This is a genomic window from Streptomyces jumonjinensis, assembly GCF_009600885.1.
In the GTDB taxonomy this organism is placed as follows: Bacteria; Actinomycetota; Actinomycetes; order Streptomycetales; family Streptomycetaceae; genus Streptomyces; species Streptomyces jumonjinensis.
This window is the reverse complement of record NZ_VCLA01000155.1, coordinates 1-56,748: the sequence shown is the minus strand read 5'-3', so window position 1 is coordinate 56,748 and position 56,748 is coordinate 1. Positions and strand designations below refer to the sequence as shown.

Below are 56,748 nucleotides of genomic sequence, written 5' to 3'. Positions count from 1 at the left end.
CGGCGGCCGATGCCCGCCGCGCGCTCTGCCTCTGGGTCAACAGCCCCGCCAACCCGACCGGCGTGGTCGACGCACTCGACGCCATCGCCCGGTGGGGACGGACCCACGGCGTACTCGTCCTCTCGGACGAGGCATACGCCGAACAGACCTGGAAGCACCGGGCCGCGACGATCCTCTCCAGCGGTGTCGACGGCGTCCTGGCCGTGCACAGCCTCTCCAAACGCTCCCACGCCCCAGGGCTCCGGGTCGGGTTCTACGCGGGCGATCCCCGGCTGGTACGGGCCCTGGCCGACCGGCGCCGCGACGCGGGCCTGATGGCGGCCACCCCCGCGCAGACCGCCGCCGTACGGCTGCTCACCGAGGACCACCGGGTGACCCGCCAGCGCCGGCGCACCAGACACCGCGTGACCTCGCTGGTGGAACTGCTCAACGCGGCGGGGCTGCGCTGCGCCCCTCCCGAGGGCGGCATGTTCGTCTGGCTCAAAGCACCCGGAGGGGACGGCGACCGGTTCGTCCGGTGGGCGGCCCGTACCGCCGGACTCGTGCTGGCCCCCGGCTCCTGGTACGGCCCCGCCGGGCGCCCCTGGGTACGCGTCGCCGCCACGGAGGAGCCGGAGACCGTCCGGCCACGGCTGGAGCTGCTGGCGGCGAGCCCGTCGCCGGTGGGGTGAGCGGCTCCTCCGGCCACCCCACACCCACACCCACACCCACACCCACACCCACCGAGAACGATTCCCCAGCCGACCGTTGCCAGAGGAGTTGCACATCGTCATGCACAGCCCCACGGCACCCGCCGTATTCACCAGCCCGATCGACCCCGGGGTCGATGCCCTGTGGGAGCGGCGTACGGAACTCACACCGGCCGACGGGACGGCCCGCGACCTCGTCGTGGAAGCCGTCGACATGCTGGACGCCGGACACGCGCGCGTCGCGTTCGTCGACGGGGCGACCGGTCAGGTCGTGGTGGACGAGCGGGCCAGACGCGCGATTCTGCTCTGCTTCAGACTGCTGGAGATGCGGCAGACCTCCGCAGGCGTGTTCCACTACCACGACCGGCTGCCGCTGAAGAGGGAATTCCCGGGTGTACGGGTGGTACCGGGCGCTGTCGCCCGCTGGGGCAGCCATCACGCGCCGGGCACCGTGCTGATGCCGTCGTACACCAATATCGGGGCCTTCGTGGACTCGGGGACGATGGTCGACACCTGGGCCACGGTGGGCTCCTGCGCGCAGATCGGCAAGAACGTGCACCTGGCCGGCGGCGTGGGCGTCGGCGGCGTACTGGAACCCGCGAACGCGGCGCCCGTCGTCATCGAGGACGACGCTTTCGTCGGGTCCCGGTCGGTGGTGGTGGAAGGAGCCCGGGTCCGGCGCGGCGCGAAACTGGGCGCCGGCGTTCTGCTGACCGCCAGCACCAGGGTCTTCGACGCCATGACGGGCGAGGAACTCCCGCCCGGCGAGGCACCGGAGTGGTCGGTCTGTGTGGGGTCCACCCGGAGGAAGTCGTTCCCCGGCGGCGAGTTCGGTGTCCCGTGTCTGCTGGTGATCAAACGGCTCCCGGAGGGCGGCCGGCACGACAAGCTGCTGCTGGAGAGCCTCTTCCGCGAACACGGATTCGCCCTGTGAGGGCCCACGGCAACGGGCTTGCCCCCGGCCCGGCCCACCCCACCGAGGAGCGGTGCGTACGGCGTTCGGCACACGGTTGGTCCTGGGAGGAGACGGCATGGCTGAAGTTCCCGCACACCAGATCGACGACACCGGCCCGAGGAGCACGGACCGGGTGGTGGAGCACCCCGCCTGGCCGGAACTCAAGAACGCCGTCGAACGGATCCGCCACTGGCAGTCGAAGGACGGCTCCATCGACCTCGAAGCCCCGGACGCCCCGGACCACGGCCTGGTCGTGGAAGCCGTCGACCGCGTCATCGCGGCGGTCGAAGAGCTGTCACCCCTTCTCCCTTACGACGCCCCCTACCACACCGCACTCATCAACGATCTGCGCACCTGGTCCAAGAACTCCTTCGGAGTGCCCGACTTCCTTGACTCGCTGCTCGCCTTCCAGCCCGCGGCCAACCGCGTCGACGGACTCCAGCATCTGACCGTATTCCCCATGTACACGCAGAACGGCAACCCGGACCGCAACCTGGAGGCCGTCGTCCTGCGCATGGTCTGGCCCGACTGGCTCGCCGAACTGGAGCGCACCCGATACGGCAATCCGATGTACTGCGGTGTCGCCTTCGAGGACTTCACCCCCGGATACGACACCAACTCCGCGGTGTTCTTCCCGGAGACCGTCGCCGTCCGCGAGACCCCCGACCGATTCAGCTGGGCCGGCATCTTCTGCGACCGGGAAGCCGCCCGGTACCGACTCGTCGTCTCCGCCGCCGCGGACATCCTCCGCCTCGAACTGCCCGACGAGGCACGGAGGATGATCGCCGACCAGGACCGCTGTGTGGAGGCTTTCACCCTCTGGGACATGATCCACGACCGCGGTCACAGCCATGGCCCCCTGCCCTTCGACCCCTTCATGATCAAGCAGCGCCATCCGTTCTGGATGTACGGGCTGGAGGAGCTGCGCTGCGACCTCAACGCGTTCCGGGAGGGCGTCCGCCTGGAGGCCGAGGGAATCACCCAGGGCCGCGACGTCCAGCTCGTGATGCTGTTCGACCGGATACTGCGCTTCCCCGTCACCGGCGGCCGGGAGCGCAACTACGACGGTCTCGGCGGTCAGCTGCTGTTCGCCCGCCTCCACCAGCACTCCGCGCTGACCTGGAGCGACAACACCCTGAGCATCGACTGGGCACGGGTCCCGGAGGTCGTCGACGGGCTCCGCGCGGAGATCGAGGAGCTGTACCGGGCCGGTATCGACCGCCCCAAGCTCGTCCACTGGCTCGCCGGCCACCGGCTGGTGTCCCGCTGTCTCGCCCCCCACCCCGCCTCCCGCTGGGCCGGGGGCGCCGGGGAGCTGGACCTGACCCGGCCACCACGTGAGCTGCTCGCCGAGGTGCTGCCCGACGAGTTCCCGCTCAGCGTGTTCTACGAGACCCTCGCCAGAAAGCTCAAGCATGTCATCGCCTCCACCGAGGGAATCACCGCGGCGCGCGCCGACGCGCTCACCCGTACCGCCGCCGGGGCCTCCGGAGCGGCGGGGTGAGCGCCCGTCCCCAGGAAGCGACGACCGCGGCGGCGCCCCCGGACCACGCCGTGCGGCACCCGGACCACGCCGTGCCGACCGCCCGGGGCGCGGAGCACACCCGCGACCGCCCGCGCCACGATCCCCGTATCCGCGGCTTCGCCAGCGACAACCACGCCGGGGCGCACCCGGAGATCGTCGCCGCGATCGCCCTCGCCAACGGCGGCCACCAGGCCGCCTACGGCGAGGACGCGTACACCGCGCATCTCCAAGGCGTCATGCGCGAGCACTTCGGCCCCACCGCCGAGACCTTCCCGGTCCTCAACGGCACCGGGGCGAACGTCATCGCGCTCCAGGCGCTCACGGACCGCTGGGGCGCCGTCATCTGCGCCGAGTCCGCGCACATCAACACCGATGAGTGCGGCGCCCCCGAGCGGATCAGCGGTGTCAAGCTGCTGAGTCTGCCGACCGCCGACGGCAAGCTGACACCGGAGCTGATCGACCGGCACGCCTTCGGCTGGGACGACGAACACCGGGCCCGGCCCCAGGCCGTGTCGATCACCCAGAGCACCGAGCTGGGGACGGTCTACACACCCGATGAGATACGGGCCGTCTGCGACCACGCGCACGGGCTCGGCATGACCGTCCACCTCGACGGCGCGCGCCTCGCGAACGCCGCGGCGTTCCTCGGCGTACCGATGAGTTCCCTCACCAGCGCGGCCGGCGTCGACATCGTCTCCTTCGGCGGCACGAAGAACGGCATGCTCTTCGGCGACGCCGTCGTCGTCCCGGACCCGGACCCGGACCCGGACCCGGACCCGGCGAGGGCAGGCTCGGCCACGAGCCACACCACAAGCCACGCCCTGAAGCACATGAAGTATCTGCGCAAGCAGTCCACGCAGCTGGCGTCCAAGATGCGCTTTGTCTCGGTGCAGTTGGAGGCGCTGCTCACGGAAGATCTCTGGCTGCGCGGAGCGCTTCACTCCAATGCCATGGCCCGCCGTCTCGCGGCGGGAGCACGCGCCGTCGACGGGGTGGAGATCCTCCACCCCGTCCAGTCGAACGCGGTCTTCGCCCGTATGCCGCACCAGGCCGCCAGAGGACTGCAACGGCGCTTCCCCTTCTACTTCTGGGACGAGCGGGCCGGCCATGTGCGCTGGATGTGCGCCTTCGATACGACGGAGGAGGACGTCGACGTCTTTCTCCTGGCCCTCAAGGAGGAGATGAACGGGTAACCCCCGCACCGCCGGTGGAAACGGATGGAATCGCCCGCCGGACGAGTCAGCCGGCCGGGCCGTGCACAGGAAATGAGGAGAAGGACATGTCCGACATCAAGGAAAGCCCGCGGATCGCGGTCTGCGGAGTGGGGGCCATGGGGCTCGACATCATCAGGGTCCTGCACAGCCGGCACGCGAACATCGTCGCGGGAATCGTCCGCCCCGGGTCCGACAAGGCCGGGCGGCACCTGGGTGAGCTGGCCGGCGTCCCCGGACTCGCGGTCCCCGCCCGCGCCGACGCCGAACGGGCGCTGAGCGACGCCCGTCCGGACATCGTGATCGTCACGGTCAGCACCTATCTCGACGACGCCCAGTACGAGATCTTCTCCAGCGCGGTCAGGGCCGGGGCCAATGTGATCACGCTCGCCGAGGAGATGCTCCATCCCTTCGCGACGGACAACGGACTCGCCCGTGAATTGGACGCACTGGCGAAGCGGCACAAGGTGACGGTGACGGGCACCGGACACCAGGACGCCTACTGGGTCAACCTCATCAGCGTCCTGGCGGGCTCCACCCATGACCTCGGCAGTGTGACCGGCCGGCTCTCCTGGAACGTGGACGACTTCGGACCGACTCTCGCGGAGCTGCAACGGGTCGGTACGACCGCCGAGGAGTTCACCCGGTGGCTGGGGAGTGCTGAACGCCGGCCCACCTTCACCTACTACGCGCTGCACACCCTGGCGGAGGTCATCGGCCTGACCCCGCTGGGCCCGGCGGAGACCACGACCGAGCCGGTGATAGCTCAGCGGGACACCCACTGCGGGGTCCTGGGGACGACCATCCGCCAAGGGAGGCTGCTGGGCTATGTCGACACCGACGTTCTGTATACGAAGGAGGGCGTCAGGCTCTCCATCAGCTCACAGGGAAAGGTCTATGAGGAAGGGGAGACGGACTACAACGAGTGGAATCTGACGGACAGCGACGGGAATCCGACTCTGCACTTGCGCAACAGCGATGTGCAGTCGGCGCATACCACCTGCGCCACTCTCGTCAACAGGATCCCCGATGTCATCACCGCACGGCCGGGGATCGTCACCATCGCTGAACTCCCGCAGTTGCGCTACTGGACAGGTCTGCATCACGCGTGAGCGCGGTCGCCGGGCGGTGGAGCATCCGCCCGGTGGCCGGGGCACGACCTCACCCCACCCTCCACCAAGGGAACGTCTGTGCGATCCATGACGTCTGCGCATACCGGCGGTGAGTATCTTTCACTGGCCGCGAGCCACGCTCCGTGCCTAGCCTGGACGACATACGGGCCGTAGGTACCGCCCCGGTCGGCAGGACCGGTGGGCGTCACTGTGCCCTGGGCGGCGGAACCGTGCCCGGGGCATGGCCCGGGCACAGAGGGGACCGGCGCCGGACACGGTGCGCGGCACGGTCCCGTCCATGGGTCGGTCCATGGGCCGGGCACGGTCCAGCGACAAGGAGAACCTCCATGACCACACCACCTCCCGACCGTTCGCCGGGAAACGCCCCGGGGGCCGGAGGCGACCGGCCGCAGCTCGCTCGCGAAGGCAAGGGCGCGCAGACCTCCGTCGCCGGGCGCAAGGCCCCTGCGGGTATCCGCAGGCCGCCCGCCGCGACCCACAGACGAGCGGGCCGGATCGGTGAGCCGGGTGGGGACAGGGCGGCGGCCGTCCACACGTACCACGAGCAGGGGATTCCCGCGGCTCCGCGCGTGCGCCCGGGGCCGACGGGGCGACCGGCGACAGGGTCGGCAGGGTCGGCAGCGGGAACGGCAGCCGCTCTCACCGTCGGCGACTTCTCCCGGGCGACGGGGTTGAGCGTCAAATCGCTCCGGCACTACCACCAGGTGGGACTGCTGATCCCGGTCCAGGTGAACCGGGACAGCGGATACCGCTACTACGCGCCGGACCAGATTCCGGCAGCCCAGGTCATCCGCCGGCTCCGGGACCTCGACATGCCCGTCACCGCGGTGAAGGCCGTGCTCACCGCCTCCGACCCCATGATCCGCAACGCACTGATCACCGCTCATCTGGACCGCCTGGAAGCCGAGCTGGCACGGACCCGTGCGACGGTCGGATCCCTGCGCGATCTGCTGCAACGCCCGGCGACGGCACCGTTGGTCGAACACCGCACGGTACCGGCCACCCGGGCCGTCGGCATTCGGCAGACCTTGACGATGGAGGATGCCCTGCCGTGGTGGCAGGGCGCGCTCGGTGAACTGAACGCCACGGTACGCGCCCAGGGTCTGACCCGGACGGGGCCGAGCGGCGGACTCTCCTCCATCGGTCTGTGCCGGGAGGGCCAGGGGGAGGCGACCGTCTACATCCCGGTCGCGGGTACCACCCGCCCGATCGGACGGGTGGTACCCCTGTTCGTCCCCGCGGCCGAACTCGCGATCGTCCCGCATCGCGGCTCGCCGGCCGGCGTCGGCGCGCTCTTCGATGAACTCGACTCCTACGCGCTCCGGCATGAGATCTCGGTGGACGGTCCGCTGCGCACTTACCATCTGCGGGAACCGGAGCCTTCCCCGGATCCGGACCAGTGGGAGATCGAGATAGGCCGGCCCGTCTTCCGCGCCGACGGCCCGACGGCCGGGCGGGCGTCGGCGTGAACGGGCTCCCGGCTCATCCGGTGCCCGCCCAGGTCAGAAGCGAGGGCTCATCAGAAGCGGCCCCGCCCCTTCGTCCGAGGTCCGGCCGGCCTGCTCCGTCCACAGGCCGAGCAGGGTCCGCAGCGGTGCGCCGAGCTGGTTGTCCAGCCTCCAGACAAGCATCTTCCGGAAGGAGATGGCCGGCTCCAGCGGTACCACGACGATCCGCCGGTCAGCGGTGAGCAGCGGGCTGGAGCGGGGGGCCAGCGCGATGCCGACCCTCTCCGTGACCAGCGCGAGCTGGATGGCCACGTCGTTCGTCGCATAGGTGACGTGGAACTCCAGCCCTCGCGCGGCGAACGCCTCACGGATGAATCCGTGGGCCCCGCTGTCGGGCCCATAGGTGATGACAGGGTGCTGGGACACCTCTTCGAGACTCAGCGGACGGCCCGGCTCCCGGCTCCCGGCGGGGAGAACCGCCATGATCCGGTCGTGGAGCAGCACCCGCGAACCAAGGGGCTGGGACTGGTGGCCCCGCGGTTCCGCGACCACCGCCGCGTCGAGGGCGCCGTCGTGGACCGCCGTCAGCAGCGATGGGCTCGACGCTCCGGAAAGACTCACCGTCACGCCGGGGTGGCGGCGGTGGTACTCACCCAGCAGGGCGGGGACCACCGTGCCCTCCAGCCCTCCGACGGTTCCCAGCGAGAGGGAGCCGCCCGCGTCGCCTGAACGGTCGGCGAATTGGGCGGCGGCGGCCGTCGCGGCAGCCAGACAGGTGCGGGCATAGGGCAGCAGGGTGGCGCCGCCGGAGGTGAGAACCGCCCGTCTCGGGAGGCGCTCGAACAACGCTTCGCCGAGTTGCTTCTCCAAGCCCCGGATCTGATGACTGATCGCGGACTGGACGACATGGCAGCGGGAGGCCGCCTTGGTGAACGATCCCTCTTCCGCGACGGCTACGAAGTACTCCAGGGTCCGAAGCTCCATGGAGATCACACTAATGAACTTGCCTCACCATGGTTCGAACAGTCAGGAATCGGCCATGACCGCGTGGAAACTCCGGCGCAGACCCGGTGTACGGCCCCGGCCGGGCCCGCATGTGCTCCCACCGTGCTCTCGGGCCCAGGGCACGGCCGGCGCCCTGCCGCCGCCTGGAAGCCCGGGCTTCCTGTCTCCAGCGGGCTCCACAGGGGAGATCCGCACAGATGGGGAACGGGAGGAACTGTTCGTCAGTGCACAGGTATTGCCCGTCCGGCCATCCCCATGAAATCCTTTTCTGGTACTTGCAGAAAGGTCTTGCAGAGCATCACGGTATGGCTTGAATCCGACCCGGCTCGATGGCTCCACGGGCGGGCCTCTCCCCGGAAGAAAAGGAAGAGTTCATGTCGTTCCTGAGAAAGACCAAGCAGCGTCTGGCACTGGCCGCCGCCGTAGGCGCCCTGGCTGCAACGGCGGGCGTCGTGACGACCGCGGCCCCCGCCGCCGCGGCCCCCGCCCCCGCCGCCGCGGCCCCCGCCCCGGCCGCCGCGTTCGCCGGCGTGTTCATCTACGCCAACCCCAACTACTCGATCCCGGTGTACCCCAGCGGCGCACCCGTGCAGGTCGCGGAGCTCACAGGATCGGGGAGGGACAGCACCTCCTCCATAGGCAACAGCACGGACCTCTCCATGTGCTTCTACGAGCACCGGAACTACGGCGGTCTTGAGTTCAGGATCGGTCCCGGCGAGTGGTGGGCCACGATCCCCGGTTGGATCAACGACAAGATCTCGTCCTACCGGCCCTGCTGACCGAGGACCATCCGCCCAGCACCCCGGCTCCGGCCGCATCGCCGCCACGGGATGCGGACCGGGTCCGCGGCGGCGGGCCGCGACCGAGGGGCGAGGCGCGCTGTCCGTCCGTGCCTATCGTGCGCTGAGCTTGCCCCGCTTGAGTTGCAACACCTCGTCCGAGGCGGCTGCCACCTCACGGGAGTGCGTCACCACCACCACGCACTTGCCCTCGTCGTGCGCCAGCTTCCGGAACACGGAGATGATCCCGCCCGCGGTCTCGTGGTCGAGACTGCCGGTGGGTTCGTCCGCGAAGAGGATGTCGACCTCGCAGGCCAGCGCACGGGCGATGGCGACGCGCTGCTGCTGACCGCCGGACAGCTTCAGGGTCCGGCGGTTGTGGTCGCCGGCGTCCACCCCGAGCAGGTCGAGGAGCTCGACCGCGCGCTGATTCTTGTTGCCCCGCTGCACCCCGGTGATCTCCATGGCGGAGGTGATGTTCTGGACCGCCGTCATATACGTGAGCAGGTTCAACGATTGGAAGACGGTGGCCGCATGACGGTTGCGGTAGCGGCCGAGGCCCAGTTCCGCGACATCCTTGCCGCGGAAGCGGACGGTGCCGGCACTCGGTGAGTCCAGGCCGCTGGCCAGCGAGAGCAGTGTGGTCTTGCCGCTGCCGGAGGGGCCGATCACGGCATACATGCGGCCCGGTTCGAAAGCGTAGCTGATGCCCCTGAGCACGGTGCGTTTGCGGTTGCCGCTCTGGTAGGAGCGGGTCACCTCGGTGAGTTCGAGCACCGGAGCATGCGGGAGGAAAGTCATCGCTTCAGTCGCCCTTCGTCAGGATGTCACGCGGATCGAGGCGCAGCACACGCGCGCCGGGGATGAGCGTGGCCAGGGCGGCGATGCCGAGACCGGTGGCGCCGACCTTGGCGATGTCGGCGGTGCCGAGGCGTACGTCGAGCGAGTCGATGGGCTCGACCTCGGGGGCGTCCTCCGTGAGAGGGGTGGCGCCTCCGGCGCCGGTGACGGCGCTGGGGTCGGGGCCGTTGTCCGCGTTCGCCGCGGTGTCCTCGGCCGAGGACACCTCGCCGGCCAGCAGCCGGTCGCCGATGGTCTGGGACAGGAACTGGCTGCCCGCCGAGGCGAGGCCCACCGCGATCACCGCGCAGGCGACGACCTCCACCAGATGCTGGCCGAGCAGCTTGGGCTTCTTCTCGCCGAGCGAGAGCAGGATGCCCAGCTCCTTGCGGCGCTCGCGCAGCGAGGAGGCGACGATCAGGGCGAGGATCACGGTGCCGGCGAGGGCGACGATCCACACGGTGACGGTCGCGAAGTCCGCGGTCCTGGTGATGGGGCCGACGAGCTGCTTGTACTGCTTGTCGTTGACGGTCATCGGGCCGATCCCTCGCCCGGCGACCACGACCTCGCGGCCCTCGCCACGGACGCGGCTGCCGAACGCACCGCGCAGGCGGCCACGGCGGACCTGCGCCTCGACGTCGACACCGAGCCCGACTGCACCGTCCCCGGCAATGCCACCCTGCTCCGTCAGCTCCTGCTCAACCTGCTCGACAACGCCTTGGCCTACAACAAGCCCGGCGGCTCGGTACACCTCGCGGTCCTGCGCGAGAAAGAGATCGTCATCGAGGTGGAGAACACCGGGCGGCATGTCGATGACATCGTCGCCCAGCGCCTGTTCGAGCCCTTCTACCGGCAGCAGTCCCGCGTCACCAGCGACCGCTCCGGCCACGGCCTGGGCCTCGCCATCGTCCGCTCGATCGTGCACGCCCACCATGGCGCCGTCACCGCGCACGCCAACCCCGACGGCGGCCTGACCGTACGCGCCAAGCTGCCGCCGGACCCGAGGTGACGACATGTCCTGGGCCGCGGCCATGAGCTCGTCCGTGCCGTCGGCTCCGCCTCCCGCCCTGCGCACTCCCGCACCCGGCCGACCAGCCGTGATCCCCAGGCAGACGGACAGACGGCCGCCGCCGATGAAGCCCCACGGTGAGCCGCCGGTTCCAGGACCGGGCTGCCGTCCCCGCAGGGTTCGCGGCAGTGGTGGTACGCGGGTCAGGGGGTAGGACGGCCCAGGTCTCCGCGCAATCGCTGGGCCCGGAGGACCAGTTCGAGTTCGAAGCGGCGGTCGGGGTCGTCGATCTCATCCCCCCACAGCTCCCGGATCTGGCGGAGCCGGTAGCGGACGGTCTGGGGGTGGACCCCGAGGCGCCCCGCGACCTCGGGGGCGCCGCCCCGGGTCTCCAGCCAGGCGAGCAGGGTCTCGGCGAGGCGGCGGGCATGGGCCTGGCCACAGTCGGCGAGCGGTGCGAGGGTGCGGCGGGCCAGGTCGTCGATCAGTTCCTCGGGCTGGAGGAGCACAAGGGCCTCGGTGTGCTCGGTGCAGTGCAGCACCTCCCCCGCCGGAAGCAGCCCGCGTTCCATGAGACATACGGCGGCCTCGGCCCAGCGCAGCGACTTCGCGGCGTCGACCAGCGGCACCGGCGGCCCGATCGCGCCGGCCCAGCCGGTCATGGCACGCCGCAGCAGTTCGGGGCGGCCCGCCGCGTCCGGGTCGGGCACGACCATGCGGGGCTGTTCGGCCTCCATGTCCAGGAGGACACCCTGGCCGACGGCGGGGGCGACGGCCTGGCGGGCGGGGCGCAGCAGCACCCCGGCGGCGACCTTGGCGGGCAGTGGCCAGCCGATCCGGGCGGCGCGTTCCGCGAGGGTGGCGGCGATCTCGTGCGGGCCGGCGGCGGTGCGGGTGCGGTGCTCGGCGAGGAGGAGGTCCATGAGCTCGCGCTGGAGCCGGAGGCGTTCACCCGCCTGCTGGGCGGCGGCCTCGGCATAGCCGCGTACCGACTGGTCGACGAGCCCGTCAAGGTACTCGTAACCCGCGTCGACCAGTTCGTACATGGCCGGTGGCGGGATGTCGACGCGCTGGCCGATCTCGGCGAGGCGCCGCCAGGTGAGGCGGACGCCGAGGCGGTAGATGGCCTGGAGGGAGTCGAGGCTGCGGCCGCCGATTCCCTCGCCGCGGCCGAAGTCCTGGAAGACTTCGGGGTGGACGCGGGGCCGGTCCTCGGCTGTCTCCAGATGCAGGACGAAGATCTCGATGGCACGCCGGATACCGATGAGGGACTTGGGTTCCCCGGAGTCGTCGAGGACGACCGGGACGTGCGGGTACTCACGGCGGATCTCCCGCAGGATCTCCTCGGCCAGCGTGGGAGCCTCGGCCATCGCGAGCGCCGCGAATCGGCGTACCTGGCTGCGCGGTACGTCATGCCAGGCCGAACGGGCCCCGAGTGGCAGCACGGCACGGTCCCCCATGGCGACGGAAGCCGCGGTGGCGCCCGGGGGGCCGAGGGCTGGGGTGGAGGAGGGCACTGGTCAGCGCTCCCGGGAGGCCGTCTCGTAGGTGACGAGGGGGGTGTTGGGCTGGTCCGGGGTGGCGTTGAGCAGGGCCACGACACCGAGGGCGGCGCCCACGGCGAGGGCCGCGGCGGCCACGACGGTGAGTGCGGCGGCGAGCAGTCTGGGCATGCTGGGGGTCCAGTCCCTCCGGTCGAAAGGTCGTCCCCACCCTGGTGATCCACACGATCCGCGCCAGTGCTCACGAGTTCCCTGATCGTGAGTGGTCACGGGTCCCTGGTCCTGCCTTCCCGTGGTGGCGCGTGCCGGCCCCGACCGGCTGGAGTCAGTCTCGACAATGCATTGACACCTAGTCAAGGGTCCGCCTACGGTTCCCGGCCCATACCGCGCCTGCATTTTTCCACCCGCGCGCAGACGTTCCGTCGCCTTGTGACCTCGATTCTCCGACACCGTGTCGAGCCGCCTCGAACCCTTCTGGAGTGCCCGGATGCGACGTACCACCTCACCCGTTTCCCTCGTTCTGCTGGGCATCGGCACCTTTCTGCTGGTGCTGGCCGCGATGCTCGCCTGGTATGTCGAGCCGCGCGCCCAGCGCACCCCGATCGACACCGACGCGACCACGGTCTTCACTGGTCAGGGGAGCTATTTCGATGCCAAGAAGGTCAAAACCGTCGATGAGGCAAAGCTCACCATCACCCGGAAGGTCCGCGGAGACGTGGCCGACAGCGAGGCCGGCGGCCAGGCGATCTGGGACGTGTCGACGAGCGTCGACACCGACGGCACCCTGCCCGCGTCCGATCCCCACGACGCGTTCCAGTGGACCGTGGAACGCTGGGTGACCGACCGGAAGACCAACGCCCCCGTGCACTGCTGCGGGGAGAGCCCGCGATTCGAGGGCGAGGCGTACCTGAAGTTCCCGTTCGGTGTGGAGAGGCGTTCGTACCGCTGGTGGGACAGCACTCTGGGCGCCACCGTGGAACTCCGGTTCAAGGACAGGAAGAAGATCCAGGGCCATGAGGGGTACCTGTTCACCGGCACGGTCGACCCGGTGAAGACCGGAACGCGGCAGGTGCCGGGGGTGCTCGTCGGCCAGCCGGAGCGTGGTCAGGTCCTCGCCGAGGAGTGGTACGCCAACCACGGCATCGAGCTGGTCGCGGACCAGAGGACCGGGCGGATTCTGTACGCGGCGATCGGGCCGAGGAAGACGCTGCGGGCGCCCGGCGCGGACTCCGACGACAACGAGGTGGTGCTGCTGGAGAGCAAGCGCATCGCGTTCACCGAGGAGACGCAGAAGAAGCAGGTGGAGCTGGCGAAGGCCGACAATCGCAAGCTCCAGTTGGTGGGACTGACGGCGCCCGTGGGGGCGGGCGGGCTGGGGCTGCTGCTGGCCGTGGCGGGCTCGGTCATGGTGTTCCGGGGGCGTCCTGAGGGCGCCGCCGCGGCCCCGGCTTCGGCCCGGATACCGGAATCCGTCACCCGGTGATGAGATACGGCCGGTAACAGGTGCTCAATTTGTCATCTCGGTGAGTAGCCGCAGCGAACCACTGGGCGAAAACTGTCCATCCCACCCACCCGAACACGCCATCCGTGCACGACCCCAGCACATCCGAGCGGCCCCGGCACCCTCCGGGGCGTGCTCACCCCGGACCGGAACCCCACCGGGGCCGCGCGCTGCAGTAGTCGATCCCCCGGCGCGGTTCCGGACCCGGCCCACCCGTCGTGTCCCGCTTCAACTCCGTACCGACGCGTACCTCCCTGGGTACCGCCTCACCTCGTACCGCCTCACCTCGTACCGCCTCACCCCCCGTATCGCCCCGTACGTCCCCAACCCTTCATCCGTCCGCCCTCCCGTGCCGAGAACGATCCTCGCACCACTGCCGCCGCACGGTTCCCGCACCTTGAGACGAGTCGGAGCAGCAATGCCCCAGCACGTGCCCGCTTCGCTGCGCACGGCCGGTCCCCGGCCCGCTCAGCCCCATGCGGCGCTGCCCGCCGAGCCGCGCCGCATTGTGTTCCTCTCCCGCCGCGACCTCGGCAATCCCGCCGCCGGCGGTTCCGAGCTCCTGATCGACCGGCTGGCCGACGGCCTCACGCGCCTCGGCCATCAGGTCACCCTTGTCTGCGGTGGCCCGGCAGCCTCCCGCGACTACCGTGTGGTGTCGGCGGGCGGCGACCTCGGTCACTTCCTGCGGGCCCGCAGGACCCTGGCCCAGCGGGTCGGCGACTGCGATCTGCTGGTCGAGGTGTGCAACGGCATGCCGTATCTGGCGCCGCTGTGGCATCGGGGTCCGACGCTGTGTCTGGTCAACCACGTCCACACCGAACTGTGGGACATGCGCTTCGGCGGCCGTGCCCTCGCGCCCGCCGGCCTGCTCGGCCGCCGGCTGGAGCACTGGGCCCTCAGGGAGGCGCAACGGCGGAACCTGATGGTCGCGGTGTCCCCGTCCACGGCCGGGGCGCTGCGTGGGATCGGCGTCGACGAGGACCGGATACGTGTGGTGCACAACGGTGTCGAGGAGCCCGGACCCCAGCATCCCCGCTCGCCCGAGCCGTTGTTCCTGGCGCTGGGCCGGCTCGTGGAGTACAAGCGGATCGATCTGCTGCTGCGGCTGTGGGAGCGGGTCAGGCCGGTGACCGGCGGCCGGCTCGTCATCGTCGGAGACGGTCCGGAGCGGGACCGGCTGGCGAAGCTCGCGGGCGCCGGAGTGGAGTTCGCGGGCCATGTCACGGAGGCGGAGAAGCACCGGCTGCTCTGCTCGGCCTGGCTGCTGCTGCATCCGTCGGCCGTGGAGGGATGGGGCCTGGTGGTCACGGAGGCCGCGATCCGGTCGACCCCGACGGTCGGCTTCGATGTGCCGGGGCTGCGGGACTCGGTCGACGACGGGGTGAGCGGGGTGCTGGCCCGGGGGGAGAGTTCATTCGCCGCCGCCTGGTGCTCACTGGCGCTCAACGAGCGGCGCCGGTCGGTCATGGGGTGGGCCGCACGGGAGTTGGCGGCGGGGTACACCTGGGCCAGTACGGTACGGGCGTTCCGCGATGTCGCCGTGGAGGCCGCCGCCCAACCCGAGGAGAGCCCGCGCCCCGCGCGGATCGCTCCGCGGGCCGCCGCGCGCTCCCGGCGGAAGTGAGGATCGATGCCAGCCCCTGGTCCAAGAGTCCGCGCCGTCGCGGGCGCCCCCGGTGCCCCGCGGACGGCGGGCCGCCGCACGACACCGAGAGACCCTTCCTTCAGACGCTCGTTGGCCCTGTTCCGAGCCTTTATGCGGGAGCCGGACGACCCCGGGACGTGCTACGCGCTGCTGGCGCGGGACGCCGCCGATCAGGTCGAGGCGTACGGCGGGCCCGTCGGCGGGCGGACCGTCGTCGACATCGGCGGCGGGGCCGGGTACTTCACCGAGGAATTCCGCCGGCGCGGCGCGCACGGTTTCCTTTTCGAGCCGGATGTACGGGAGTTGGGTCCGACGCCGCCCGAGGGGGCGGTCGTCGCGGACGGCTATCTGCTGCCGCTCGCGGACGGTTCGGCCGATGTGTGCTTCTCTTCCAACGTCCTTGAGCATGTGGACGATCCGCAGACTTTTCTCAGCGAGATGATCCGCGTGACCCGCCCCGGCGGGCTGATCTACGTCTCGTTCACCAACTGGCTGTCCCCCTGGGGCGGTCATGAGTGGGCGCCCTGGCACTATCTGGGCGCCGCGAGGGCACGGGCCCGCTATGAGCGGCGCACCGGCCGCCCCGCCAAGCACACCCTCGGCGAGAACCTCTTCGCCGTGCACATCGGTCCCACCCTGCGCCAGGTACGGGCCAGGACCGACGTCACGGTGGTCTCCGCCCGCTCCCGCTACTGGCCGTTCCTGGCCGGGGCGGTGACCCGGGTGCCGGGCCTGCGTGAGTTCGCTACCTGGAATCTCCTCCTCATTCTTCGGCGGTGTCCATGACCAGTACGGCCCCAGCGGCCCAGGCTCCCCCTCCTGCAGCCGTCCGGAGCACCGGTGCGACCCAGGACCCTCCCGACGGGCCCCGGTCGCGGCGGTGGCTTCTGGGATTCTGGGCCGTGGTGTTCATGCTCTTCCTGGCGGCGTCGCCGGGGCGTATGACGTTCGAGACCAAGCTCGGTGTCGCCGTCGATCCCTGGCGGTTCATGGCCGATCTCGGGCAGTTGTGGCACGACCGCGGCGGGTTCGGCGGGCTCGCCAACCAGTACACCGGGTACGCGTTCCCGATGCTCCCGTTCCACGGCCTCGCCGATCTGACGCAGTTGCCGGTGTGGCTGGCGGAGCGGCTGTGGCTGTCGTTGGTGGTGGCCACCGCCTTCTGGGGGGCGCTGCGGCTGGCCGAACGCCTCGACGTCGGCACCCGTTCGACGCGGTTGCCCGGCGCTGTGGTGTACGCGCTGTGGCCGATGTTCACCATCGTCGTCGGGTCCACATCGGCCGCCGCGCTGCCCGGCGCGCTGCTGCCGTGGGTGCTGCTGCCGCTCACCGACGACCGGTACAGCGCGCGGGTCGCGGCGCTGCGCTCCGCACTGCTGATCCCGTTCATGGGCGGGGTCAACGCGGTGTCGACCCTCGCATCACTGCTGCCGGTGGGGCTGTATCTGCTGTCCCGGCCGAACGGTCCACGGAAGCTGAAGCTCATTCTGTGGTGGGTGCCGGGGGTCCTCCTGGCGACGCTGTGGTGGGTGATCCCGCTGCTGCTCCTCAGTGCGTACGGGGAGAACTTCCTCCCGTACATCGAGACGTCACAGGTCACCACGGACACGATGGCGGCGACGGAGGTTCTGCGCGGCGCCGGTAACTGGGTGGCGTATCTGCACTTCGGTGACGCCTGGCTGCCCGCCGGGTGGAGTGTCGCGGCGTCGGTTCCGGTCATCGTGGGTTCGGCGCTGGCCGCCGCGCTGGGGCTCGCGGGGCTCGCCCGGCGGGATCTGCCGGAGCGCCGCTGGCTGGTGCTGACCGTGCTGACCGTCGTGCTGCTCACCCTCGCCGGGTACGCGGGGAAGTTCGGTGCGCCGTTCGCCGGGTCCGTACAGGATCTGCTGGACGGGGCGCTGGCGCCGTTCCGGAACATCTACAAGTTCCAGCCGGGTCTCGCGCTCGCCCTGGTTCTCGGGCTCGTCCATCTCACCGCCGTCGCGGCGCGGGAGCGCGGGGCACGGCCGGGGCACGGGGTGCGGTGGGGTCGGCGGTACGCTCCGCTGATCGCGGCGCTGCTGGTGCTGCCCGGGCTCGCCCTGCCGTATGTCACCGGGGCCGTCCTGCAGCCGGGTTCGTTCAACAAGCTGCCGACGTACTGGGAGGACACGGCCGGCTGGCTGAAGAAGCACTCGCCGGACAGCCGGGCCCTGGTGGTCCCGGCGACCGCGCACGGCGTCTACACCTGGGGCTCCCCCATCGACCAGCCCCTCGATGTGCTCGCCGACTCCCCCTGGGCCCAGCGCGACTACGTGCCGTTCGGTACGCCCGGGAACCGGCGTGCCATGGACGCCGTGGAGCAGGCCCTGCTCACCGGCGCCGGGATACCGGGACTGCGGGACTACTTGAACCGGGCGGGACTGCACTATGTGGTGGTCCGCAACGACCTGGACCCGGACCAGCTCGGCTATGTGCCGACACCGACCGTGAAGCGGGCGCTGGAGCAGTCCGGCTACAAGCGGGTCAAGGGCCTCGGCCCGGTCATGACCGGTGGACGGATCGCGGACGACACCCCCCTCCAGATCGAGGGGCTCTTCCCACGACAGCGGGCGGTGGAGATCTTCGCGCCCGCCGAGGACACCCGGCGGCCCGGCCGGGCCGGAATCCACACCGCCGCCGATACGGCCGTGGTGTCCGGCGGACCGGAGTCCCTGCTGCCGCTGGCCGCCGACCCGTCGCTGCGCGGCCGGCCCACCGTACTGACCGGGGACGAACACCCCGGCGTCGACACGCCGGCGCTCCAGGTCACCGGTGACGGCCTGCGGCACGCCGACACCCGGTTCGGCCTGGTGAACACCAACACTTCGTACACGTACACCAAGGACGAGCGCAATCACCCCGACAGCGTGCAGGGCCCCGGGGACGCGCCGCATCAGATCCTGCCGACGAAGGGCATCGAGCGCCAGACGGTCGCGGAGCTGCGCGGGGCGCGTGAGGTGACAGCGTCCTCCAGCGGCAACTGGCTGTTCCATCTGCCGCAGTACGATCCGGTGAACGCCTTCGACGGGAACCCGGACACGGCGTGGGCCGAGGGCGTGCCCGGCAGCGCGAAGGGGCAGTGGCTGCGCATCGCGTTCGACGGGAAGAAGCGGATGCCGTCGTCGCTGAAGGTGACCCCGCTTCCCCAGGACGGGGTGCGGTCCGCCGCGACGCGGGTGAAGGTGGAGACCGCGCAGGGCAGCGAGACCAGCCCGCTGGCGACCAACGGCAGGACCCAGGAGGTCATGTCACCCCGCGGTGAGACGAGTTGGATGAAGCTCACCATCGTGGACGTGGAGGCCGGTCGGCCGGGGCTGACCGGTTCCGGGTTCGCCGAGATCGGGATTCCCGGTGTCACCGTGACGCGGATGCTGAAGCTGCCCACGGACGGCGCGGATTCGGACGCGGCGGCCGAGATCGTGTCCCTGCACCGGCCGTCCGACCCGGGCGGGCTCTCCCCGGCCGGCACGGAGTCGGGGCTGCACCGCTCCTTCACCACCGGCGCGGCCGGAGCGCAGGACGTCAGGATCAGCGCGGTGCCGGTGCCCGGCGACGAGCTGGACGAGCTGTTGTACCGGGTGGCGCCCGAACAGGCGAAGCAGATCACCGCGACCGCCGACTCCACGGCCCGGCTCGGCACGGAGCTGTCGGCGCGGAATCTGACCGACGGCGATCTGACGACCGCGTGGATCGCCGGGAACAAGCCGGTGATCCATCTGAAATGGTCCGGCAAGAAGTCCGTGGACTCGCTGGTACTGGCCGGCGCGGGCGGGCTCTCGGCCCGGCCCACGGAGATCGAGATCAGCTCCCCCGACGGCGCGGCGATCGCGAACGTCGACGACAACGGCTGGGCCCGCTTCGAGGCGATCAAGACCGACCAGCTCGACATCACGGTCACCCGGACCGCGCCGGTGGTCCTGCACAACCCGGTCGCCGACGACGATCTCCAGCTCCCCGTGGGCCTCACCGAGCTGCATGTCCCGGCGCTCGCCGACTACCGCACCGAACAGCCCGCCGCCGACCGCCGGTTCACCCTGAAGTGCGGCGAGGGGCCGGCCCTGGCGGTCGACGGGACCCTTCACGCGACCAGCGCGAAGGGCACCGTCAGGGATGTGGTGGAGCGGCGCCCGATCGAGGTGACGCTCTGCCAGCGTGGCAAGAAGAAGCCGACGTTGGCTCTCGGCGCGGGCGCGCATCAGGTCGAGGCAGGGGACGCTGGTCCGCTCGCGATCACCGATGTGACCCTCACCCGGGGCAGGCCGGCCGCGCCGGCGGCGAACAGCCGGGGCCTCACCATCGGCGACTGGCAGGACGACCGCCGTGAGGTGTCGGTCGGCGCGGGCGCCGCCTCGTATCTGACGACGTACGAGAACTTCAACGACGGCTGGAAGGCCACACTGAACGGCAGGGAGCTCTCGCCGCTCCGGCTCGACGGCTGGCAGCAGGGATTCGAGATCCCGCAGGGCGAGGGCGGCACGGTCACGCTGTCGTACGAGCCGTCCCGGGTGTACGAGACCGGGCTGGCCGTCAGCGGTGTCGCCCTGCTCGCGCTGATCGGTCTGGCGCTGTACCGCAGGCGCGAGGAGAACCCCGAGCGCACGGCCGGGACCGCGCCGGCGCCGGTGCCGAACGGGCCCGGGACGGTCCTCGGGCTGGTGGCGCCGACCCTGGTGGCCCTGGTGGTCGCGGGCTGGTTCGCGCTGCTGGTCCCGGCGCTCGCGCTGATCGCCCTGCGGCGTCACGCGCTGTTGGCGCCGATCGCCTTCGCCGCGATGGCGGGGGCGGGGGTCGCGGCGGCCACCGGCGCCGGTGCGGCTCCGGCCGCCGGGGAAGGGGCGTTCGGGTACATGGCCCAGCTCCTGGCGTTCATCGCGCTGTTCGCGGCCCTGGTGACCGTCGGAGGGCTCGAACGGCACGGGCGGGTGCCCGAGGCTGATTCCGGCTCCGGCCCGGGCTTCCGTTTCCGATTCGGGGTGGGTAAGGGCACGGGGTCCGGTTCGGGTGACGGTGCTGGTGCTGGTGCTGGTGACGGCGCTGGTGACGGCGCTGGTGCCGGTGCCGGATCGAGCGCCCAGCCGGATGCCGGGCACCCGGACGCGCCCGCTCCCGGTGCTCCCGCAGGCCCTGGTGCTCCCGGAGGTGGCGTCCAGTGACCGCTGTGGACGGTCCCGCTCGCTCCCTGCCGGCCGAGCGGCCCGTCCTCGTACCGTTCCCCGTCGTCGACGAGGTCACCCGGCACTGCCTCCGGAAGGAGGAGCCCGAGACCATCCACATCGAGATCCGGCTGCCGGGGCGGCCCGACCCGGCGCGGCTGCGGCGGGCGTTCACCGACGCGCTGCGCCGCCACCCGCGCGCCCAGGTACGCCAGGCGCCGGGCCCCTGGTACCGGCGCCGTTACTTCTGGGAGCTCACCGAGGAGCCGGACCCGGGCGTGGACGTGATGACGGTTCCGGCGCCGGAGCCCGGGGCGCTGGAGCGGGCCAGGGAGCGTTGCCTGGCCTCGGCTCCCCCGCTGTCCGCGTCCCCGCCGGTCCGGCTCGAACTCGTCGAGGACCCCGAACGGCCCGGCGGTACGGCCCTGTTCCTCACCGTCAACCACACCGCGCTGGACGGCCCCGCGTGTCTGCGGGTCCTCGCGACGGCCGCCGAGCTGTACGGTGGCCGGGCCGACGCCCCGGCGGCGCCCCTGGTCCGTACCGCCCCCGGGGACCGGGCCGCGGCGGCGCCGGGGCCGTCCCCGTGGGCGCCTGCCGCCCGTGTGGCGCACGGCGCCCCGTCCGGTCGCCAGGGCAATGACATGCTGGTGGCCGACCTGGCGGTACCGCGCCGCCCGCCCGGCGCCGCGTACACCGTGAACGATCAGCTCCTGGTCGCCACCGCGCTGATGATCGCGCGCTGGAACCAGGAGCACGGCGCCCCACCGCGCCCGATGCGGATCACGATGCCGGTGGACGACCGGCCGCGCGGCGCCGCCATGCCCATCGGGAACGGCACCCGGCTCGTCGAAGTCCCCTTCACCGTGGCCGAGCTGGCGTCCGGTGAGCGTGGCGCCGCCGCGCGGGACCCGGACGCCATGGGTGAGCTGCTGCGCCGGACCGCCGACCGTACCCGCGCCCTCAAGGCCGTATCCGGTCCTCAACTCGGGTACGGGGCCGCCCTGCTGACGGCGCCGGTGGTGCCGGTGGCGTGGCGGGCCGCCGTGACCCGCGGCCTACGGCGGGCGACGGGGCCGTGGACATCCACGACGCTGCTGAGCAATATCGGACGTATCCCTTACGCCCTGGACTTCGGCGACGCGGGCCGCGCGGACGCCGTGTGGTTCTCGGCGCCCGCCCGGATGCCCCGGGGGCTCAACGTGACGACGGCATCCACCGCCGGGCGGCTGCATCTCACGCTGCGCTGGTCGACAGCGCTGCTCGCCCAGAGGGACGGGGCGAGGCTGCTGGAACTGTTCGAGCGGTGCCTGGACGCGACGGAGATCGCCACGACCGGGAACGGCGGGGCGACGGAAGGAGGTCCGGGATGACGACGACCGCCCGGCCGGGGACGGACACGAACGCCGGCACGAGCACCGGCACGAATGCCGGCACGGACGCGGACACACACACCCACACGGGCGCCCGGCCCCCCGGCGCGGCCACCGGTACCGCGCCCCGAGGGCTTCGGGACTTCTACGAGAATCCCGCCGTGCCCGTCGCCTCCGGGGACGCCCGCAGCCTGCGGCAGGCCCGGATGCTCGCCGCCGCGCTCGGCCCCGCCGCCGCGCGACCCGCCGTCGTCCTCGACGTCGGCTGCGGTGACGGCACGGCGGCGGCCACCGCGGCGCCACTGCTCGCCGGGCACCGGATCATCGGCGTCGACTGGTCGCAGGACGCCCTGCGCCGGGCCCGGACCCGGCTCACCGACGTGGTGCGCGGCGAACTCACCGCCGGCCGACTGCCGTTCAGGTCCGGCGTGGCCGACGCCGTGCTGTTCAGCGAGGTGGTCGAGCATCTGATCGACCCGGACAGCGCCCTGGACGAACTGCGGCGCGTACTGCGCCCCGGCGGCCATCTGATGCTGTCCACCCCGAACCTGGCCGCCTGGTACAACCGGGCCCTGCTGCTCGCCGGTGTCCAGCCCGTCTTCTCCGAGGTCAGCCTGCGCGCCATCCACGGCCGTCCCGGCAGCGAGGTCGTCGGGCACCTCCGGCTCTACACAGCCCGCGCACTGCGGGAGTTCGTGACCGCGTCCGGCTTCGAGGTGGTCCGGGTCCAAGGGGCGCCCTTCCACGGGGTGCCGCGCCCGCTGCGGCCCCTGGACCGGCTGGCGTGCGCGGCCCCCTCACTCTCCTCGATCCTGCTGCTGCATGCGCAGAGGACGTAGGCCATGTGGTGGGGCGTGGCAGCCGCACTGCTGGCGAACGCGCTCTACAGCGCGGGATTCGTCCTGGAGAAGCGGGCGCTCGGCGGCATGCCCGCCGTATCGGTCCGGGAGCCCGCGCGGCTGCTGCGGCTGGTCCTCGGGAGCCCGCTGTGGATCGGCGGCTCGCTGGCGCTGGCCGCCGGGTTCGGGGCGCAGTTGATCGTCTACCGGACGCTGCCGATCGCCGCCGCGCAGGGCATCTTCGTCTCCGGCCTGGTGCTGCTCCTGCTGCTGTCGGCGCGGCTGCTCGGCGAACGGACCTCTGGGCGGGAGCGGTTCGCGATCGGGGCGATTCTCGCCGCCCTCGTGATGGTGGTCCTCTCCCTGTCCCAGGACACCGACACCGTCGGCGCCGACGCGCCCGTACCGCTGATCCTGCTGGTCTGTGTGCCGTCGCTGGCAGCCGGGCCGTGGCTGTACGCCGTCGCCGAGCGCCGGGCGCGGCGTCCGCACCGGAAGCCGACGACGGGGGTCGAGTACGGGGTCGCCCTGGGGCTGCTGTACGGGGTCAGTTCGCTGGCGATCAAGGGGGTGTCGGGCCGGCTGGCCGGGCTGCTCGACCGGCCCGGCGCCGCGCTGCTCGGTGTGCTGGGCTCCCCGTACCCGTATCTCCTCCTGTTCACCGGCGTGTTCGGGCTGATCATGTCGCAGGCGGCCTTGCAGCGCTGCCGGGTTTCACTGCTCGTGCCGGTGTGCACGACGGTGACGAGCGTGTTCGCGGCCGTACTGGGTACGTTCGCGTTCGGTGAGGCGCTGCCCGGCGATCCGGTGCGGTTGGCGCTGCGGGTCGCGGGGACCGTGCTGGCCGTGTCGGTGCTCCTCGCGATGCCGAAGCACGACCCGCCGGAGCCGCCGGAGGCGACCGATCCGACCGGCCCACCGTCCCCGACGACATCCGCCAAGGAGCTGACCGCCCATGAACCCTGATGACCCGCTGCTGGGCATCCTCGTCTGCCCGCTGGACAAGGGGCCGCTGCGGCTCGTGCTGTCCGGCACCGACTCGGACGCCGCCCGGGCACCAGCCGGTGACGCCTCCGGCGGTGGCTCCGGTGACGCCCTGTACAACCCTCGGCTGCGGCGCCTCTACCCCATCGTGAACGGCGTCCCGCACGTGCGTCCGGCGTCCGGGGCGCCGGTGTCCGACGAGGAGCACGAGCGGCTGACCCGGCAGGGCGGCGCCGACCCGGGGCCCGCCGCCGACGCGCCGGGAGCCGGGTAGGCGGGGCAGCGGCCATGACGCTCGCGGCCCGCCTCGCGCCTGCGTACCCGAACGGCCCGGGTGTGAAGCGGATCAGGGTTGACCGCGGGCGCCCGCTCGGGCCGCACCTGGTGCTCGGCCGTCTCCACCGGCTGCCCGAGGAAGCCGGCTCCCGGCCGCACGCCGAACCATTGACACCATCGCCACCATTGCCACCGTCGACGGGGTCGCAGGCGGTGGTGAAGCCCGGAGTCTCCGCTGTCTGGAAGCGGGTGCCGAAGAGTGTGAGCCGGTCGCGCGAGGTCATGGCGGGGTCGAATCCGAGCAGTGTACGGGCCTCGGCCCGCCGGGCCCGCAGCCCCGTCTCGCCGTCGATCTCCCGGAGCACATCCGGCTGAGCGGATGTCACCCGCAGCGTCGCGCTGTACCGCAGCGGGTTCACTCCGGGCCGTCCCCGCAGGTCCGGTGACGGGGCGGCCGCTTCCTGCCCAGGCAGGAAGGGCTTCACCCGCTCGGCGCATCCCCACCGGACACTGTTCTTCGAGGTCATAGAGCGCGCCGGGGCCGTCACTTTCGGCAGCGGCAACATCAAGGCGTTATACGAGGCCGTGGAAGCGGGGCAGCTCGGATGACATCCACCGCTACGAAGGTTCCCGCGCCGGTGTGCCTGGCCGACGTCCGGACGGCTGCCCGGACTGCGCTGCGGCCCGACGTCATGGACTTCGTCGACGGCGGAACCGGCGACGAGTCGGCGCTGGATGCCAATCACGATGCCTTCGCCGATATCGCGCTCGTACCCCGAGTGCTGACCGGAGTTGCCGCGGCCGGCATGGACACCATGCTTCTTCGATGATCTGGGCCCGGGTCTTGCCTCGCGGCGGATGCGGTTGCTCGTCCAGGAGAAGGCCCGCCTCCGCCCCGTCGAGGGGGCCGGTCGGCAGATGGGGGAAGTCGTGGTCGAAGCGCGCAGGCACCGACTCGTCCCGGGCCGCGAGCAGCAGGGCCATCCGTTCGCCCTCAAGACGCCTGGCGACGAACGCCAGCACGTCCACAGAGCCGACGTCCAGCCATTGGGCGTCGTCGACGACGATGAGCAGGGGCCGTTCCGTCGCCGCCTCCGAGAGGAGGGTGAGCACGCCGGACCTGATCACGAGCGGCTCCGGGATCTGCTGTCCGTCGCCGTCATCCGTGCCGAACGTATGCCGTAGGGCGTCGCGCTGACGCGTCGGCAGCCGGTCGATGTCGCGGAGGACCGGGCGCAGCAGTTGGTGCACTCCCGAGAAGTCGAGGCTTTGCTCGCCCTCGCCGTCACGTACGCGGAGTACTCGCCTGCCTCGTGCCGCGGCCACGTCGGCGGCGTGGTCCAGCAGGGTGCTCTTGCCGGCGCCCGGCTGACCGGTCAGCACGAGCACCTTCGGGCCGGGGCCGTCCGCGGCGTCGACGAGTCTGCCGATCCGCTCCAGTTCGCGAGCCTCCCCTGGATGCCGCGTGCCTCTACGGTGCCGGCGTCCATGCTTTCCCCAGTCCCGCCCACGGCCGCCCCGGACCGCCCAGTGGAGTAGGGTCAGCCGTGAAATACCTGCTCACAGCGTTGATGCCATCTTGCCAGGCGCTCTTCCGGCATGACTGGTCGCATGACAGAAGCGGCCTTTCCGCCCTCCTGGCAGCATCCCCGCAGGGGCGGGAACAAGCCGCCTCGCACGGGAGTCGGAGTACGATGACGGAGTTCGAAGCGGGACGCGCGGCTGTGCCGATCGGCCGTGAGGAGGAGAGCGACCGGATCCTGCGGTGCCTTGACGTGCGTTCCGGTCCGCAGGGCATGCTCGTGCTCGGGGACACCGGCACCGGCAGGTCCCTGTTGCTGCGGTTCGCCGAGGAGTCGGCCGCGGCGCGCGGGGCACGGGTGCTGTCGGCACGGGGCTGGGGCGGGGAGGAACCGGCGCCGTTCGCCTCGCTGCACCGACTGCTTCTGCCGGCGTTGGACGTGCCGGGCACCTTCCCGAAGGACCGGTGGTCGGTGCTGCGTACCGGATGCGAGCCGGGTGCGGGAGCCGGGCCGCAGGAACGACGTGCGCTGTCTGCCGTCACGCTGGCACTCCTGACCCGCCTCGCCCGGACGAACCCGCTGCTGGTGGCGGTGGACGACGCCCAGGACTGCGACGACGCCTCCTTGGACGTCTTGCTCTCCGTACGGCGGCGGCTCACGGACCAGGCGGTGACCATGCTGTTCACCGCATGCGGCGAAGGCCCCCCGTCCGGAGTCCCGGCGGATCTTCCCGTCCTGAGGCTCGGGCCGCTGTCCCCCGGGGCAGCGGCCCGGCTGCTGGACGCGCAGCCCGACGCGCCTCGGGGGCGGCTCCGGCTGGACCTGCTCCGGCAGGCGGAGGGTAATCCGCTGGCGATGGTCGACCTGCACCGGGCATCACGCGTCGGTGCCGGGTCGGCCTCGGCCCCGCAGGTCTTCGCGTCGCGTCTGGAGGGCCTCCCGGAGGACACGCAGCGCGCGCTGCTCTACGCCTCGGCCGCGCTGCGGGAGGAGGAACTCCGCATCGTGATGGCCGCCTTGGGCACCGACGACCTCACCGTGTGGACCCCGGCGGAGAAGGCCGGCCTGATCGGCATCGCCGACGGCCGCCTCGCGTTCGGCCACCCGCTGGTGCGTGCGGCGGCGTTCCACCGGCAGCCCGCGAAGCTGCGGCAGCGGGCCCACCGGGACCTGGCGGCGGCGGTGGGCCAGGGCGCGGCGTACCGGGCCTGGCATCTGGCCGCTGCCGCGATCGGCCCCGACGAGGAGGCCGCCTCGGCCCTGGAGCGGGCGACCGCAGTCCACGCCGCGCGCACGGGAGACCACTTCGCCTCGGCGAAGGCACTGGAGCAGGCGGCACGGCTCAGCGGGAACGACATGGACCGGGCCCGCCGCCTCGCCGCGGCCATGACGGCGGCGAGCACGCTCGGGGATCCGGAGTGGGTCCGCGACCTGTACGCGGAGTTCTCCCGGGTCGACCGCGACCCGGACCTGCGCTGCGACGCGGCCTGTGCCATGGCCGCCGCGCTGTCGCTGCTCTCGTTCCAGCGGGAAGCCTTCGGGCTCCTGCTGGACGTGTGGCGGCGCTCTCCCCCGCGCACCGCCCCCGCGTCGTTCGCGCTCGCGGCGCTCGCGGCGGCGATCACCCACCAGTCCGGTCTGCCGGAGCATCGCAAGGAGTTGCCGCACCTGCTCGACCACGCACGCCGGACGGCCCGGGAGACGCCCGGGTCGGGGGACGACCGTGCCGATCACTCCGGGCGCGTCACACCCGCCGGACACACCGAACCCGTGGGCCCCTGCGAGTCCCCCGGGCTCACCGGGCCCGGAGTCCTGGCGGCCCTGGAAGCGTACGCGTCGGTCGGTCTCGATGCCGACGCCCGCGGCGGCAGCACGGCCCGCCGGGTGCCCGTCCCGCCGTCCGGACCGCTCGACGGGACGGGCGACGGGACGGCTCCACCGACCCGACTGCTGACCCGCGCCTCGGTGGCGTACTACACCGACGAGTCGGAGCAGTGCGCGGAGATGTACCGGCAGGCGAGCACGGTGCACGGCGCCCGCGGGGCGTGGGGCTCGCGGGTGTGGACGCTTCCGAACCACGTGGACACCCTCATCGCCATGGGCCGATGGCCAAAGGCTCAGAGCCTGATCGACGAAGGGCGCTCCGTCGCGGTCGTCCACCGGCTGCCCCTTGTCGACATGGACCTGGAGGCGCTGGAGGTGACTCTGCGCGCACTGCGGGGCGACAGTCTGCCGGACATCCCCTTCACCAGCCCCCACTGGCGCTCCGTCAACCTCGGTGAGAACCGCACCACTCGGGCCAGAATGCTGCGCGCCAGCGGCCTCCACGCGCTGGCCCTGGAGGACGCCGAGCGTGCGTTCCGCCACTTCAGGTCCCTGTTCGGCGAAGACGGATCGCCGCTCGTCCCCTTCCTGTCTCCGCGCTCCGTCGGCGAACTGGCCGCCGCCGCACAGCGCGTCGGACGGAAGGAGGAGGCGGCACGCGTCCTCGGTGTGGTGCGGGCGGGCCTGGGCGAGCGGCCGACGACCCGCATGACGCTCCTGATGCACCACGCGGCGGCGCTCGTCGACGAGGAAGCGGACCCAGAGCGCCACTTCCGGCTGGCGCTGGTCAACCCCGAGGGCGACACCTGGCCGATGGAACGGGCACAGGCCCGTCTGCACTACGCGATCTGGCTGCGCAGGCGCCGCAGGCCCCTGGAGGCCCGCGCCCAGCTGACCGCGGTCATCGAGGCGGCGGCCCGGCTCGACGCCCGGGCGCTCGCGGACGCGGCCCGCGGCGAGCTGCGCGCGACCGGTGTCGCCGACGCCTCCGCGTCCACCTCGACCGAACGGCTGGCCGAGCTGACGGCCCAGCAGCAACAGATCGCGCGGCTCGCCGCGGTCGGCCTGTCGAACCGCGAGATCGGCGAGCGGCTGTTTCTTTCGCCGCGCACGGTGGGCTCGCACCTCTACAACGTCTATCCCAAGCTCGGCATCAGCAGCCGCCATCAACTTCGGGACCTCCTGCACGACAGCTGACGTGCGAACGACCACCACCCAGAGGGGCCAGAGCGAGAGGCGGAACGAATGCGGCCGGACCCTGACCGGGAGGCGTGCGCCGAGCAGCCGCGGCCCGTGATTCTGGATCCGCTGGTGCAGCGGCTCGTCGACGCCTCGGCGACGCCGCCCTTCCTCCACGAGCTCGAACCGGAGACCGCGCGCCAGGCCCTGCAAGAGGCCCAGGGTGATCGGATCGACGACTTCGACGTGGACGCCACCTTCCATGCGGCGCCCGTGGGGCCCACCGATCTGGTGGGCTTCTGGGTCTTCCGGCCGACCGGTGTCACGGGCCGGCCCCCCACCATGCTCTACGTCCACGGGGGCCGCTGGATGCTGGGCGACGCGCAGACGCACGCATGGCTCATCAGCGAGCTGGTGCGCGAAGCCGGTGTCGCGGCCGTCGTGCCCGAGTACAGCCGCACGCCCGAGAGCCGCTATCCGGTCGCCCTCGAAGAGTGCTACGCCCTGCTGACCTGGACGGTCGGACAGGCCGAGGCGCTCGGACTCGACACCGACCGGCTCGCGGTCGCCGGCGACTGCGCGGGGGCCACCCTTGCCACGGCGCTCACGCTGCTGGCGCGGGCGCGCGGGGGTCCGGAGATCCGCGCCCAGCTGCTGTACTACCCCCTGACCGACGCCCGTTGCGACAGCCCGTCGCAACGGCTCTTCGCCACGGGATACCAGCTCACCCGGGATGCCGTGCGGTCCTACTGGCGGGAGTACGCGGTCGATCCCCGGCAGCGGGACGAGCCGACCGCGGCCCCGCTGCGTGCGAGTACGGCCGCGCTGGCGGGGCTGCCGCCGGCGCTGGTCGTGACAGCGGAGGCCGACGTCACCCGGGACGAGGCGGAGGAGTACGCGGACCGGCTGCGCCGGGCCGGTGTCGCCGCGACCGCGGCGCGGTTCCAGGGCACGGTCCACGACTTCGTGTCGCTGACCGCTCTGCGCAACAGCCCGCCGACGATCGCGGCGGTGCGGCTCGGAGGCGGGTTCCTCCGCGCTCGCCTGCGGTGAGGGCGGCCGGGTGGCCGGGTGAGTACCTGCCGGCGCCTCCGGCGGGGACAGGCCCGGCGTGCCGTCGCAGGAACATGAGCGGGAGTGCTGGACACAGCATCAGTCGGATGACTGATGACACCGACGGCAACCGGTCCGAGACTGGACTCAGGAGACAGTCGCATCCGTCGGAGGTCCCGTGAGCCTCGTGTGAGGCACAGCCGTCGTGCCCGGTCGTCTCATGACGTCCCCGTCGCACCGCCGCCCTCGCACAGCCCACCCCTCCGCCGTCGGTCCGCGGCGTCCCCGAGCCACGCGAGAACCGGCTTCGCACCGGTCGCCGGCGCACGTTCCGCTGTTCCGGCGCTCTCCAGGGAGCGCCCGCACGACCATGACGAGGGGTCATGATGTCCGTCGTACTCTCCCTCCTGCCGCTCCCCCCGTCCGAGCGGGCCGAGTACTGGCAGAGCATTGTCTCCGACACGTTGGTTCCCATGGACGTCACGCTGCGCGAGCGCGAGCCCACGGTGGGGACGATCACCATCGACACACTCGGCCCCCTCCAGATCTCGGCGGTCGAGGGCGGCCCGGCGAGCGTCTCGCGCCACGCCTCCCTGATCTCCAGGGGCGGAGGGGAGTACCTGACCGTCACGCTCCAGCACCAGGGAACCGGGCGGCTCACCCAGGACGGGCGCCAGGCCCTGGTCCGCCCGGACACTTTCACCTGCTCCGACGCCGGTCGGCCCTACGGCAGGGAACAGCCGGACAACTACCGATTCACCTCGATCCGGGTGCCGAAGGAGGTGCTGGCCGTGACGGACACCGAACTGCGGGCGATCACCGGGACCGTCTTCGACAGCCACTGCGGCACATCCGGAGTGGTCGCCGGCCATCTTCAGCGTCTGGCGGACCGGGCGGCCGGATTCGACCCGTACACAGGCCGGCAACTCGCGATGACCGCCACGGATCTGCTGACGGTGCTGGTGCGCGAGCGGCAGGGGCTGCTGAACCCCCACGCGTCGGAACTGGCCCGCGGGATGCTGGCCCGCATCAAGGAGTACATCCTGCGGCACCTGGCCGACCCCGATCTCTCTCCGGAGATGATCGCGTACGCGCACCACATGTCCGTCCGCTATCTGCACAAGCTCTTCCAGTCGGACGGGACCACGGTGAGCCGTTGGATCCACCGCGAACGCCTGGAGAGGTGCCGACGGGAGCTGTCCCGGCAGTCGCGGACGGCGCCTGCCGTGTCGGCGGTGGCCCAGCGCTGGGGCTTCGTGAACCCGTCCCACTTCAGTCGCGCCTTTCGCACCGCGTACGGGATGTCGCCCCGGGAATGGCAGTCGAGCACACGTCACGCGTGACCCGAGGCGGTTCCCGCTCGGCGTCACCGTACGGACCCGGCCGGCCGCCTCGCGCGGGTGTGCCGACCCCGCCCCGAGGGGTGGGATCGGCACGGGCTCCGGGCCGGGGCGCTGATCAGCGGGCGGTGGAGCGGACCGCGTCCTGGATCAGCTCGGCCACGGCCTTGGGCTGGGCGAGCATGACGAGATGCGAGGAGTCGACCTCGACGGTGGTCATGCCGGCGCGCTCGTAGCCGTAGCGCTCCACATCGGGGTTGATGGTCCGGTCGGAGGTGGCGACCAGGCCCCACGAGGGCTTTTTCTTCCACGCCGCGACCGGCGCCGCCTCCGTGAAGGCCCGTGCGGCCAGGGGGCGCTGGGAGACGGCGAGCACCGCAGCGAGCTCGGGGTCGACATCCGCGGCGAAGAGGGCGGGGAACTTCCCGACCTCCACCGAGACATCGGTGCCGGTCTCGGTGGAGCCCGCCACGGGGAACGGCGTGTGGACGAGCGCGTCGGCGAGGCCGGAGTCGGGGAAGCGCCCTTGCAGCTCGCCCAGGCTCTCGCCCTCCTCCAAGGCGTATCCGGCCAGGTAGACCAGCGCGCGGACGTTGTCCTCCGTGCCGGCGAGGGTGATGACGGCGCCGCCGTAGGAGTGCCCCACGAGGATCACGGGGCCGTCGACGGCACGTACGACCGAAGCGATGTACGCGGCGTCGTCGACGAGGCTGCGGTTGGGCACGGCCGGTGCCACCACCTTCAGGCCGGCGGCCGTCAGTTCGGGGATGACACGGGCGTAGCCGGAGGCGTCGGCGAAGGCGCCGTGGACCAGCACGACGGTGGGGCGGGCGGATCGGGACATACGAGAATTCCTCGGTGCGTGGGTGGGGGTGTGGAAGGCGGAGTCGTCGTGTTTCACAGGCCGAACCGGGCGCGGCGCGTCTCGGGCACCCGGTCGGCGTACTCGGGGTGTTTGCGGATCCACCCCCGGATGAAGGGGCAGTACGGCAGGACGCGCAGCCCGCGTGCCCGGGCGTCCTCCAGGGCGCCCCGGGCGAGCCGCCCGGCCAGGCCCCGGCCGGCGAACCGGGGATCGGTCTCGGTGTGGATGAAGGCGATCTCGTCCTCCGCGAGGAAGTACTCGGCGAAGCCCGCGGTCTCGGTGCCGTCGTCTCCGGCGAGGATCTCGTACCGGGACTTCTCGGGGCGGTCCACCACCTGCGGTTCCATGGGTGCTCCTGTGCGGTTGTGGAAATCGTGGGTCGGCGTGGGTGTGGCGGCGGGTGGGTAATCAGAGCGTGCGGCGCACGCCCGCCTGGCGTTCCAGGTTGCGGAGCTGGACCGCGAGATCGCCCTCCATGGCGGCGTGGGCGGGGCCACTGCGGCCGATGGGCAGGACCTCCTCGCTGCGCATGTCCTCCAGCATCAGGGCGAACGCGGCGTACATCGCGACGAGCGCCACCAGGAGTCCGAGGACCCCGGACGTGCGCGTGAGCCATTCGGCGCCGGTGAGACCCGACAGACCGGTGGCGGCCCAGCGGGGCAGGGAGACCGCCAGGACGAGCCAGAGCGCGCGTTTGGGCCGGGTCACGGCGGTCATCAGCGCCCCGAAGCAGAGGAGCGCCAGGTTGAAGACGCCCAGCACCCGCAGGCCGTCGGCCGCGCCGCTGAACATGACGAGTGCGTAGGCCAGCCAGCTGCCGGCGAAGATGCCCATGAGCGTCGCCGCGATCACGTCACGGGCGCCGAAGGCCAGGATGCTCACCAGGAGCTGCAGGGCGAAGGCGGGCAGTACGCAGAGGGCGACGGCGCTGCGGGCCTCGGCCTCGAAGAGCCCGAGCTGCATGCATCCCGTCATCACGGAGGCGATCGCCACCGTGAAGAAGCCCAGCGGCATGGGTGAGGCGATGGGGCGCAGGTTGATCCGGGTCATCGACCGGAGGTCCGGCTCGAAGCGTCGCCCCGGGGCGACGTCCGGCCCGTCGGCAGGCCCGGCGTCGGAGGCGGAGTCAGTACTCATCGTGGGGATCTCTCGTTCAGTGCTCGAAGCAGGGGTCGAGGAACGGCGGAGGCGTCTCGGGAGTGGAGCCACGGGCGACGCGCCACCGGCGGTGCTGCTCGGACTCGGCGACGGCCTCGGCCACGAGCGACGCCTGGCGGGCACCGCTCTGACAGCCGCCGAAGTGGGCCACCGGGCTCCACTCCGGACTGACCGGCGGGACGGCCTCGTCGAGTCCCTCGTACTCCGCGCTCGCGTAGACGATGCGACCGCCGACGACGGTGAGCACGGACTCGATCTCGGGGATGACGTCCTCGGGCACGGTCAGGAAGTCGTCGGACAGGATCGCGAGGTCGCCGTACCAGCCTTCCCGCAGGCTTCCCTTGACGTCCTGCTCGCCGGTGAGCCGGGCCCCGCCGCGCGTGTAGAGGTCGAGGGCGGTCTCCCGGCCGATCAGGTTCCCGGCCGGGTGGAGCGCGGTGCCGCCGACGGTGCGCCCGGTCACCAGCCAGTGGAGTGCGACCCACGGGTTGTACGAGGAGACGCGGGTGGCGTCGGTTCCGGCGGCCACGGTCAGACCCCGGTCGAGCATGGCCCGGACCGGCGGGGCGTGGGCGGCGGCCTCGGCGCCGTAGCGGTCGCGGAAGGCGGTGCCCTGGAAGGACATGCGGTTCTGGACGGACAGGGCGCCGCCGAGGGCCGCGATCCGGTCCAGGCTGTCGGCCGAGACGGTCTCGGCGTGGTCGAAGAGCCAGCGGTTGCCGCCGGGGAAGAGTCCTTCCGCCGCGAGCCTCTCGAAGACGGCCAGGTCGCGGCGGATCGTCTCGTCGTAGGTCGCGTGGAGCCGGAAGCCCCAGCCGTTCTCCATCAGGAGCCGGACCGCGTTCTCGAACTCGGCCTCGTACCCCTCGGCGAGCTCGGGACGGGGTTCGGAGAAGTTCTCGAAGTCGGCGGCGGACCAGGTCAGGTTCTCGCCCGCGCCGTTCAGCCGGAGCCACTCGTCCCCGTCCCCGGGCTTCACCGTCTCGGTCCAGCGCTTCAGGTCGGCGAGCTCCTGGCCGGCCGTCTGCGGGAACAGGTGGTAGGCGATCCGCAGGGACAGCTCCCCCGACCCGGCGAGGTCGACGACCGTGGCGTAGTCGTCGGGGAAGTTCTGGAACCCGCCGGCGGCGTCGACCGCGGAGGTCAGCCCGAAACGGTTCAGCTCACGCAGGAAGTGACGGGTCGACGTGCGCTTGTCGGCCTCGTCCAGCGTCGGCGCCTTGGCCAGGGTCGAGTAGAGGATGAGGGCGCTGGGCGCCGCGAGGAGGACGCCGTTGGGTTCGCCGTCCCTTCCCCGTACGATGTGGCCGCCGCGCGGGTCGGGCGTGTCGCGGGTGAATCCGGCGGCCCGCACCGCGGCCCGGTTCATCAGGGCGGACTGGTACAGGTGCAGGACGAACACCGGGGTGTCGGGGGCCGCGGCGTTCAGCTCGGCGACGGTCGGCATCCTGCGCTCGGCGAACTGTTCCGCGGTCCATCCGCCGACGACCCGGATCCACTGCCCCCTGGGCGTACGGCCGGCCTGCTCGCGCAGCATGGCGAGGGCGTGGCGGAGGCTGCGCACCCCGTCCCAGCGCAGCTCCAGGACGTAGTTGAGGCCGCCCCTGATGACGTGCAGGTGCGAGTCGTTCAGGCCGGGGATCACCCGGCGGCCGAGGGCGTCGACGACCCTGGTCCCCGGCCCCACCAGGTGGGCGAGGTCGTGGTCGTCGCCGAGGGCCGCGACCCGGCCGTCGCGGATCGCGACGGCGCGGGCCCCGGGACGGCCGGGATCACCGGTGAACACCTTCGCGTTACGGACGAGAAGGTCGGCCTGTACGTGTTCCTGCCGCGCGGCGGGCACGAGGCCCGCGACGGGCATGCTCGGAGACGGCCCGGTCATGCCAGGGCCTTGCGCAGGGTGTCGGTGGCGAGACCGATGGCGAGTTCGGCGGCCTGCGTCTCGCGCAGCGCGTTCAGCATGACGAAGTCGTGGATGGCTCCCTGGACGCGCAGGGCGGTGACGGGGACTCCGGCGGCGCGGAGCTTCGCCGCGTACGCCTCGCCCTCGTCGCGCAGGACGTCGGCCTCGGCGGTGATGACCAGGGCGGGCGGCAGGCCGGTGAGCTGCTCGGTGGTGGCGCGCAGCGGCGAGGCGGTGATCTGCGCGCGCTCGGCCTCTTCGGTCGTGTACTGGTCCCAGAACCACTTCATGGCGTCGCGGCGCAGGAAGTAGCCCTCGGCGAAGGCGTGGTACGAGCCGGTGTCGAAGCTCGCGTCGGTGACCGGGTAGAAGAGGACCTGGTGGGTGAGGCGGATGTCGCCGCGCTGCTTGGCCATGAGGGTGAGGGCGGCGGTCATGTTGCCGCCCACCGAGTCGCCCGCGACGGCGATCCGGGTGCCGTCGAGGTCCTTGTGGTGACCCTCGCGGGCGATCCACTGGGCGACGCTGTAGTTCTGCTCGATGGCGACGGGGTAGCGGGCCTCGGGCGAGAGGTCGTACTCGGGGAAGACGACGGCCGCCCGGGTGCCGACGGCGAGTTCGCGGACGAGCCGGTCGTGGGTGTGGGCGTTGCCGAAGACCCAGCCGGCGCCGTGGATGTAGAGGATGACGGGGAGGGGGCCGGTGGCGCCGCGCGGGCGGACGATGCGGGCGCGGACGTCGCCGGTGGGACCGCCGTGGACGGTGACCCATTCCTCGTCGACGGCGGGCAGCGGGACGCCTTCACCGCTCTGGACGCCGTCCACGGCCTTGCGGCCGTCCGCGACGGGGATCTGGTAGAGGTACGGTGGCTGGGCGGTGGCGTCGGCGAAGGCCTGGGCGGCGGGTTCGAGGATCGGCGTGTTCGGCATGAGGGGTTCTCCTTCGTAGGACGTACGGGTGGGTGCTGCTCAGCGGGTCGCGCGCGCGGCGTCGAGGATCACGTCGGTGACCACGGCCGGGCGGGAGACGACCACGGCGTGCGACGCGTCAACCTCGGTGGTGTGGGAGCCGGCACGCCGCGCCATCCATCGCTCGGCGGCCGGCGGGATGTTCTTGTCGGCAGTGGCGATCAGCGCCCATGACGGAATCGTCTTCCACGCCGCTTCCCCGGCCTTCTCCTCCAGCGCGACGGTGGAGACCGGGCGCTGGGTCGCGGCCATGACCGCCGCGTCGGCGGCGGGGACGTCGGCGGCGAACTGACGGTGGTACTCGGCCCGGTCGATGACGAGTTCGGTGCCGGTACCTCCGCCGGGCAGCGGGTACGACTGCGGGTTCACCGTCTCGCCGAGGGTGGAGCCGGGGAACTCGGCGGCCAGCTGGGCCGCGCTCTCACCCTTGTCCGGGGTGAACGCGGCGATGTAGACGAGGGCCTTCACGCGGCTGTCGCCCGCGGCGGCACCGCTGATGACAGAGCCGCCGTAGGAGTGGCCGACCAGGACGACGGGGCCGTCGACGCCGGCGAGCACGCCGCGGAGGTAGGCGGTGTCGTCGGCGAGGCCGCGCAGCGGGTTGGCGGTGGCGACGACGGGGTAGCCCGCGCGGCGCAGTCGCTTGATCGTGCCGCTCCAGCTGGAGGCGTCGGCGAAGGCCCCGTGGACCAGGACGACAGTGGGCTTGGGCGCGTGCCGGTCGGCGCCGGCGGCGGGCGAGCTGCTCGTGGGTGCGGCACCGATCAGGGAGGCCAGCGTCGCGGGCAGGGCGAGGGCGAGGGTGAGGGTGCGCTTCGTGGGAAGCATGTGCGGTTCCTTGTCGGGCGGTGAAGCGGCAGGCGTACTCAGTGGAGGAAGGCGAGCAGGGCGGTGTTGACCTCGTCGGCGTGGGTCCGGATCAGACCGTGCGGGCCGCCGGGCACGATCGTCAGCCGGGCGCCGGTGATGCGCTGGGCCAGCGGTATCGCGGTGGCCTCGACGGGCAGGGTGCGGTCGGCGTCGCCGTGAATGATGAGGGTGGGGACGTCGATGCGCGGCAGGTCCGCGCGGAAGTCCGTGAGCCAGGCCTGGACGCAGTCCAGGGTGCCCTTGGCGGAGGCGCTGACGGCGACGTTCCAACTGGCCTGGACCGCCTGCTCGCTGATGCGCTCGCCGCCGAGCACGTCGACGTTGTAGAAGTCGGCGAGGAAGGCCGTCATGAACGCGAACCGGTCGGCGACGATGGCCTCTTCGATGCCCTTGAAGACGCTCGCGTCCACCCCGCCCGGGTTGTCGTCCGTCTTCAGCAGGAAGGGCGGGACGACGCCGATCATGACGGCCTTGGCAACGCGGTCGGAGCCGTACATGCCGAGGTAGCGGGTCACCTCGCCGCTGCCCATGGAGAAGCCGACCAGGACGGCGTCGCGCAGGTCGAGGGCGGTGAGCACCTCGTTCAGGTCGGAGGCGAAGGTGTCGTAGTCGTAGCCGTCGGCCGGCTGATCGGAGCGACCGAAGCCGCGCCGGTCGTACGTGACGACCCGGTGGCCGGCGGCGAGGAGTGCGGCGGTCTGCTTCTCCCAGGAGGCCCCGTTGAGCGGCCAGCCGTGGATCAGCACGACGGGCTGTCCGGTGCCGTGGTCCTCGTAGTACAGGTTGATGGGTGCGGAGCCGCCTTCGGCGGCCTTGATGAACGGCATGGTGTGCTCCTTGGGTCGGTGTGTCGCTGCGTCGTTGCGTCGCTGCGTTTCGGATGGACGGGCGGAGGTGGCCTCAGAGGCCGTACGCCTCCAGCAACCGCAGCCAGACTTCGCTGACCGTCGGGAAGGCGGGGACGGCGTGCCACAGATGTTCGAGCGGGATCTCCCCCACGATGGCGACGGTGGCCGTGTGGATGAGCTCGGTCGCCATGGGGCCGGTGAGGGTGCAGCCGACGACGACGCCACGGCTCTCGTCGACGACGAGCTTGGCGTGGCCGCGGTAGTCGTCCGCGTACAGCGCGGCTCCGGCGACGCCGCCGATGCGGTACTCCACCGCGCGTACCTCGACTCCCGCTTCGCGTGCCGCGCGTTCGGTGAGACCCACGCTCGCGACCTCGGGGTACGTGAAGACTGCCTGGGGGACGGCGATGTGGTCGGCCTCCGCGCTCCATGCCTGCCGGCGGCCGGTGTCGGCGGGGCGGCCCGCGGCGCGCTCGGCGATCGCCGCGGCGCAGGCGCGGGCCTGGTACTTGGCCATGTGGGTCAGCGGCGCACGGTGGTTCACGTCGCCGACGGCGTAGAGCCAGTCCCCGTCGAGGGCGGTGACGCGGCAGGTGTCGTCGACCGGGAGCCAGCCACCGGCCGGCAGTCCGACGGTCTCCAGGCCGAGGTCCGCGGTACGCGGGCGACGGCCGACCGCGGCAAGCACCTCGTCGCAGACGAGGGTGGCGCCGTCGTCGGTCTCCACGGTCACGGTGCGGGTGGTCCCGTCACGGGCGACCCGGGTCGCCGAGACCCCGAAGCGGATCGTGACGCCCAGACCGGTCAGACCGCGGGTGACCTCTTCGCCGGCACACGGCTCCCAGCCGGTCAGCAGGGCCTGGTCGCGGACGAGCAGGGTGACAGAGGCGCCGAGTGAGCGCCACGCGGTGGCCATCTCGCAGGCCACCACTCCCCCGCCGATGACGACGAGCCGCTCGGGCACCGCATCGGCCGTGGTGGCCTGCCGATTGGTCCACACACCGATCCGGTCGAGCCCTTCGACCGGCGGCAGCGCGGGTTCCGTACCGGGGCCGAGGACGACCGCGAGCCGGGCCCGCAGGGTGCGGACCGTGCCGTCGGCCCCGGTCACCTCCACGCGGCGCTCTCCGGCGAGCCGGCCGTGCCCTCGTACGAGGGGTATGCCGGCGCTGTTCAGCCAGTCGGCCTGACCGGTGTCGTCGCCACGGCCGGTGAAACGGTCGCGGCGGGCCAGGACCTGCGCCGGGTCGAGCGCCCCGGTCACCGCCTGCCGTGCCCCGTCGACCGACCATGCGGCCTCCCTGGCCGCACCGGGACGCAACAGGGCCTTGCTCGGCACGCATGCCCGGTAGGAACACTCGCCGCCGACCGCCTCGGCCTCGACGACGACGGCGGTCAGCCCCGACCGGACGACCCGGTCGGCAGCGACCTCGCCGCCCGGTCCGCCGCCGACCACGACGACGTCGTACGTGTCCTCCATCAGCCGCGCACCAGGGGGGTGTCCACGAGGTGCTCGGCCAGGAACCACACCTGCGCCTCGCCGGTGCGGACGACGTCGGAGACGAGCAGGTCGGTGCTGCCCTCGTCGCCCTCTGCCGAGATCCGGGCGGCGGCGTCCCGCGCGTCGATCAGGATCCGCTCGTGCGCGTCGAGGAGCCTCGACAGCATGACGGGTACCGGCTCCACGCCGGTCGGCGGCCGGGGAATGGCGGTCAGCTCCGAGACATGGCGCGGGTCTCCGACCGCGACGCCGCCGAGGCTCTGGATCCGCTCGGCCAATGCGTCCACGATGGCCAGTTGGGCCTCCGCGTGCTTGTCCAGCATGAGGTGGAGCGAGTAGAAGGTCGCCCCGCGCATGAGCCAGTGGTGCTTCTTGTAGAGGGAGTACAGGATCTGCGTGTCGGCGAGTACGCGGTTCAGCCGCTGGCAGGCGTACATGCGGGTGTCGTGACCGAGGCCGATCGGCAGCTGCTTGAGCGTGCCGAACTTCTGGGTCTCGGCGCCCTTCTGGTGCAGCAGCGGCTGGCCGCCGCCGTGCGGGGATGTGATGGTTGTGGTGTCCATGGAGTTCTCCTGGAAGGTGGGAGGGCCCGGCCGTCCGGTCGGGGGCGCGGAGCGGCCGGACCCGGTCTGCGTGGCTCGCGGTCAGCGCTCGCCGCGGGCGGCGGTCCGCGCCGCCGCCGGCGCCTGCCGGTGCAGTGCGAGCCGGGTGAGCAACCCGCTGCCGACGCCCGCCGCGAGCACGAGGGCCGTCCACCACAGCGGATACGGCGTGAGGCCGAGGGCCGTGTCGAGGGACCAGGCGCCGGGTCCGGTGGCGGCGAGAGCGGCGGCGGTGCCGATGAGGACGAGCGGGTACTCGTAGCCGTCGTTCTGCACCCAGAGGCCGTTCTGCCATTTCACGGTGAGGGCGACGGTCATGACACCGATGGCCCCGGTGGCGGCAAGCGGGGTCAGGAAGCCGGCGGCGAGCAGCAGACCCGATCCGATCTGGCCACCGCCCGCCGCCAGTGCGGTGAGGGCTCCGCCGCGGAAGCCGTCGGCGCGGAACTCCTCAGTGCCGCCTTCGAGTCCCCTGCCGCCCAGGTGCGAGCTGATCTTCTGCACGCCATGGCCGGCGATGAGCAGGCCCACCAGCAGACGCAGGATCAGAATGCCGGTGTCCAAGGAGGTCAGCCGGCCGCGTGGGCGCCGATGACGCTCTGCGCGTACACGACACCCAGGCCGTAGGCGCCCGCGTGGGCCTTGACGATCTCCATGACCGCGCCGTACGTCTCCTGGCGCGCCCAGTCGCGCTGCAGCTCAAGGAGCACCTGCACCCAGGTCACCGGCACCACGCCGACGGCGATCATCCGCTGCAGCGCGTGCTCGTGGGCGGCCGGGCTGACGCCGCCGGAGGCGTCGGAGACCACGTACACCTCGTACCCCTGCTCCAGCGCGGAGAGCGCGGGCAGCACCAGGCAGACCTCGGTCCACAGGCCGGAGAGGATGATCTTCTTGCGTCCGGTCGCCCTGACCGCCGCCACGAGCGCCTCGTCCTCCCAGGCGTTCATCGTCGTGCGGTCGATGACCTCGTGCTCGGGGAACACCTCGGCGAGCTGCGGCAGCAGGGGCCCGGAGAACGACTCGGCGGCCACCGTGGTCAGGACGGTGGGCACCTCGAACGCCCGAGCCGCCTTGGCGAGACCCACGGTGCTGTTGATGATCGCGGCGCGATCGCCGCTCCCGGTGCCGAAGAACATCTGCGGCTGGTGGTCCACGAAGAGCATGACCGCGTTGTCGGGCGTGAGCAGATCCCCGCTCGGGGCAGCCTGCACCTTGGTGATGTCGAACATAAGGGTCCTCTCGGAACGGTCGGTACCGCGCCTGCCGCATTCCCGCGGCTCGGCACACCCCGAAGTTACGACCGCCCCGACCGACCGACTTGTCTCTCCGTGCTCAGGAAATGGCACGACAGCGCACCATCCGCCCAGGACCGGGACCTCTTGCGGTCCGTCGGCGCCCATTCCATTCAGCAGCAGGTCAGGGCTGCCCGATCCGGTCGCCGGGATCCTGGGGGGGGACGGCGGCCAGGTGACGCTCGCCGAGCCGCGGATCGCCGACGGAGCCGACCGGTACGCACCGCTGTTGAAGGCACCGCCGGTGGCACGCCCCGTCCCGTGGTCCCCCGAATCATGAGCCCGAAGTGCCGCTGACGGCTTCCACTCTGTTGTCCGGGTCGTGCAGACGATACGGAGGCCACACCTCCCACAGTCGCTGTCAGCACCGCCCGCTCGCGTTTGAGCGTGCGGTGCTGGGAGCGCAGAGCGACCAGCACGGCCCGGGTCCGGGCCGGTTCGGCCCAGGCCGCGGCACGTACATCCTCGGGCATGACCTGCCGCGGCGAGGCGATCCGCGGCGCCCAGCCCGCCAGGACGGGCTCCAGCCGGTCGAGATAGCCGCGGATAGCCCGTTACGACCGAGGAACTCGCCGCGCTTCTTCGGATCAATCCGTCCGCCCTGCGCGCCTTGGAACTCAAGACCCACGACCTCCGCCACACCGGGCTCACCTGGCTCACCGAGCCGGCGTCCCCGCCCACGTCCTCCGCAAGATCGCCGGACACGGCTCCCTGCTCACCACCCAGCGCTACCTTCACCCCGACATGCGCAAGATCACCGAAGCAGGCACCGCCCTCACCACCTACCTCAACCCCGTCCGCACCCCGGCCAGCCTGCCCTTGCCCCCAGCACTCCCCGGCAGACGCCGCTGGGCTCAATGGTCCCCAAGAAATACCGAAAGGCGGTACCGGATTTCTCCGATACCGCCTACGACCTGCGAAAACGCTGGTCGGGACGACAGGATTTGAACCTGCGACCCCTTGACCCCCAGTCAAGTGCGCTACCAAGCTGCGCCACGTCCCGATGCCCGTCTGACCTGGGGTTTCCCCTGGCTGAACGCGCATGAGAACAATACCGCACTCCGAGCCGTGGTCACGAACCGCTTCGCGGGGCCGGGCCGCGGGCGACCGGACGGCCGGATCGCGCGACCGGGTGGGCCGGGCCCCGGGGCGGGGAGCCCGGCCCGGCCGCGGGGCGTTGCCCGGGGTGGGCGGGCGCGTGCTGGGCGGCATGGGCAGGGAACGCTTTCGCTCTCCCGGCGGCCCACCCGGCTACGGCCGGCCCCGTCAGCATCGCGAGCACCATGAGTAGCCGTAGGTCATCACTCGGTAGCGGACGGGACCCTCCGTCGCGGATCAGCTGCCCCGTGGGGCCCAGGGCTCCTTCAGTGGTGGGCCGAGACCGAGCCGAGCAGGGTGCGGATGCGTCCGGCGGCCTCGCGGAACTCGGGGCGCTCCATGGTCTCCGTATAGTCGCGCTCGGCCGGCAGCCCCACCTCGATGATCTCGGTGACGGTGCCCGGCCGGGGGCTCATCACCACCACCCGGTCCGCGAGGTAGCACGCCTCCGGGATGGAGTGGGTGACCAGCAGTACGGTGGGGCCGGTCTCCCGCCGGACGCGGTTCAGCTCGGTGTTCATCTGCTCGCGGGTCAGCGCGTCGAGCGCGCCGAACGGCTCGTCCATCAGCAGCACCGGAGGCTTGTGGAGCAGCGCCCGGCAGAGCGCCACGCGCTGCTGCATGCCCCCCGACAGCTCGTGCGGATAGGCGTCCGCGAAGCCGTCGAGGCCGGTCATGGTGATCAGCTCGTCCGCGCGGCGGCGGGCGGCAGCGGGCGGCAGCCCGCGCATCTCCGCCTGGAGCAGGATGTTGCGCCGTGCCGAGCGCCACTCCAGGAGGGCGGCGCGCTGGAAGACGTATCCGATGTCATGGCGGGGTCCGCGCACCCGTTCGCCGTTCAGCCGTACCTCGCCCGCCGTGGGGGCCAGCAGTCCGGCGACCAGCTTCAGCAGGGTGGACTTTCCACAGCCCGAGGGGCCGACGATGGCGATGAACTCCCCCGCCGCGACATCGAGGCCGACCTCGCTGAGCGCGGTGACATCGCGGGTCTTCGTGTGGAACCGGACGCGGACGCCGTCGAGGCGTACCGCCGGGGCGACTCGCCCGCCCGGGGCCTGACCTGCGGTGGGGGCGGGTTCGCTCGCCGTGGTCCTTCTCTCCATCGTCATCCCTTCGGAGCGGCGGCGCTCTCCCAGTAGTCCGCCACGGGCCCGGGGTTCTTGACCAGACCCGCCTCGGCGAAGACGTCGATGGTCCGCCGCCAGTCGGCCTCGGTGTTGACGCCGGGGGGCCTGCCCCGGGTCGCCGGGGTGTGGAGCAGGGTGAGCGTGGTCGCGAGCTGCTCGGAGAGGACCTTCTCCGGTGGGAGCTGCTCGCTCGCTCCCGCCATCGCGGCGACGGCGGGTCCCGGTGCTCTCTCGGCGGCGGCGAACGCCTCGCTGACCGCCGCCGTCATCCGGGTGGCCACCCCCTTCTCGGCGGCGAGATAGCGCTCGCCGACGATCAGGCCGTTGGAGTAGAAGTTGAGCCCGTGCTCGGAGAAGCGCAGATAGCCGACCTTCTTCCCGGCCTTGTTCGCCATGATGGGGCCCTGGTCGCTGGCGTAGCCGAGCAGTGCGTCCGTCCGGCCGGAGACCACCGCGGCGATCTTGCCCGCCGGGTCGGTGTTCTGGACCGTGACATCGGACGGGCTGAGGCCGTTCTTCCGCAGAAAGACCGGGAACGTCCTGGACAGGGCGTCGCCCGCGGTGCCCGCGATGGTCCTGCCCGTGAGGTCGGCGGGCGAGGTGATGTTCTCGGAGGCGAAGAACTGCACGGACGACGGAGTGGTCTGGAGGAAGACGCCGAGGCTTCTGGCCTTGACGCCGGAGTCGACGCCGGAGAGAAGGGCGGGGGTGTCGGCCCAGCCGAAGTCGCTCTGGCCCGCGCCGGTCGCCTGCACCGTCTTCTGGGAGCCCTGACCCGCGCGGATGGTGAGATCGATGCCGTGCTTCTCGAAGATCTTCCGCTGTTTGCCGTAGTAGAAGGGCGCGTGTTCGCCGTAGGGGTACCAGTTGAGGGTCAGTGTGACCCGGTCGAGTTCCTTGCCCGATGCGGTGACGGTCCGGTCCGGGCCGTCCCCGCCGCAGGCCGTTGCGGTGACCAGGAGCAGCGGAACGAGGCCGGTCAGGAGTCTGCGCGCGGTCATGGCTGATCCTTCTCGTCGGCGTGGGCCCGCCCCCGGCCGCACAGCCGGTCGGCGGCTCGTCAGTAGGCGGCGGTGACGCTTGTGTCCCGGCGGCTTGCATGCCAGGGGAGCAGCAGTTTCTCGGCCGCCTCGACCAGCGCGAAGAGGATCACGCCGATGAGCGACATCACGAGCAGCCCCGCGAAGAGCATCGGGGTGTCGAGGTTTCCGTTGGCCTGGAGGATGACGTAGCCGAGCCCTTCGTTCGCACCGACGAACTCGCCGACGACGGCGCCGGTCACGGCGAGTGTGACGGCGACCTTGAGCCCGGAGAAGAGATACGGCAGCGAGGCCGGGAAGCGGATCTTGACGAAGGTCTGCCAGGGGCTCGCGCCCATGGTGGCGGAGAGCTGGAGCATCTCCGGGTCGACCGCCTTGAGCCCGGTCACCATGGAGATGACCACGGGGAAGAAGGCGATGAGCACGGCGATGAGGATCTTGGGCGCGACACCGAAGCCGAGCCAGACCACGAACAGGGGCGCGATGGCGATCTTGGGGACGACCTGGGCGATCAGCAGAATCGGGTAGAGGGTCCGCTCCACGGTGGACGAATACACCATGATCACGGCGGTGAGCACTCCGACGGCGGCGGCGAGCGCGAAGCCGATCAGGGTCTCGTAGGTCGTGACCCAGGTGTGCTGCCAGAGATAGTCCGCCTTCCCCGTCAGTACGTCGAAGGTCGCCGCGGGTGAGGGAATGAGATAGGGCTCGACCAGTTCGGCGGCGGCGACCGCCCACCAGACGCCGGAACAGGCCAGCAGCAGGGCGGCGGGACGCCAGCTCCGCTCGGCGGCTCTGGTGAGCGGCCCCTTCCGCCGGACGGCTCCGGCCGCCGCCCTGCCGGGCGGGGCGTCGGTGGCGCTCTGACTCACGGTCAACTCCTCCGGTCTCCGGAGTGGTCAGGGCATCGGCCGCGGGCCTCCGCGTCCCAGCGGGCGTCATGTGATCGCCGGGCCGTCCGCGCGGTCCCGGATCACACCGCCCGTGCGAGACGACGGGGGACGGTCCGGCCTGTTGGACAGTGCGGTCCGGTGGAGGTCCGACCTGTTGGACGGTGCGGTCCGCTGAACGGTGCGGCATTCGGAGAGGACGGGAGAACACCGGCAGAAAGCGCTTTCCGACGGAGCGTCGCCACGCTAATGACTGCCTGTGCACACGGTCAATAGGCCGGCCCGAAGTTTCGGCGGGCCCCGGCTGACCGAGGGTGCCGGGGAGTGTCGTCGGCCGCCCGGCCTCCGCCTCCCGACAGCCTCTTCCGGCCAAGGGCGTCGCGAGGGCGGGCCGGAGCTGTGTGGCGGGACGGGGCAAGGCATGGGTTCCCGACACTCCGGAGCTCGGCGCAGAGGCGAACCGGACGGTGGTGCGGAAGCTTTCGGCGAACGTTTTGGAGCAGCAGGTGTGAAATCAGCTCGCGTTCAGCGGTTCGCGCGCCCCGGAACATGACGGGAGGACCCCCGGCTTTCCCCGGCATTACCCGCATATCAGGGCGAAGTCATGACGCCCCTCACCGTCGACAACGGGGCGCGCGGTTCAAAGTGCGCCCTTTTGTGCGCTGTTCGCAACCACTCTTGTCTTACATGCTGCTGAAAGCCCCCACGCGCCGGTACGGCTGGTTCTGCACTCCAATCGCCCTGCTCAGATGCGTCCACTTCCGTCCAGGTCTATGCCGTATCGGTTCTTCAGATGGTGCCGGATGTCGTATCTGTGCACGCCTGAGACGTCTTGCCGTCGCTCGGTGCCTATGCGCCGAGAATCCATCGCTCCTGGCATGTGGCACACAGAACCACGGAGGGAATGCCGTACACGGCAGTAACCGAGGTGGTCGGCCCTCGGCACGGGGATCTCTGCCGACGTACCACCTGCTCGAACAATTGCCCGAGCAGGCGTTTCACAGAGGAAGGCTCGCGATGGACGGGTACTTCACCAGTCGGCTTCACCATCAGCTACGCGGCAACGTCCGGGACTTCGCCGAGAGGGAGGTGCGCCCGCGGATCCCCGCCATGGAGGCTTCGCGCTCCGCGCATCTGGAGCTCTCCCGACTGATAGCCCGACAGGGCTGGCTCGGGGCCACGATCAGCCGCGATCACGGGGGAATGGGGGCGGGACACCTCGCCAAGACGATCATCATCGAGGAGCTGTCCCGGGTGAGCGGGGCGATGGGCGCGATGGTCCAGGCATCCCAGCTGGGCGTCGCCAAGATCCTTCATTTCGGCAGCGAGGAACAGAAGAAGGCATGGCTGCCGCTCATCGCGGCGGGGGAATGCCTGCCGACGATCGCCGTGACCGAGCCGGAGTCCGGCGGCCATGTGCTGGGCATGAGCGCCACCGCCGTCCGGGACGGCGATGAGTACATCCTCAATGGCCGAAAGGTGTATGTCGGCAACAGCCATGTGGGCGATCTGCATGGGGTGGTGGTCAGAACCGGACCCGGGTCGGGAGGGCTGACGGCGTTTCTGGTCGAGTCCGATCGCCCTGGGTTCAGCACCGGAGAGCAGCTCCCCTCGCTGGGACTCCACGGTTTCAGCTTCGGGGAGCTGTACTTCCGTGACTGCCGCGTCCCGGTGCGCAACCGCCTCGGCGAGGAGGGCGACGGGCTGAGCGTGGCGTACTCCTCCAGCGTGCTCTACGGGAGGGCGAATCTCACCGCCGTATCGCTCGGCATCCATCAGGCGATCCTGGACGAGACCACGGCGTTCTGCGCACAGCGGTACCGCTATGGCAAGCCGCTGCACGATCTGCCGTCCATCAAACTCAAGCTGGGCAAGCTCCAGTCACGGCTGATGACGGCCAGGCTCGCCGCGTATCACGCGGTGTATCTGCTCGATCAGGGGCTGCCGTGCGACGCGGAGCTGATGAACGCCAAACTGATCAATGTCGAGTCGGCGATCGACTCGGCGCGGAACGCGATGGAGATACACGCGGCGGCCGGTCTCTTCACCGACCGGCCCATCGAGCGCTATCTGCGCGACGCGCTCCATATGTTCGCACCGGCCGGCACCTCCGACATCCAGCTGCTGCGCCTCGCCGAGGTGGCGCTCGGCACGGCGAAGGGACAGTGGTCGCAACGGCTGTCCGAAGCGGTCCGGCTGGAGGCGGCCGTCTGAGGGGGCGCGCGGTCCGAGCCTGAGACGCGGTCCGAGCCTGAGACGCTCGACAGCCCGCCCCGGACGTCATGACCGATCCCGGCCGCTTCAGCAGATCCGGCCGTTCGGCCGCTTCCGCCGACCCGGCTGAAGCGGCTGGGCCGACGCCGGCCCGGCGGTGGCTCCCCGGGGAGAGCGGGGCGGAAGCCCGGGAGCCACCTGCCGGACCGTGCTCAGATCCCGCGGTCCTCGCGCCGGTGGATCTGCCCGACCAGTTCGGCGGCGAGCGTCTTGATGGTCTCCAGCCCCGCCCGTCCCCAGGGCCTCGGCTCGGTGTCGACGACACAGATCGTGCCCAGGGCGATACCGGTGCGATCGATCAGCGGCGCGCCGAGATAGGACCGGATGCCGATCTCGTCCACCACCGGATTCCCCGCGAATCGCGGATAGTCGCAGACGTCCTCCAGCACCAGTGCTTTGCGCCGCACCACCACATGCGGGCAGTAGCCGTGGTCACGGGCCATGAAACGGCTCACGGCGCCGCTGGACGCGGCAGCCGCCGTCAGATCGCAGCCCTTGTGCGCACCGGAGGGGGTGTGCAGTCCGGCGAAGTACTGCCGGTTCTCGTCGATGAAGTTGACCATGGAGTACGGCGCACCGGTGACCGCCGCGAGATGGTCGGCGAATCGGTCGAAGTCGGGGTCCGGGCGGTCCCCGAAGCCGAGCTCACTCAGCCTGCGGACACGAGCCGGAGCCTCCGGGTCGATGGGCGTCAGCAGCAGATGGCCGGTCGGGTCGTACATCATGTCGGTGCTCCGTAGCTCGGTGCCGGGGACGGCGCCGCGGCGGTGTTCAGCAGATGCTGGACCAGCGTGACCAGCGTCCCGATGCTCGAACTGGCGATCCGCGCGTCGCACATCACCACCGGCACATGGGGTGTGAGGTCGAGCGCGGCCCGCACCTCGTCCGGTGTGTAGCGGTAGGCGCCGTCGAATTCGTTGACGGCCACGACGAATCCCATGTCGCGGCCCTCGAAGAAGTCGACGGCGGAGAACGAGTCCTGGAGGCGGCGGGTGTCGGCGAGGACGATCGCGCCGAGCGCGCCCCGGGACAGCTCGTCCCACATGAACCAGAAGCGCTCCTGGCCGGGGGTCCCGAAGAGATAGAGCACATGGCGCTCGTCGAGGGTGATCCGGCCGAAGTCCATGGCGACGGTGGTCGTGGTCTTGGACTCGACTCCGTCCAGATGGTCCGTGGCCATGCTGACCTGGGTCAGCAGCTCCTCCGTGCTCAGCGGCTCGATCTCGCTGACCGCGCCCACGAAGGTGGTCTTGCCCACCCCGAAGCCTCCCGCGACCAGGATCTTCAGGGCGGTGGGGAAACCGTCGCCCGCGTCGGCGCCGCCGGACGCCGCGGCGTCGTGGGAACGGTCGGCCGCGGGGCGGCGGCCGTCCGGGGAGGGCGCCTCCGAACGGCCGGCGGGGGAACGGGCGTGGTCGGCCTGGGAGCGGCCGACGTCAGAGCTGTCGACTTCAGAGCCGTCGTCGTAGGCCATCGAGCACTGCCTCCAGCAAAGAACGGTCGGTCGGTGTGTCATGGCCGCGGGGCGCCCGGGTGGTGATCGCCCCGCAGTCCACGAGGTCGGAGAGCAGCACTTTGGCGACGGCCGCGGGGAGTCCCAGATGAGCCGCGATCTCGGCGACCGAGATCGGGCCGCCGCAGAGGCTCAGAGCGAGTGCGTGCTCGGGTCCGAGGGTCTCCTCGGGCGCGGTCCCGGTGGCCATCACCAGGGAGAGCAGATCCAGTGCGGCGGTGGGGCGGGTACGGCCGCCGCTCACCGTGTACGGCCGGACGAGCCGGCCCGCCGCGTCGTCGAGCAGCGGCCCGTCCTGGGGGGCCGGCACCGTCAGTGACCCGCAACGCTCGGCGTCCCGGTCTGTGCTCTGGCCGGGGTGGTGAGATAGGGCCGTACGCTTTTGACCAGCATCGCCATCTCATAGCCGAGGACGGCGGCGTCCGCCTCGCCGCCCGCGAGCACGGCCAGGCAGGTGCCGGAGCCCGCGGTCGAGACGAAGAGCAGGGTGGAGTCGAGTTCCACCACCACCTGGCGTACCTCTCCCCCGTCGCCGAACCGGGCTCCGGCGCTGCGGCCCAGGGAGTAGAGGCCGGAGGCGAGCGCGGCCATATGGTCGGCGCTGTCGGGTTCCATCCCGTGGAGGGATTTCACCAGGCCGTCGGAGGAGAGCAGTACCGCACTGCGGGTGTACGGCACTCGCTGGACCAGACCGCTGAGCAGCCAGTCGAGGTCCGGGAGTCGGCCGTTCGGCGCGTCGCTCGCCATGGTGCATCTACTCCTTGGAAGGGTTGTCGTGGCGCTGCGGTCGGGGGTGGGGGGCGGCGGCGACCGCCGGGGAGGAGTGCGCCGGCGCCTCGGCGAGCTGGATGCCCCGCCGGAACGCGGCCATCAGACCCGGGTCGTGGACGGCGTGGTCATCGTCCCTGCGGGGCGCGGGGCCCCTCCTCAGCTGCGGGACTATGTGTTCCTGGCTGCGCCGTCTGGGGAGTTGCGGGCGGTCCGCGCCGGCGTCGGGGCGCACCAGCCCGATGGGGACCACGGGCAGGCTGGGGCGCTCGGGCGCCGCCGGGTTCCGCGTCCGGGCGCGGTGGCCCGCGCCGGGGCGGGCGTCGGCCGGGTTGGGACGGTCGACGTGCTCGGCGCGTACGGGCAGCGGGGCGAGGCTCCGGGGGGTGCTGTGCGCCGGGGAGGAGCGCCGGTCCGGCGGGGGCGGGAGCGGGCGGGAGTGCTGCGGGGGCGGTACGGCGGGCGACTGCCGGGGGATCCCGGCGGCCGGTGCGGGCACGACGGGCACGGCGGGCTGGTCGAGACGGCGTACCATCCCGGCGACGGGGGCGGGGCCGGCGTGCTGGAGCCCTCCCGAACCGGCGCCGAGAAGGCACTGCGGCAGGACCAGCACGGCCTGGACGCCGCCGTAGATGTTCGACTGGAGACGTACCGCGATGCCGTGTCTGCGGGCCAGCGCGGAGACCACGAAGAGGCCGATCCGCCCGTCCTGGAGCAGCCGTGCGACATTGACCTGGTCGGGGTCGGCGAGCAGGGCGTTCATACGGTTCTCTCGTCCAGGTGCATGCCGAGCCCGCGGTCCTCGACCTCGACGGCGATTCCGGCCGTGACGTGCTGGGCCCGGAGCAGCACCTGGGTGTGGGGTGCGGAGAACACGGTGGCGTTCTCCACCAGTTCGGCCAGCAGATGGATCACATCGGCGACGGCGTGACCGCGCAGGGTGCCGTCGATGGGCGGCACCAGTTTGACCCTGGGGTACTGCTCGACCTCGGCGATGGCGGAGCGGAGCACCTCGGTCATGGTGACCGGGTTGGACCACTGGCGGCGGGAGATGGCGCCGCCGAGGACGGCGAGATTCTCCGCGTGGCGGCGGATCCGGGTGGCGAGATGGTCGACGTGGAAGAGGCGTTTGAGCAGCTCCGGGTCCTCGACCTCGTTCTCCAGCTCGTCCAGCAGCTGGATCTCGCGCTGGACCAGTGACTGGAGCCGCCGGGCCAGATTGACGAAGACCTCCAGCTTCTGTTCGTTGCCGACGCTGCTGGAGAGCTGGGACGCCTGGACCACGGCGGCCACCGCGGTCTCGTGCGCCCGGCCGAGGTCCTCGGCCAGCTGGTCCAGTTCGTCCCCGTCCGGGGGCGCGGGCCGGTGGGCGGCGGCGGGGGACGGCCCCTCGCCGCGCCGCAGCTGGTCGACCACGGTGAGCAGATCGGACTGACGGCGTTCGGTGGACCGGCGCAGCGCGGTGCAGCGGTGCAGCAGGGACGCTGCCATCCGGTCCGCGCCGAGGGCCGCGGCGGCGACGGCGGCCATGGCGAGCGCCGCGGTGGCGGTGAGCACGGTCCACAGGGCGGCGGTCGGCTGGGGCGCTGTGCTGTGGACGGTGAAGGTGACGGCGGTCGCGCCGCTCAGGGCGGCGACGAGGGTGGGCAGCACCGCTGTGCGGAGCAGACGTGGGCGGATGCGGCTTTCCGGTGAGGGGAGCGGGGGACGCGGTCTGCCCACCGGGGCGGGGTGGGTGCCTGACCGGCCGTGGCGCCCGCCTCCACGGTGGTCCGGCCGCGTGGCGGGTGCGCGTAATGGAGACATCGGCGTCCTTGGTGCGTGGGGGGTCCCGGGGTTCGGGGTACTGCGGGGGATGCGGCGTTGCTGAGTGCGAGGGTCCGGCGGGGACAACGGTGTTCCGGCTCGGGCGAGATGAGCCCACCGTTGATCACTGGCCACACACGGTAGTCGTCCAACGAGGGTGAGTGATGAGTAGTTGACAAAGTTCCCCGCTATTCATCCCGCTCTGGTATGAGGACCCGTACTCCGGTACGAAAAAACCCGAGTTGATCTCGGCCCGGGACGGGGGTTCGCTCGGGACGCGGGTTCGCTCGGGACGCGGGTCCGCCCGGGACGCGGGTCCGCCCGGGACGCGACGCGGCCCCCGCCGGATGGGCGGGGGCCGCACGGTGGACACGGGGGGGGACGGGATCAGGCGGTGGGCGCCACCTCGGGGCTGCCGGTGCTCTCCCCCTTGCCGCCGCCTCCGGCGGAGGGCACGCCGGCGCCCGGGGACCGGGTGAGCGCGTCCGCGCGGTCGTCGTCCCCGGTGCGCCGGCCGGGGGCGGCGACCGCACGCCACCAGGGCTCGGCCGGGAGGGTCGCCGAGGTCGGCTCGAAGGGCTCGCCGGGCCTGGGCAGCGCGATCCGCGCGCCCGTGTCGGCCGCGGCCGTGACCGTGCCCTCGGCGGGCTCGGACCAGGGGTGCGGCGCGAGGTTGAAGGTCCCCCAGTGGATGGGCAGCATCACCCCGGAGGGCTCCGGGCCCTGGAGGTCGAGATGGGCGCGCATGCCCTCGGCGGGCGTCATATGGATATCGGGCCAGTACTCGCTGTAGGCACCGATCTGGATCATGGTGGCGTCGAAGGGGCCGTGCTGTGCGCCGATGTCCCGGAAGCCGGGGAAGTATCCGGTGTCCCCGCTGTGATAGATCCGGTGCACGGGGCCCGCGACCGCCCAGGAGGCCCACAGGGCGTGCTGCTGGTTGCGCAGGCCGCGTCCGCAGAAGTGCCGGGCGGGGGTGGCGGTGAGCGTGAGGCCGGAGACCTCCGTCGTCTCGTTCCAGTCGAGTTCGCGCAGCCGGGCGGGGGAGACGCCCCAGCGTTCGAGATGCGCGCCGACGCCGAGCGGGACCGCGAAGACCGTGCCGGTGGCGGCGAGCGCTCTGACGGTGGGCAGATCGAGGTGATCGTAATGGTCGTGGGAGATCACCACGACGTCGACGGGGCCGAGAGCGGCGAGCGGCGCCGGTACGGGGTGGAGTCGTCGGGGGCCGGCGAAGGAGAAGGGGGAGCACCGCTCGCCCCAGACCGGGTCGAACAGGATGCGCCGCCCGTCGATCTCGGCGAGCACGCTGGAGTGGCCCATCCAGGTGAGGCGGAGGCCCGATGCGGGGGGCTGGGCCAGATCGGTGAGGGTGCCGGGATGGAGCGGCACCCGTCCCATGGGCGTGCGCCGGGCCCTGGCCTCCTTGCGGAAGTAGATCCTGGCGAACTCCAGCATGGACGCTCCGGACGGTCTGGTCCTGGCCCCCACCGGGTTCTGGAAGGTCCCGTTCACGAAATTCGGCGAGCTCCTGATCCGCTGGAGCCGGGCGCCGGCGGGGTCGGCGCCGAACGCCGGGGGTCTCAGCGAGCGCAGCCGGGATCTCAGCGGGTGGGGGAAGCCAGCGCCGGTCACGGCACCTCCAGGTGTCGGGTCTTCTCATTATGTGTACGGCCGCCACGGTTGGAGGCTGGAATTCCGCCGCATGGGAGAACCGGCCGTGTGGGAGATCCGGCCGCCCGGTGACGGGCATCCGGTGACGCGCATCCGGTGACGGGCGCCGCCACCGGAGGCCCGTCGCGGTCCGCTCCGATCCCGCCGGGTTCCCACGATGAGGGCAACGCGCACCCCCGCCCCGGTGTTCCTGGCGGCGCGGATCACGGCGGGGCACGGCCGGGACCGGGTCCGGCCGGGGTGCGCCGGCGGGCTCCGGCCTGCATCGGGCCACCATTGCTGACGATCATGTTGACAATGGAGTCGACCTCTCCGAATACTGACCGACGGTTCAGTTACTCCCTCTGCGCCGCAACTGGAGGCAGCATGCCCGAGCTCTCTGCCGAGCCGACCCCGTGCGAGGCCGGAGCCCCTGTCCCGGCCCGGCCGGACGGCTCCCGGCCGGTGGCTCCCGCACCGGATGGGAGCGCTCCGCTGCTCTCCCTGACCTGGACCGACCATGTCACCGGCTGCCAGGGCCATCTGGTCGTCGACCGGCTCGTCCGCGGGGTCTCCAGCGGAGGTCTGCGGATGCGCGCGGGCTGCACCCTGGACGAGGTGACGGGGCTCGCCCGCGGCATGACCATGAAAGAGGCCCTGCACTACGCCCCGGACGGGAAGTACATCCCGCTCGGCGGTGCGAAGGGAGGCATCGACTGCGATCCGCGGGACCCGCGCGCCTATGGGGTTCTCGTCCGCTATCTACGCGCGATGCGCCCGTACATCGAGACGATATGGACCACCGGGGAGGACCTCGGCCTCACCCAGGACACGGTCGACCGGGCCATGGCCGAAGCCGGACTGGTCTCGTCCGTCCAGGCCGTCTACCGGCTGCTGGACGACGAGAGCGCGGCCCGGCGGCGGCTCGCGGACGCCTTCGCCGTCGAGGTCGACGGCATCGGACTCGATGAGCTGGCCGGCGGCTGCGGCGTCGCGGAATCGGTGCTCGTCGCCCTGGACCGGGCCCAGGTCCCCTACGCCGGCACCCGGGTCTCCCTCCAGGGGCTGGGGACGATGGGCGGGGCGACCGCCCGGTTCCTCTCCCGGGCGGGTCTGCGGATCGTCGCCGTCGCCGATGTCAAGGGCACCATCGCCAACCCCTCGGGCCTGGACGTCGAGGCGCTGCTGTCCGCGCGGGACGCGTACGGCACGGTCGACCGCGCGGCGCTCGGTCCAGGGGACCGGGAACTGCCGGGCGACGCATGGCTGTCGGCCGACGCCGAGGTGCTGGTGCCGGCGGCCGTCTCGTACACCATCGACACCGACAACCAGTCCCTGGTGCGGGCGCGTTGGATCGTGGAGGCGGCGAACATGCCGGTGCTACGGGAAGCGGAGGAGCTGCTCGCACGCCGGGGAGTGACCGTGCTGCCCGATGTGGTCGTCAACTCCGCCACCAACGCCTGGTGGTGGTGGACCCTCTTCGGGGACATCACGGCCAACGCCGACGACGCCTTCGCCCACACCCGCCGGTCGATGCGTGAGCTGGTCGGCAGGGTGCTGGCACGGGCCGAGGCCGATGGCACCACGCCCAGGGCGGCGGCCCACGCCATCGTCGCCGAGCGCCTACCGGTGATCGTCGAACGCTTCGGCTGGTACGGCTGACGCCCGCCGGCACCGGTCCGCCCCGACGCCGCACGGCCACAAGCGGAATCCGCGGCCGGCGCTCCCGGCCCGTTCCCGGGGAAAGAGCCGGGCGCTGTGGTGTGTCCCGCGCCAAGATCAGCTGTGTAGGGTGAGCCCGTGGCAAGAGTCCGGTTGACCGTGGCGCAGCGGCGTGAGGAACTCCTCGGCGCCGCCGTCGAGCAGATCGAGAAGCGCGGTGTCGCGGCCCTGCGGATAGCCGATGTGGCGGCGGCCCTCGGCGTGAGCAACGCCCTGGTGCTGTACCACTTCTCGACGAAGGAGAAGCTCGTCGCGGCGGCCTTCAACCATGCCGCGGACGGGGATCTGGCCCATCTGCGCAAGCTGCTGGGCCGGCGCACCTCGGCGCTGCGCAGGCTGCGGGCGGCGGTGCGCTGGTACGCCCCGACCGGCACGGCCAAGGGGTGGCGGCTCTGGATCGAGGGCTGGGCGGTGGCGCTGCGCGAGCCCGCGCTGCGGGAGGTCGCCCGCGATCTCGACCGGCAGTGGAAAGCGGCGCTCACCGAGGTCATAGCCGAGGGCGCGGCCAACGGCGAGTTCTCGTGCGACGATCCGGCGTCGGCCGCCTGGCGGCTGACCGCGTTCCTCGACGGGCTCGCCGTGCAGATGACGTCGTACGCGGGGTCGCTCTCCCGCACGGCGATGCTGGCGTGGACCGATGAGGCGCTCGCCCGCGAGCTCGGGCTCGACCGCGACGCCCTCACCTCCGCCCTCCGCTGACCCGCCCCCTTTGACGGCTCCCCCGGCCGAACGGGGACCCCGGTCGTCCGGGTTCCCGCCCGGCCGGTCTCCGTCCCCCGGGAGGCGCCCCGGCCCGGGTCAGAGCGGAAGCAGATCCGGCCGCTTCGCCTCGACATGGTCTCCGGAGCTCTCACCGCGCAGCCGGCGGCCGATCCAGGGCCCCAGATGCTCACGCGCCCAGGTGATGTCGTCGCGCCGCACTTCCAGCGTGCCGCGCGGCGGCAGCGGCGGCCACGGCTGATCGGGGTCGGCCGGGATCTCCAGACCCAGCACCTGTGCGGCGCGCAGCGCGACCCGGGTGTGTCCCTCGGGGGACAGATGGAGCCGGTCGGTGTCCCAGGCCCGTCGGTCCTGAACCGATCTCAGGGACCACAGGTCGAGCACCGGACAGCCGTAGCGGTCGGCGATGGACCGTACGTGTGCGGTGTACATGGCGACCTTGCCGCGCAGATGGCGGAGCACCGGCACGCCGCGGGTGTCGAATCCCGTGGTCACCATCACCGTGCCGACCGCGTTGGTGAGATCGGCGACGGCGCGCTCGAAGCGCTCGGCCACATCGTCGGGGTCGCTGCCCGGCCGGATGATGTCATTGCCCCCGGCGCAGAACGTGACCAGGTCCGGGGCGAGTTCCTTCGCCCTCGGGACCTGCTCCTCGACGATCTGGTCGAGCAGCCGGCCGCGTACCGCGAGGTTGGCGTACCGGAAGGTGTGCTCCGGTCTCCGGTCGGCGAGCAGTGCCGCGAACCGGTCCGCCCAGCCGACGAAGGTTCCGCCCGGGCCCGGGTCGCCGACGCCCTCGGTGAAGCTGTCACCGATCGCCGCGTACGACCCGATTCCGCCCATTGCTTCTGTTCTCGAATCGTCTGCCACAAGAACTCATCTTGTCCTCATGGATGTGACCTACGCGACCGTAGGGAGGGGTTGACGCGGGGTGATCTTTACCACCGGCCGATATCGCTCACCAGGGAATACGCCCGGACCCCCTCGCGGGACGAAGGGGTCCGGGTGATCATGACGCTCGACTCAGAGGGAGACGCCGTACTGGCGCAGATACTCCACCGGGTCGACGTCCGAGCCGTAGGACGGGCTGGTGCGGATCTCGAAGTGCAGATGCGGGCCGGTGGAATTGCCGGTGGAACCGGAGAGTCCGATCTGCTGCCCGCCGCTCACGCTCTGGCCCGCGGAGACGGAGAGGGAGGAGAGATGGGCGTACTGCGAGTACTTTCCGTCGCTGTGCTGGACGACGACCTCGTTGCCGTACGCGCCGTTCCAGCCCGCGGAGACCACGGTGCCCGGACCCACGGACCGTACGCCGGT

Annotated in this window: 49 protein-coding genes, 1 tRNA gene and 3 pseudogenes (1 of these 53 only partly in view); 24 read left to right on the top strand and 29 right to left on the bottom strand. The window is 71.7% G+C overall.

What is annotated here, in order from left to right; translation table 11 throughout:
* The 6 genes from FF041_RS20350 to FF041_RS20325 all read left to right on the top strand — a co-directional run.
* Positions 1-671, top strand: partial view of a pyridoxal phosphate-dependent aminotransferase gene (locus tag FF041_RS20350; protein ID WP_153524118.1) — the 3' portion only. It extends 538 nt beyond the left edge of the window; the window shows 671 of its 1,209 coding nt (coding positions 539-1,209); its start codon lies beyond the left edge, outside the window; its stop codon occupies positions 669-671.
* 100 nt (positions 672-771) lie between these two features.
* Entirely contained in the window at positions 772-1,623 is an 852-nt protein-coding gene (locus FF041_RS20345; RefSeq protein ID WP_153524117.1) for a 2,3,4,5-tetrahydropyridine-2,6-dicarboxylate N-succinyltransferase, read from the top strand.
* A 97-nt stretch (positions 1,624-1,720) separates the two neighbouring features.
* On the top strand, positions 1,721-3,148 hold the full coding sequence (locus tag FF041_RS20340; RefSeq protein ID WP_153524116.1) for a DUF6421 family protein: 1,428 nt from the start codon (positions 1,721-1,723) through the stop codon (positions 3,146-3,148).
* 71 nt (positions 3,149-3,219) lie between these two features.
* A complete protein-coding gene (locus FF041_RS20335; protein ID WP_323392265.1) occupies positions 3,220-4,362 on the top strand; it encodes a threonine aldolase family protein in 1,143 nt (380 codons plus the stop codon).
* A gap of 86 nt (positions 4,363-4,448) precedes the next feature.
* On the top strand, positions 4,449-5,492 hold the full coding sequence (locus tag FF041_RS20330) for a Gfo/Idh/MocA family oxidoreductase (RefSeq protein ID WP_153524115.1): 1,044 nt from the start codon (positions 4,449-4,451) through the stop codon (positions 5,490-5,492).
* A 347-nt stretch (positions 5,493-5,839) separates the two neighbouring features.
* Positions 5,840-6,982: a MerR family transcriptional regulator gene (locus FF041_RS20325; protein ID WP_153524114.1), complete on the top strand. Its 1,143-nt coding sequence runs from the start codon at positions 5,840-5,842 to the stop codon at positions 6,980-6,982.
* A gap of 33 nt (positions 6,983-7,015) precedes the next feature.
* Here FF041_RS20325 and FF041_RS20320 read toward each other — a convergent pair whose 3' ends face one another.
* Positions 7,016-7,945 (bottom strand): LysR family transcriptional regulator, encoded by a 930-nt coding sequence (locus FF041_RS20320; protein ID WP_153524113.1) that lies wholly within the window; start codon positions 7,943-7,945, stop codon positions 7,016-7,018.
* A gap of 395 nt (positions 7,946-8,340) precedes the next feature.
* Between FF041_RS20320 and FF041_RS38010 the strand changes: the two genes are divergently transcribed.
* Positions 8,341-8,745, top strand: coding sequence for a hypothetical protein (locus tag FF041_RS38010; RefSeq protein WP_194292104.1), 405 nt, complete (start codon positions 8,341-8,343; stop codon positions 8,743-8,745).
* A gap of 114 nt (positions 8,746-8,859) precedes the next feature.
* Here FF041_RS38010 and FF041_RS20310 read toward each other — a convergent pair whose 3' ends face one another.
* Together FF041_RS20310 and FF041_RS20305 are read right to left on the bottom strand one after the other, a co-directional pair.
* Complete coding sequence (locus tag FF041_RS20310; RefSeq protein ID WP_153524112.1) at positions 8,860-9,546, bottom strand: ABC transporter ATP-binding protein; 687 nt, start codon at positions 9,544-9,546, stop codon at positions 8,860-8,862.
* Between the two features lie 4 nt (positions 9,547-9,550).
* Positions 9,551-10,120 (bottom strand): FtsX-like permease family protein, encoded by a 570-nt coding sequence (locus FF041_RS20305; protein ID WP_228388433.1) that lies wholly within the window; start codon positions 10,118-10,120, stop codon positions 9,551-9,553.
* Between FF041_RS20305 and FF041_RS20300 the strand changes: the two genes are divergently transcribed.
* Positions 10,091-10,594: a sensor histidine kinase gene (locus FF041_RS20300; RefSeq protein ID WP_228388436.1), complete on the top strand. Its 504-nt coding sequence runs from the start codon at positions 10,091-10,093 to the stop codon at positions 10,592-10,594. The genes FF041_RS20305 and FF041_RS20300 overlap by 30 nt on opposite strands.
* Before the next feature lie 203 nt (positions 10,595-10,797).
* Here FF041_RS20300 and FF041_RS20295 read toward each other — a convergent pair whose 3' ends face one another.
* Positions 10,798-12,054 carry a helix-turn-helix domain-containing protein gene (locus tag FF041_RS20295; protein WP_153524111.1) on the bottom strand — a complete coding sequence of 419 codons (1,257 nt, stop codon included), beginning with the start codon at positions 12,052-12,054 and terminating at the stop codon, positions 10,798-10,800.
* Between the two features lie 60 nt (positions 12,055-12,114).
* Positions 12,115-12,267: a hypothetical protein gene (locus tag FF041_RS38005; protein WP_194292103.1), complete on the bottom strand. Its 153-nt coding sequence runs from the start codon at positions 12,265-12,267 to the stop codon at positions 12,115-12,117.
* Positions 12,268-12,583: 316 nt separating this feature from the next.
* Between FF041_RS38005 and FF041_RS20290 the strand changes: the two genes are divergently transcribed.
* From FF041_RS20290 to FF041_RS40365, 10 genes and pseudogenes are all read left to right on the top strand, one after another.
* Entirely contained in the window at positions 12,584-13,579 is a 996-nt protein-coding gene (locus FF041_RS20290) for a DUF3068 domain-containing protein (RefSeq protein ID WP_153524110.1), read from the top strand.
* A 436-nt stretch (positions 13,580-14,015) separates the two neighbouring features.
* The gene (locus FF041_RS20285) at positions 14,016-15,224 is read left to right on the top strand and encodes a glycosyltransferase family 4 protein (RefSeq protein ID WP_153524109.1); all 1,209 of its coding nucleotides are present in this window, start codon (positions 14,016-14,018) and stop codon (positions 15,222-15,224) included.
* A gap of 6 nt (positions 15,225-15,230) precedes the next feature.
* Positions 15,231-16,031 carry a class I SAM-dependent methyltransferase gene (locus FF041_RS20280; RefSeq protein ID WP_153524108.1) on the top strand — a complete coding sequence of 267 codons (801 nt, stop codon included), beginning with the start codon at positions 15,231-15,233 and terminating at the stop codon, positions 16,029-16,031.
* Complete coding sequence (locus FF041_RS20275; protein WP_153524138.1) at positions 16,028-20,419, top strand: alpha-(1->3)-arabinofuranosyltransferase; 4,392 nt, start codon at positions 16,028-16,030, stop codon at positions 20,417-20,419. Before FF041_RS20280 ends, FF041_RS20275 begins: the two co-directional genes overlap by 4 nt.
* Positions 20,416-21,792 (top strand): condensation protein, encoded by a 1,377-nt coding sequence (locus tag FF041_RS20270; RefSeq protein ID WP_323392250.1) that lies wholly within the window; start codon positions 20,416-20,418, stop codon positions 21,790-21,792. Before FF041_RS20275 ends, FF041_RS20270 begins: the two co-directional genes overlap by 4 nt.
* Complete coding sequence (locus FF041_RS20265) at positions 21,789-22,631, top strand: class I SAM-dependent methyltransferase (RefSeq protein ID WP_228388427.1); 843 nt, start codon at positions 21,789-21,791, stop codon at positions 22,629-22,631. The genes FF041_RS20270 and FF041_RS20265 overlap by 4 nt, the downstream gene beginning before the upstream one ends.
* 3 nt (positions 22,632-22,634) lie before the next feature.
* Entirely contained in the window at positions 22,635-23,597 is a 963-nt protein-coding gene (locus FF041_RS20260; RefSeq protein WP_153524107.1) for a DMT family protein, read from the top strand.
* The gene (locus FF041_RS20255; protein WP_153524106.1) at positions 23,587-23,889 is read left to right on the top strand and encodes a Trm112 family protein; all 303 of its coding nucleotides are present in this window, start codon (positions 23,587-23,589) and stop codon (positions 23,887-23,889) included. Before FF041_RS20260 ends, FF041_RS20255 begins: the two co-directional genes overlap by 11 nt.
* A 482-nt stretch (positions 23,890-24,371) precedes the next feature.
* Positions 24,372-24,500: pseudogene (locus FF041_RS39150) on the top strand (4-hydroxyphenylpyruvate dioxygenase); the annotation flags it as partial.
* Positions 24,497-24,652, top strand: a pseudogene (locus FF041_RS40365) (hypothetical protein); the annotation flags it as partial. The pseudogenes FF041_RS39150 and FF041_RS40365, both read left to right, overlap by 4 nt.
* Here the strand turns inward: FF041_RS40365 and FF041_RS40360 are convergent.
* Complete coding sequence (locus FF041_RS40360; RefSeq protein WP_323392262.1) at positions 24,582-25,331, bottom strand: ATP-binding protein; 750 nt, start codon at positions 25,329-25,331, stop codon at positions 24,582-24,584. The pseudogene FF041_RS40365 and the gene FF041_RS40360 overlap by 71 nt on opposite strands.
* 254 nt (positions 25,332-25,585) lie before the next feature.
* Between FF041_RS40360 and FF041_RS20235 the strand changes: the two genes are divergently transcribed.
* The 3 genes from FF041_RS20235 to FF041_RS20225 all read left to right on the top strand — a co-directional run bounded on the left by FF041_RS20235 (position 25,586) and on the right by FF041_RS20225 (position 30,813).
* Positions 25,586-28,435 (top strand): helix-turn-helix transcriptional regulator, encoded by a 2,850-nt coding sequence (locus tag FF041_RS20235; RefSeq protein WP_194292102.1) that lies wholly within the window; start codon positions 25,586-25,588, stop codon positions 28,433-28,435.
* 48 nt (positions 28,436-28,483) lie between these two features.
* The gene (locus tag FF041_RS20230; protein ID WP_153524103.1) at positions 28,484-29,470 is read left to right on the top strand and encodes an alpha/beta hydrolase; all 987 of its coding nucleotides are present in this window, start codon (positions 28,484-28,486) and stop codon (positions 29,468-29,470) included.
* 383 nt (positions 29,471-29,853) lie between these two features.
* A complete protein-coding gene (locus tag FF041_RS20225; RefSeq protein ID WP_153524102.1) occupies positions 29,854-30,813 on the top strand; it encodes a helix-turn-helix domain-containing protein in 960 nt (319 codons plus the stop codon).
* A 115-nt stretch (positions 30,814-30,928) separates the two neighbouring features.
* Here the strand turns inward: FF041_RS20225 and FF041_RS20220 are convergent, their stop codons facing one another.
* From FF041_RS20220 to FF041_RS20145, 15 genes are all read right to left on the bottom strand, one after another.
* Complete coding sequence (locus tag FF041_RS20220; protein WP_153524101.1) at positions 30,929-31,654, bottom strand: alpha/beta fold hydrolase; 726 nt, start codon at positions 31,652-31,654, stop codon at positions 30,929-30,931.
* A gap of 53 nt (positions 31,655-31,707) precedes the next feature.
* On the bottom strand, positions 31,708-32,022 hold the full coding sequence (locus FF041_RS20215) for a GNAT family N-acetyltransferase (protein WP_153524100.1): 315 nt from the start codon (positions 32,020-32,022) through the stop codon (positions 31,708-31,710).
* Between the two features lie 61 nt (positions 32,023-32,083).
* Positions 32,084-32,812 carry a GPR1/FUN34/YaaH family transporter gene (locus tag FF041_RS20210; RefSeq protein ID WP_153524099.1) on the bottom strand — a complete coding sequence of 243 codons (729 nt, stop codon included), beginning with the start codon at positions 32,810-32,812 and terminating at the stop codon, positions 32,084-32,086.
* Positions 32,813-32,828: 16 nt separating this feature from the next.
* Complete coding sequence (locus FF041_RS20205; RefSeq protein WP_228388426.1) at positions 32,829-34,715, bottom strand: amidohydrolase; 1,887 nt, start codon at positions 34,713-34,715, stop codon at positions 32,829-32,831.
* Entirely contained in the window at positions 34,712-35,665 is a 954-nt protein-coding gene (locus tag FF041_RS20200) for an alpha/beta hydrolase (RefSeq protein ID WP_153524098.1), read from the bottom strand. The genes FF041_RS20205 and FF041_RS20200 overlap by 4 nt, the downstream gene beginning before the upstream one ends.
* 39 nt (positions 35,666-35,704) lie before the next feature.
* On the bottom strand, positions 35,705-36,532 hold the full coding sequence (locus FF041_RS20195; protein WP_153524097.1) for an alpha/beta fold hydrolase: 828 nt from the start codon (positions 36,530-36,532) through the stop codon (positions 35,705-35,707).
* Between the two features lie 38 nt (positions 36,533-36,570).
* Complete coding sequence (locus FF041_RS20190) at positions 36,571-37,401, bottom strand: alpha/beta fold hydrolase (RefSeq protein WP_153524096.1); 831 nt, start codon at positions 37,399-37,401, stop codon at positions 36,571-36,573.
* Between the two features lie 73 nt (positions 37,402-37,474).
* On the bottom strand, positions 37,475-38,902 hold the full coding sequence (locus FF041_RS20185; protein ID WP_153524095.1) for a dihydrolipoyl dehydrogenase family protein: 1,428 nt from the start codon (positions 38,900-38,902) through the stop codon (positions 37,475-37,477).
* Positions 38,902-39,486, bottom strand: a complete 585-nt coding sequence (locus tag FF041_RS20180; protein ID WP_153524094.1) for a Dps family protein — start codon at positions 39,484-39,486, stop codon at positions 38,902-38,904. Before FF041_RS20180 ends, FF041_RS20185 begins: the two co-directional genes overlap by 1 nt.
* An 81-nt stretch (positions 39,487-39,567) precedes the next feature.
* Positions 39,568-40,089: a DoxX family protein gene (locus FF041_RS20175; RefSeq protein WP_153524093.1), complete on the bottom strand. Its 522-nt coding sequence runs from the start codon at positions 40,087-40,089 to the stop codon at positions 39,568-39,570.
* Positions 40,090-40,094: 5 nt separating this feature from the next.
* Positions 40,095-40,757, bottom strand: a complete 663-nt coding sequence (locus FF041_RS20170) for a hydrolase (RefSeq protein ID WP_194292101.1) — start codon at positions 40,755-40,757, stop codon at positions 40,095-40,097.
* 989 nt (positions 40,758-41,746) lie between these two features.
* Positions 41,747-41,823, bottom strand: a tRNA-Pro gene (locus FF041_RS20160).
* A gap of 361 nt (positions 41,824-42,184) precedes the next feature.
* On the bottom strand, positions 42,185-43,027 hold the full coding sequence (locus FF041_RS20155) for an ABC transporter ATP-binding protein (protein WP_153524091.1): 843 nt from the start codon (positions 43,025-43,027) through the stop codon (positions 42,185-42,187).
* Positions 43,024-44,046: an ABC transporter substrate-binding protein gene (locus tag FF041_RS20150; protein WP_153524090.1), complete on the bottom strand. Its 1,023-nt coding sequence runs from the start codon at positions 44,044-44,046 to the stop codon at positions 43,024-43,026. The genes FF041_RS20155 and FF041_RS20150 overlap by 4 nt, the downstream gene beginning before the upstream one ends.
* Before the next feature lie 59 nt (positions 44,047-44,105).
* Positions 44,106-44,957: an ABC transporter permease gene (locus FF041_RS20145; RefSeq protein WP_323372199.1), complete on the bottom strand. Its 852-nt coding sequence runs from the start codon at positions 44,955-44,957 to the stop codon at positions 44,106-44,108.
* 1,035 nt (positions 44,958-45,992) lie between these two features.
* Here FF041_RS20145 and FF041_RS20140 point away from each other — a divergent pair.
* Positions 45,993-47,189 carry an acyl-CoA dehydrogenase family protein gene (locus FF041_RS20140; protein WP_153524089.1) on the top strand — a complete coding sequence of 399 codons (1,197 nt, stop codon included), beginning with the start codon at positions 45,993-45,995 and terminating at the stop codon, positions 47,187-47,189.
* A 212-nt stretch (positions 47,190-47,401) separates the two neighbouring features.
* Here FF041_RS20140 and FF041_RS20135 read toward each other — a convergent pair whose 3' ends face one another.
* The 6 genes and pseudogenes from FF041_RS20135 to FF041_RS20110 form a co-directional block, all read right to left on the bottom strand.
* The gene (locus FF041_RS20135; protein WP_153486044.1) at positions 47,402-47,974 is read right to left on the bottom strand and encodes a GAF domain-containing protein; all 573 of its coding nucleotides are present in this window, start codon (positions 47,972-47,974) and stop codon (positions 47,402-47,404) included.
* A complete protein-coding gene (locus tag FF041_RS20130; RefSeq protein WP_153524088.1) occupies positions 47,971-48,723 on the bottom strand; it encodes a GTP-binding protein in 753 nt (250 codons plus the stop codon). The genes FF041_RS20135 and FF041_RS20130 overlap by 4 nt, the downstream gene beginning before the upstream one ends.
* The gene (locus FF041_RS20125; protein WP_323392245.1) at positions 48,701-49,072 is read right to left on the bottom strand and encodes a DUF742 domain-containing protein; all 372 of its coding nucleotides are present in this window, start codon (positions 49,070-49,072) and stop codon (positions 48,701-48,703) included. Before FF041_RS20125 ends, FF041_RS20130 begins: the two co-directional genes overlap by 23 nt.
* Before the next feature lie 2 nt (positions 49,073-49,074).
* Positions 49,075-49,509 (bottom strand): roadblock/LC7 domain-containing protein, encoded by a 435-nt coding sequence (locus tag FF041_RS20120; RefSeq protein WP_153486039.1) that lies wholly within the window; start codon positions 49,507-49,509, stop codon positions 49,075-49,077.
* Between the two features lie 7 nt (positions 49,510-49,516).
* Positions 49,517-51,336: pseudogene (locus FF041_RS20115) on the bottom strand (ATP-binding protein).
* 387 nt (positions 51,337-51,723) lie between these two features.
* On the bottom strand, positions 51,724-52,971 hold the full coding sequence (locus FF041_RS20110; protein WP_323392243.1) for an MBL fold metallo-hydrolase: 1,248 nt from the start codon (positions 52,969-52,971) through the stop codon (positions 51,724-51,726).
* Positions 52,972-53,376: 405 nt separating this feature from the next.
* Here FF041_RS20110 and FF041_RS20105 point away from each other — a divergent pair, with 405 nt between their 5' ends.
* The gene (locus FF041_RS20105) at positions 53,377-54,651 is read left to right on the top strand and encodes a glutamate dehydrogenase (protein WP_153524086.1); all 1,275 of its coding nucleotides are present in this window, start codon (positions 53,377-53,379) and stop codon (positions 54,649-54,651) included.
* A gap of 138 nt (positions 54,652-54,789) precedes the next feature.
* The gene (locus tag FF041_RS20100) at positions 54,790-55,410 is read left to right on the top strand and encodes a TetR/AcrR family transcriptional regulator (protein WP_323372136.1); all 621 of its coding nucleotides are present in this window, start codon (positions 54,790-54,792) and stop codon (positions 55,408-55,410) included.
* Positions 55,411-55,509: 99 nt separating this feature from the next.
* On the opposite strand, the gene FF041_RS20095 is transcribed toward FF041_RS20100, so the two are convergent.
* On the bottom strand, positions 55,510-56,274 hold the full coding sequence (locus FF041_RS20095; RefSeq protein ID WP_153524085.1) for an SGNH/GDSL hydrolase family protein: 765 nt from the start codon (positions 56,272-56,274) through the stop codon (positions 55,510-55,512).
* A gap of 180 nt (positions 56,275-56,454) precedes the next feature.
* On the bottom strand, positions 56,455-56,748 hold a 294-nt coding region (locus FF041_RS20090; protein ID WP_153524084.1), incomplete at its 5' end, for a M23 family metallopeptidase.

What these genes read in the sequence shown, in the direction of transcription:
- FF041_RS20180 (WP_153524094.1), bottom strand. Translation starts at nt 39,486, where the DNA reads ATGGACACCACAACCATCACATCCCCGCACGGCGGCGGCCAGCCGCTG.
- FF041_RS20260 (WP_153524107.1), top strand. Translation starts at nt 22,635, where the DNA reads ATGTGGTGGGGCGTGGCAGCCGCACTGCTGGCGAACGCGCTCTACAGC.
- FF041_RS20330 (WP_153524115.1), top strand. Translation starts at nt 4,449, where the DNA reads ATGTCCGACATCAAGGAAAGCCCGCGGATCGCGGTCTGCGGAGTGGGG.
- FF041_RS20230 (WP_153524103.1), top strand. Translation starts at nt 28,484, where the DNA reads ATGCGGCCGGACCCTGACCGGGAGGCGTGCGCCGAGCAGCCGCGGCCC.
- FF041_RS20195 (WP_153524097.1), bottom strand. Translation starts at nt 36,532, where the DNA reads ATGCTTCCCACGAAGCGCACCCTCACCCTCGCCCTCGCCCTGCCCGCG.
- FF041_RS20135 (WP_153486044.1), bottom strand. Translation starts at nt 47,974, where the DNA reads ATGATGTACGACCCGACCGGCCATCTGCTGCTGACGCCCATCGACCCG.
- FF041_RS20255 (WP_153524106.1), top strand. Translation starts at nt 23,587, where the DNA reads ATGAACCCTGATGACCCGCTGCTGGGCATCCTCGTCTGCCCGCTGGAC.
- FF041_RS20235 (WP_194292102.1), top strand. Translation starts at nt 25,586, where the DNA reads ATGACGGAGTTCGAAGCGGGACGCGCGGCTGTGCCGATCGGCCGTGAG.
- FF041_RS20170 (WP_194292101.1), bottom strand. Translation starts at nt 40,757, where the DNA reads ATGTTCGACATCACCAAGGTGCAGGCTGCCCCGAGCGGGGATCTGCTC.
- FF041_RS20210 (WP_153524099.1), bottom strand. Translation starts at nt 32,812, where the DNA reads ATGAGTACTGACTCCGCCTCCGACGCCGGGCCTGCCGACGGGCCGGAC.
- FF041_RS20340 (WP_153524116.1), top strand. Translation starts at nt 1,721, where the DNA reads ATGGCTGAAGTTCCCGCACACCAGATCGACGACACCGGCCCGAGGAGC.
- FF041_RS20095 (WP_153524085.1), bottom strand. Translation starts at nt 56,274, where the DNA reads ATGGGCGGAATCGGGTCGTACGCGGCGATCGGTGACAGCTTCACCGAG.
- FF041_RS38005 (WP_194292103.1), bottom strand. Translation starts at nt 12,267, where the DNA reads ATGCCCAGACTGCTCGCCGCCGCACTCACCGTCGTGGCCGCCGCGGCC.
- FF041_RS20220 (WP_153524101.1), bottom strand. Translation starts at nt 31,654, where the DNA reads ATGTCCCGATCCGCCCGCCCCACCGTCGTGCTGGTCCACGGCGCCTTC.
- FF041_RS20120 (WP_153486039.1), bottom strand. Translation starts at nt 49,509, where the DNA reads ATGGCGAGCGACGCGCCGAACGGCCGACTCCCGGACCTCGACTGGCTG.
- FF041_RS20295 (WP_153524111.1), bottom strand. Translation starts at nt 12,054, where the DNA reads ATGGGGGACCGTGCCGTGCTGCCACTCGGGGCCCGTTCGGCCTGGCAT.
- FF041_RS20155 (WP_153524091.1), bottom strand. Translation starts at nt 43,027, where the DNA reads ATGACGATGGAGAGAAGGACCACGGCGAGCGAACCCGCCCCCACCGCA.
- FF041_RS20225 (WP_153524102.1), top strand. Translation starts at nt 29,854, where the DNA reads ATGATGTCCGTCGTACTCTCCCTCCTGCCGCTCCCCCCGTCCGAGCGG.
- FF041_RS38010 (WP_194292104.1), top strand. Translation starts at nt 8,341, where the DNA reads ATGTCGTTCCTGAGAAAGACCAAGCAGCGTCTGGCACTGGCCGCCGCC.
- FF041_RS20325 (WP_153524114.1), top strand. Translation starts at nt 5,840, where the DNA reads ATGACCACACCACCTCCCGACCGTTCGCCGGGAAACGCCCCGGGGGCC.
- FF041_RS20265 (WP_228388427.1), top strand. Translation starts at nt 21,789, where the DNA reads ATGACGACGACCGCCCGGCCGGGGACGGACACGAACGCCGGCACGAGC.
- FF041_RS20200 (WP_153524098.1), bottom strand. Translation starts at nt 35,665, where the DNA reads ATGCCGAACACGCCGATCCTCGAACCCGCCGCCCAGGCCTTCGCCGAC.
- FF041_RS20320 (WP_153524113.1), bottom strand. Translation starts at nt 7,945, where the DNA reads ATGGAGCTTCGGACCCTGGAGTACTTCGTAGCCGTCGCGGAAGAGGGA.
- FF041_RS20190 (WP_153524096.1), bottom strand. Translation starts at nt 37,401, where the DNA reads ATGCCGTTCATCAAGGCCGCCGAAGGCGGCTCCGCACCCATCAACCTG.
- FF041_RS20305 (WP_228388433.1), bottom strand. Translation starts at nt 10,120, where the DNA reads ATGACCGTCAACGACAAGCAGTACAAGCAGCTCGTCGGCCCCATCACC.
- FF041_RS20310 (WP_153524112.1), bottom strand. Translation starts at nt 9,546, where the DNA reads ATGACTTTCCTCCCGCATGCTCCGGTGCTCGAACTCACCGAGGTGACC.
- FF041_RS20215 (WP_153524100.1), bottom strand. Translation starts at nt 32,022, where the DNA reads ATGGAACCGCAGGTGGTGGACCGCCCCGAGAAGTCCCGGTACGAGATC.
- FF041_RS20140 (WP_153524089.1), top strand. Translation starts at nt 45,993, where the DNA reads ATGGACGGGTACTTCACCAGTCGGCTTCACCATCAGCTACGCGGCAAC.
- FF041_RS20280 (WP_153524108.1), top strand. Translation starts at nt 15,231, where the DNA reads ATGCCAGCCCCTGGTCCAAGAGTCCGCGCCGTCGCGGGCGCCCCCGGT.
- FF041_RS20205 (WP_228388426.1), bottom strand. Translation starts at nt 34,715, where the DNA reads ATGACCGGGCCGTCTCCGAGCATGCCCGTCGCGGGCCTCGTGCCCGCC.
- FF041_RS20105 (WP_153524086.1), top strand. Translation starts at nt 53,377, where the DNA reads ATGCCCGAGCTCTCTGCCGAGCCGACCCCGTGCGAGGCCGGAGCCCCT.
- FF041_RS20150 (WP_153524090.1), bottom strand. Translation starts at nt 44,046, where the DNA reads ATGACCGCGCGCAGACTCCTGACCGGCCTCGTTCCGCTGCTCCTGGTC.
- FF041_RS20130 (WP_153524088.1), bottom strand. Translation starts at nt 48,723, where the DNA reads ATGGCCTACGACGACGGCTCTGAAGTCGACAGCTCTGACGTCGGCCGC.
- FF041_RS20290 (WP_153524110.1), top strand. Translation starts at nt 12,584, where the DNA reads ATGCGACGTACCACCTCACCCGTTTCCCTCGTTCTGCTGGGCATCGGC.
- FF041_RS20185 (WP_153524095.1), bottom strand. Translation starts at nt 38,902, where the DNA reads ATGGAGGACACGTACGACGTCGTCGTGGTCGGCGGCGGACCGGGCGGC.
- FF041_RS20345 (WP_153524117.1), top strand. Translation starts at nt 772, where the DNA reads ATGCACAGCCCCACGGCACCCGCCGTATTCACCAGCCCGATCGACCCC.
- FF041_RS20275 (WP_153524138.1), top strand. Translation starts at nt 16,028, where the DNA reads ATGACCAGTACGGCCCCAGCGGCCCAGGCTCCCCCTCCTGCAGCCGTC.
- FF041_RS20285 (WP_153524109.1), top strand. Translation starts at nt 14,016, where the DNA reads ATGCCCCAGCACGTGCCCGCTTCGCTGCGCACGGCCGGTCCCCGGCCC.